58 protein-coding genes and 4 tRNA genes are annotated in these 55,921 nt (G+C 65.4%); 34 read left to right on the top strand and 28 right to left on the bottom strand.

Going from position 1 to position 55,921, the window contains the following annotated elements; genetic code table 11:
- The first annotated feature begins 21 nt into the window (after positions 1-21).
- On the top strand, positions 22-1,362 hold the full coding sequence (gene gabT, locus CSQ99_RS13985; RefSeq protein ID WP_099039634.1) for a 4-aminobutyrate--2-oxoglutarate transaminase: 1,341 nt from the start codon (positions 22-24) through the stop codon (positions 1,360-1,362).
- 86 nt (positions 1,363-1,448) lie between these two features.
- Positions 1,449-2,822 carry a gamma-aminobutyraldehyde dehydrogenase gene (locus CSQ99_RS13980; RefSeq protein WP_245908908.1) on the top strand — a complete coding sequence of 458 codons (1,374 nt, stop codon included), beginning with the start codon at positions 1,449-1,451 and terminating at the stop codon, positions 2,820-2,822.
- A gap of 168 nt (positions 2,823-2,990) precedes the next feature.
- Here the strand turns inward: CSQ99_RS13980 and CSQ99_RS13975 are convergent, their stop codons facing one another.
- Positions 2,991-3,827, bottom strand: coding sequence for an alpha/beta fold hydrolase (locus CSQ99_RS13975; RefSeq protein ID WP_099039705.1), 837 nt, complete (start codon positions 3,825-3,827; stop codon positions 2,991-2,993).
- A gap of 58 nt (positions 3,828-3,885) precedes the next feature.
- Between CSQ99_RS13975 and CSQ99_RS13970 the strand changes: the two genes are divergently transcribed.
- Complete coding sequence (locus tag CSQ99_RS13970; RefSeq protein WP_099039633.1) at positions 3,886-4,350, top strand: MarR family winged helix-turn-helix transcriptional regulator; 465 nt, start codon at positions 3,886-3,888, stop codon at positions 4,348-4,350.
- Here the strand turns inward: CSQ99_RS13970 and CSQ99_RS13965 are convergent.
- Complete coding sequence (locus CSQ99_RS13965) at positions 4,347-4,631, bottom strand: cytochrome P450 family protein (RefSeq protein WP_099039632.1); 285 nt, start codon at positions 4,629-4,631, stop codon at positions 4,347-4,349. The genes CSQ99_RS13970 and CSQ99_RS13965 overlap by 4 nt on opposite strands.
- Positions 4,632-4,757: 126 nt before the next feature.
- Complete coding sequence (locus tag CSQ99_RS13960; RefSeq protein ID WP_099039631.1) at positions 4,758-5,393, bottom strand: hypothetical protein; 636 nt, start codon at positions 5,391-5,393, stop codon at positions 4,758-4,760.
- A 238-nt stretch (positions 5,394-5,631) separates the two neighbouring features.
- Between CSQ99_RS13960 and car the strand changes: the two genes are divergently transcribed.
- Positions 5,632-9,129: a carboxylic acid reductase gene (gene car / locus CSQ99_RS13955; protein ID WP_099039630.1), complete on the top strand. Its 3,498-nt coding sequence runs from the start codon at positions 5,632-5,634 to the stop codon at positions 9,127-9,129.
- A gap of 25 nt (positions 9,130-9,154) precedes the next feature.
- Here the strand turns inward: car and CSQ99_RS13950 are convergent, their stop codons facing one another.
- Genes CSQ99_RS13950 through ruvC form a run of 4 tightly spaced genes read right to left on the bottom strand, consistent with a single transcriptional unit; the run spans position 9,155 to position 11,785 of the window.
- Positions 9,155-9,541 carry a DUF1304 domain-containing protein gene (locus tag CSQ99_RS13950; protein WP_099039629.1) on the bottom strand — a complete coding sequence of 129 codons (387 nt, stop codon included), beginning with the start codon at positions 9,539-9,541 and terminating at the stop codon, positions 9,155-9,157.
- Between the two features lie 26 nt (positions 9,542-9,567).
- Complete coding sequence (gene ruvB, locus CSQ99_RS13945) at positions 9,568-10,638, bottom strand: Holliday junction branch migration DNA helicase RuvB (RefSeq protein ID WP_099039628.1); 1,071 nt, start codon at positions 10,636-10,638, stop codon at positions 9,568-9,570.
- Positions 10,635-11,222 carry a Holliday junction branch migration protein RuvA gene (gene ruvA / locus CSQ99_RS13940; protein WP_099039627.1) on the bottom strand — a complete coding sequence of 196 codons (588 nt, stop codon included), beginning with the start codon at positions 11,220-11,222 and terminating at the stop codon, positions 10,635-10,637. Before ruvA ends, ruvB begins: the two co-directional genes overlap by 4 nt.
- Positions 11,219-11,785 (bottom strand): crossover junction endodeoxyribonuclease RuvC, encoded by a 567-nt coding sequence (ruvC, locus tag CSQ99_RS13935; protein ID WP_099039626.1) that lies wholly within the window; start codon positions 11,783-11,785, stop codon positions 11,219-11,221. Before ruvC ends, ruvA begins: the two co-directional genes overlap by 4 nt.
- A 298-nt stretch (positions 11,786-12,083) precedes the next feature.
- Between ruvC and CSQ99_RS13930 the strand changes: the two genes are divergently transcribed.
- Positions 12,084-13,307 carry a mechanosensitive ion channel family protein gene (locus tag CSQ99_RS13930; RefSeq protein WP_099039625.1) on the top strand — a complete coding sequence of 408 codons (1,224 nt, stop codon included), beginning with the start codon at positions 12,084-12,086 and terminating at the stop codon, positions 13,305-13,307.
- Here CSQ99_RS13930 and CSQ99_RS13925 read toward each other — a convergent pair.
- Positions 13,268-13,885: a TetR/AcrR family transcriptional regulator gene (locus tag CSQ99_RS13925; protein ID WP_099039624.1), complete on the bottom strand. Its 618-nt coding sequence runs from the start codon at positions 13,883-13,885 to the stop codon at positions 13,268-13,270. The genes CSQ99_RS13930 and CSQ99_RS13925 overlap by 40 nt on opposite strands.
- Positions 13,886-13,951: 66 nt before the next feature.
- Between CSQ99_RS13925 and CSQ99_RS13920 the strand changes: the two genes are divergently transcribed.
- Positions 13,952-14,779 carry an alpha/beta fold hydrolase gene (locus tag CSQ99_RS13920; RefSeq protein WP_099039623.1) on the top strand — a complete coding sequence of 276 codons (828 nt, stop codon included), beginning with the start codon at positions 13,952-13,954 and terminating at the stop codon, positions 14,777-14,779.
- On the opposite strand, the gene CSQ99_RS13915 is transcribed toward CSQ99_RS13920, so the two are convergent.
- The 4 genes from CSQ99_RS13915 to CSQ99_RS13900 form a co-directional block, all read right to left on the bottom strand.
- The gene (locus tag CSQ99_RS13915; protein ID WP_099039622.1) at positions 14,769-15,203 is read right to left on the bottom strand and encodes an ester cyclase; all 435 of its coding nucleotides are present in this window, start codon (positions 15,201-15,203) and stop codon (positions 14,769-14,771) included. The genes CSQ99_RS13920 and CSQ99_RS13915 overlap by 11 nt on opposite strands.
- A 20-nt stretch (positions 15,204-15,223) precedes the next feature.
- Positions 15,224-15,982: a YebC/PmpR family DNA-binding transcriptional regulator gene (locus CSQ99_RS13910; RefSeq protein WP_099039621.1), complete on the bottom strand. Its 759-nt coding sequence runs from the start codon at positions 15,980-15,982 to the stop codon at positions 15,224-15,226.
- Between the two features lie 67 nt (positions 15,983-16,049).
- Positions 16,050-16,478 (bottom strand): hypothetical protein, encoded by a 429-nt coding sequence (locus CSQ99_RS13905; RefSeq protein WP_245908907.1) that lies wholly within the window; start codon positions 16,476-16,478, stop codon positions 16,050-16,052.
- 2 nt (positions 16,479-16,480) lie between these two features.
- Positions 16,481-17,095, bottom strand: a complete 615-nt coding sequence (locus CSQ99_RS13900) for a TetR/AcrR family transcriptional regulator (protein WP_245908903.1) — start codon at positions 17,093-17,095, stop codon at positions 16,481-16,483.
- 63 nt (positions 17,096-17,158) lie between these two features.
- Here CSQ99_RS13900 and CSQ99_RS13895 point away from each other — a divergent pair, with 63 nt between their 5' ends.
- The gene (locus CSQ99_RS13895; RefSeq protein ID WP_099039619.1) at positions 17,159-18,889 is read left to right on the top strand and encodes a CocE/NonD family hydrolase; all 1,731 of its coding nucleotides are present in this window, start codon (positions 17,159-17,161) and stop codon (positions 18,887-18,889) included.
- 96 nt (positions 18,890-18,985) lie between these two features.
- On the top strand, positions 18,986-20,197 hold the full coding sequence (locus CSQ99_RS13890) for an acyl-CoA dehydrogenase family protein (protein WP_099039618.1): 1,212 nt from the start codon (positions 18,986-18,988) through the stop codon (positions 20,195-20,197).
- Between the two features lie 51 nt (positions 20,198-20,248).
- Here CSQ99_RS13890 and pdxT read toward each other — a convergent pair whose 3' ends face one another.
- The 12 genes from pdxT to CSQ99_RS13830 all read right to left on the bottom strand — a co-directional run bounded on the left by pdxT (position 20,249) and on the right by CSQ99_RS13830 (position 31,158).
- The gene (gene pdxT / locus CSQ99_RS13885; protein ID WP_099039617.1) at positions 20,249-20,833 is read right to left on the bottom strand and encodes a pyridoxal 5'-phosphate synthase glutaminase subunit PdxT; all 585 of its coding nucleotides are present in this window, start codon (positions 20,831-20,833) and stop codon (positions 20,249-20,251) included.
- On the bottom strand, positions 20,830-21,666 hold the full coding sequence (gene tesB, locus CSQ99_RS13880; RefSeq protein ID WP_006246633.1) for an acyl-CoA thioesterase II: 837 nt from the start codon (positions 21,664-21,666) through the stop codon (positions 20,830-20,832). The genes pdxT and tesB overlap by 4 nt, the downstream gene beginning before the upstream one ends.
- Positions 21,667-21,675: 9 nt before the next feature.
- Positions 21,676-22,584: a pyridoxal 5'-phosphate synthase lyase subunit PdxS gene (pdxS, locus tag CSQ99_RS13875; protein ID WP_099039616.1), complete on the bottom strand. Its 909-nt coding sequence runs from the start codon at positions 22,582-22,584 to the stop codon at positions 21,676-21,678.
- A gap of 67 nt (positions 22,585-22,651) precedes the next feature.
- Positions 22,652-23,692 carry an NUDIX hydrolase gene (locus CSQ99_RS13870; RefSeq protein WP_099039615.1) on the bottom strand — a complete coding sequence of 347 codons (1,041 nt, stop codon included), beginning with the start codon at positions 23,690-23,692 and terminating at the stop codon, positions 22,652-22,654.
- On the bottom strand, positions 23,689-24,867 hold the full coding sequence (locus tag CSQ99_RS13865; protein WP_099039614.1) for a glycosyltransferase family 4 protein: 1,179 nt from the start codon (positions 24,865-24,867) through the stop codon (positions 23,689-23,691). Before CSQ99_RS13865 ends, CSQ99_RS13870 begins: the two co-directional genes overlap by 4 nt.
- Entirely contained in the window at positions 24,867-25,805 is a 939-nt protein-coding gene (locus CSQ99_RS13860) for a phosphatidylinositol mannoside acyltransferase (protein WP_099039613.1), read from the bottom strand. The genes CSQ99_RS13865 and CSQ99_RS13860 overlap by 1 nt, the downstream gene beginning before the upstream one ends.
- Positions 25,802-26,503 carry a phosphatidylinositol phosphate synthase gene (gene pgsA, locus CSQ99_RS13855; protein ID WP_099039612.1) on the bottom strand — a complete coding sequence of 234 codons (702 nt, stop codon included), beginning with the start codon at positions 26,501-26,503 and terminating at the stop codon, positions 25,802-25,804. The genes CSQ99_RS13860 and pgsA overlap by 4 nt, the downstream gene beginning before the upstream one ends.
- Positions 26,500-27,063 (bottom strand): ATP adenylyltransferase, encoded by a 564-nt coding sequence (locus CSQ99_RS13850; RefSeq protein ID WP_425437823.1) that lies wholly within the window; start codon positions 27,061-27,063, stop codon positions 26,500-26,502. Before CSQ99_RS13850 ends, pgsA begins: the two co-directional genes overlap by 4 nt.
- Before the next feature lie 14 nt (positions 27,064-27,077).
- The gene (gene thrS / locus CSQ99_RS13845; protein WP_099039610.1) at positions 27,078-29,132 is read right to left on the bottom strand and encodes a threonine--tRNA ligase; all 2,055 of its coding nucleotides are present in this window, start codon (positions 29,130-29,132) and stop codon (positions 27,078-27,080) included.
- A 70-nt stretch (positions 29,133-29,202) separates the two neighbouring features.
- Complete coding sequence (locus CSQ99_RS13840) at positions 29,203-29,637, bottom strand: TIGR02611 family protein (protein WP_099039609.1); 435 nt, start codon at positions 29,635-29,637, stop codon at positions 29,203-29,205.
- The gene (locus tag CSQ99_RS13835) at positions 29,634-30,263 is read right to left on the bottom strand and encodes a PaaI family thioesterase (protein WP_099039608.1); all 630 of its coding nucleotides are present in this window, start codon (positions 30,261-30,263) and stop codon (positions 29,634-29,636) included. Before CSQ99_RS13835 ends, CSQ99_RS13840 begins: the two co-directional genes overlap by 4 nt.
- A 46-nt stretch (positions 30,264-30,309) precedes the next feature.
- The gene (locus CSQ99_RS13830; protein ID WP_099039607.1) at positions 30,310-31,158 is read right to left on the bottom strand and encodes an aldo/keto reductase; all 849 of its coding nucleotides are present in this window, start codon (positions 31,156-31,158) and stop codon (positions 30,310-30,312) included.
- Between the two features lie 52 nt (positions 31,159-31,210).
- On the opposite strand from CSQ99_RS13830, the gene CSQ99_RS13825 reads away from it, so the two are divergent.
- From CSQ99_RS13825 to CSQ99_RS13815, 3 genes are all read left to right on the top strand, one after another.
- A complete protein-coding gene (locus CSQ99_RS13825) occupies positions 31,211-31,708 on the top strand; it encodes a DUF1990 domain-containing protein (protein WP_099039606.1) in 498 nt (165 codons plus the stop codon).
- Positions 31,709-31,823: 115 nt separating this feature from the next.
- A complete protein-coding gene (locus CSQ99_RS13820) occupies positions 31,824-32,516 on the top strand; it encodes a GAF and ANTAR domain-containing protein (protein ID WP_425437822.1) in 693 nt (230 codons plus the stop codon).
- Between the two features lie 235 nt (positions 32,517-32,751).
- A complete protein-coding gene (locus CSQ99_RS13815) occupies positions 32,752-33,597 on the top strand; it encodes a L,D-transpeptidase (RefSeq protein ID WP_099039605.1) in 846 nt (281 codons plus the stop codon).
- Positions 33,598-33,970: 373 nt separating this feature from the next.
- On the opposite strand, the gene CSQ99_RS13810 is transcribed toward CSQ99_RS13815, so the two are convergent.
- Positions 33,971-34,438: a hypothetical protein gene (locus CSQ99_RS13810; RefSeq protein WP_099039604.1), complete on the bottom strand. Its 468-nt coding sequence runs from the start codon at positions 34,436-34,438 to the stop codon at positions 33,971-33,973.
- A gap of 355 nt (positions 34,439-34,793) precedes the next feature.
- On the opposite strand from CSQ99_RS13810, the gene CSQ99_RS13805 reads away from it, so the two are divergent.
- Positions 34,794-35,204, top strand: a complete 411-nt coding sequence (locus CSQ99_RS13805; RefSeq protein WP_176561021.1) for a phage holin family protein — start codon at positions 34,794-34,796, stop codon at positions 35,202-35,204.
- Positions 35,191-35,493, top strand: coding sequence for a DUF3618 domain-containing protein (locus CSQ99_RS13800; RefSeq protein ID WP_099039603.1), 303 nt, complete (start codon positions 35,191-35,193; stop codon positions 35,491-35,493). Before CSQ99_RS13805 ends, CSQ99_RS13800 begins: the two co-directional genes overlap by 14 nt.
- A 46-nt stretch (positions 35,494-35,539) precedes the next feature.
- On the opposite strand, the gene CSQ99_RS13795 is transcribed toward CSQ99_RS13800, so the two are convergent.
- Positions 35,540-35,611: transfer RNA gene (locus tag CSQ99_RS13795), tRNA-Val, on the bottom strand.
- A 140-nt stretch (positions 35,612-35,751) separates the two neighbouring features.
- Between CSQ99_RS13795 and CSQ99_RS31365 the strand changes: the two genes are divergently transcribed.
- The 9 genes from CSQ99_RS31365 to CSQ99_RS13750 all read left to right on the top strand — a co-directional run bounded on the left by CSQ99_RS31365 (position 35,752) and on the right by CSQ99_RS13750 (position 39,717).
- Positions 35,752-36,282, top strand: coding sequence for a DUF6636 domain-containing protein (locus CSQ99_RS31365; protein WP_245908902.1), 531 nt, complete (start codon positions 35,752-35,754; stop codon positions 36,280-36,282).
- 61 nt (positions 36,283-36,343) lie between these two features.
- Positions 36,344-36,814 carry a DUF6636 domain-containing protein gene (locus CSQ99_RS13785; protein ID WP_176561020.1) on the top strand — a complete coding sequence of 157 codons (471 nt, stop codon included), beginning with the start codon at positions 36,344-36,346 and terminating at the stop codon, positions 36,812-36,814.
- 92 nt (positions 36,815-36,906) lie between these two features.
- A tRNA-Gly gene (locus tag CSQ99_RS13780) sits at positions 36,907-36,979 on the top strand.
- A 27-nt stretch (positions 36,980-37,006) separates the two neighbouring features.
- Positions 37,007-37,077: transfer RNA gene (locus CSQ99_RS13775), tRNA-Cys, on the top strand.
- A gap of 16 nt (positions 37,078-37,093) precedes the next feature.
- Positions 37,094-37,168: transfer RNA gene (locus CSQ99_RS13770), tRNA-Val, on the top strand.
- Positions 37,169-37,607: 439 nt separating this feature from the next.
- Positions 37,608-37,904 carry a hypothetical protein gene (locus CSQ99_RS13765; protein WP_099039602.1) on the top strand — a complete coding sequence of 99 codons (297 nt, stop codon included), beginning with the start codon at positions 37,608-37,610 and terminating at the stop codon, positions 37,902-37,904.
- 171 nt (positions 37,905-38,075) lie between these two features.
- Complete coding sequence (locus CSQ99_RS13760; protein WP_099039699.1) at positions 38,076-38,255, top strand: hypothetical protein; 180 nt, start codon at positions 38,076-38,078, stop codon at positions 38,253-38,255.
- 562 nt (positions 38,256-38,817) lie between these two features.
- The gene (locus CSQ99_RS13755; protein ID WP_099039601.1) at positions 38,818-39,204 is read left to right on the top strand and encodes a hypothetical protein; all 387 of its coding nucleotides are present in this window, start codon (positions 38,818-38,820) and stop codon (positions 39,202-39,204) included.
- 93 nt (positions 39,205-39,297) lie between these two features.
- The gene (locus tag CSQ99_RS13750) at positions 39,298-39,717 is read left to right on the top strand and encodes a hypothetical protein (protein WP_099039600.1); all 420 of its coding nucleotides are present in this window, start codon (positions 39,298-39,300) and stop codon (positions 39,715-39,717) included.
- A 7-nt stretch (positions 39,718-39,724) separates the two neighbouring features.
- Here CSQ99_RS13750 and CSQ99_RS13745 read toward each other — a convergent pair whose 3' ends face one another.
- A complete protein-coding gene (locus CSQ99_RS13745; protein WP_099039599.1) occupies positions 39,725-40,081 on the bottom strand; it encodes a helix-turn-helix domain-containing protein in 357 nt (118 codons plus the stop codon).
- Positions 40,082-40,157: 76 nt separating this feature from the next.
- On the opposite strand from CSQ99_RS13745, the gene CSQ99_RS13740 reads away from it, so the two are divergent.
- Genes CSQ99_RS13740 through CSQ99_RS13710 form a run of 7 tightly spaced genes read left to right on the top strand, consistent with a single transcriptional unit; the run spans position 40,158 to position 44,072 of the window.
- Positions 40,158-40,646 (top strand): SRPBCC family protein, encoded by a 489-nt coding sequence (locus CSQ99_RS13740; RefSeq protein WP_099039598.1) that lies wholly within the window; start codon positions 40,158-40,160, stop codon positions 40,644-40,646.
- Between the two features lie 32 nt (positions 40,647-40,678).
- On the top strand, positions 40,679-41,401 hold the full coding sequence (locus CSQ99_RS13735) for a Clp protease N-terminal domain-containing protein (protein ID WP_099039597.1): 723 nt from the start codon (positions 40,679-40,681) through the stop codon (positions 41,399-41,401).
- A gap of 35 nt (positions 41,402-41,436) precedes the next feature.
- Positions 41,437-41,919, top strand: coding sequence for an RNA polymerase sigma factor (locus CSQ99_RS13730; RefSeq protein WP_176561019.1), 483 nt, complete (start codon positions 41,437-41,439; stop codon positions 41,917-41,919).
- Positions 41,916-42,518, top strand: a complete 603-nt coding sequence (locus CSQ99_RS13725) for a methylated-DNA--[protein]-cysteine S-methyltransferase (RefSeq protein WP_099039596.1) — start codon at positions 41,916-41,918, stop codon at positions 42,516-42,518. The genes CSQ99_RS13730 and CSQ99_RS13725 overlap by 4 nt, the downstream gene beginning before the upstream one ends.
- A gap of 28 nt (positions 42,519-42,546) precedes the next feature.
- Positions 42,547-42,981 (top strand): PPOX class F420-dependent oxidoreductase, encoded by a 435-nt coding sequence (locus tag CSQ99_RS13720; protein WP_099039595.1) that lies wholly within the window; start codon positions 42,547-42,549, stop codon positions 42,979-42,981.
- A 29-nt stretch (positions 42,982-43,010) separates the two neighbouring features.
- The gene (locus CSQ99_RS13715; protein ID WP_099039594.1) at positions 43,011-43,526 is read left to right on the top strand and encodes a hypothetical protein; all 516 of its coding nucleotides are present in this window, start codon (positions 43,011-43,013) and stop codon (positions 43,524-43,526) included.
- 15 nt (positions 43,527-43,541) lie between these two features.
- Complete coding sequence (locus tag CSQ99_RS13710) at positions 43,542-44,072, top strand: GNAT family N-acetyltransferase (RefSeq protein WP_099039593.1); 531 nt, start codon at positions 43,542-43,544, stop codon at positions 44,070-44,072.
- Here CSQ99_RS13710 and zapE read toward each other — a convergent pair.
- Positions 44,048-45,085: a cell division protein ZapE gene (gene zapE / locus CSQ99_RS13705; RefSeq protein ID WP_099039592.1), complete on the bottom strand. Its 1,038-nt coding sequence runs from the start codon at positions 45,083-45,085 to the stop codon at positions 44,048-44,050. The genes CSQ99_RS13710 and zapE overlap by 25 nt on opposite strands.
- Before the next feature lie 25 nt (positions 45,086-45,110).
- On the opposite strand from zapE, the gene CSQ99_RS13700 reads away from it, so the two are divergent.
- The 5 genes from CSQ99_RS13700 to CSQ99_RS13680 all read left to right on the top strand — a co-directional run bounded on the left by CSQ99_RS13700 (position 45,111) and on the right by CSQ99_RS13680 (position 55,824).
- Positions 45,111-45,902 (top strand): pyrimidine reductase family protein, encoded by a 792-nt coding sequence (locus CSQ99_RS13700; protein WP_099039591.1) that lies wholly within the window; start codon positions 45,111-45,113, stop codon positions 45,900-45,902.
- 58 nt (positions 45,903-45,960) lie between these two features.
- Entirely contained in the window at positions 45,961-47,529 is a 1,569-nt protein-coding gene (locus CSQ99_RS13695) for an alpha/beta hydrolase (protein ID WP_099039697.1), read from the top strand.
- 36 nt (positions 47,530-47,565) lie between these two features.
- Positions 47,566-48,837, top strand: a complete 1,272-nt coding sequence (gene aftC / locus CSQ99_RS13690) for an arabinofuranan 3-O-arabinosyltransferase (protein ID WP_099039590.1) — start codon at positions 47,566-47,568, stop codon at positions 48,835-48,837.
- A 136-nt stretch (positions 48,838-48,973) separates the two neighbouring features.
- Entirely contained in the window at positions 48,974-49,987 is a 1,014-nt protein-coding gene (locus CSQ99_RS13685) for an ecdysteroid 22-kinase family protein (RefSeq protein ID WP_245908905.1), read from the top strand.
- Between the two features lie 2 nt (positions 49,988-49,989).
- Positions 49,990-55,824: an AAA family ATPase gene (locus CSQ99_RS13680; RefSeq protein WP_099039589.1), complete on the top strand. Its 5,835-nt coding sequence runs from the start codon at positions 49,990-49,992 to the stop codon at positions 55,822-55,824.
- The last annotated feature ends 97 nt before the right edge of the window (positions 55,825-55,921 follow it).

The following is a 55,921-nucleotide window of genomic DNA, read 5'->3' as shown; positions in this document are numbered from 1 at the left end:
CCAACTCGTCAGGAGGCGGAATTGAGCACCGTCGAGCAGAGCCGCTACCTCGCCACCGAGATACCCGGCCCTCTTTCGCAGGCGCTGATCGACAGGAAAACCGCCGCGGTCTCCCGCGCGGTAGGCAACACCATGCCGGTGTACGCGTCGCGGGCATTCGGCGGCATCGTCGAAGACGTCGACGGCAATCGGCTCATCGATCTTGGGTCGGGCATCGCCGTGACCACCATCGGAAACTCGTCACCTGCCGTCGTCGCGGCCGTTACCGATCAGGTGGCGCGGTTCACCCACACGTGTTTCATGATCACGCCGTACGAGGGCTACGTCGCGGTCGCCGAGCAACTCAACCGGCTGACACCGGGCACCGGCGAGAAGCGGTCGGCGCTGTTCAACTCGGGCTCAGAGGCGGTCGAGAACGCGATCAAGGTCGCCAGGACCTACACCCACAAACCGGCGGTCGTGTCGTTCGATCACGCGTATCACGGTCGCACCAACCTGACGATGGCGTTGACCGCGAAGTCGATGCCCTACAAGCACGGCTTCGGGCCGTTCGCGCCCGAGATCTACCGCGCGCCGCTGTCATACCCGTTCCGCGACGCGGAGTTCGGCAAGGAGATGGCCACCGACGGAGAGCTTGCGGCCGAGCGCGCCATCACCGTGATGGACAAGCAGGTCGGTGCCGACAACCTCGCCGCCGTCATCATCGAACCGATCCAGGGCGAGGGCGGGTTCATCGTGCCCGCCGACGGCTTCCTGCCCGCGCTGCTGGACTGGTGCCGCAAGAACAACGTGGTGTTCATCGCCGACGAGGTGCAGACCGGGTTCGCCCGCACCGGGGCGATGTTCGCGTGCGAACACGAAGGCATCGAACCCGATCTGATCGTCACCGCCAAGGGCATCGCCGACGGTATGCCGTTGTCCGCAGTCACCGGCAGGGCCGAGATCATGGACGCACCGCACGTCAGTGGGCTCGGTGGTACCTACGGCGGCAATCCGGTCGCGTGCGCGGCGGCGCTGGCGACCATCGAGACCATCGAGGCCGAAGGGCTCGTCGAGCGGGCGCAGCAGATCGAAGCGCTGATGAAGGATCGGCTCGGGCGGCTGCAGGCCGAGGACGATCGGATCGGTGACGTACGTGGTCGCGGCGCCATGATCGCCATGGAGCTGGTGAAGTCCGGCACGACCGAGCCCGACGCAGATCTGACCAAAGCGCTGTGCGCCGGATGCCACGCCGCAGGGGTGATCGTGTTGTCCTGCGGCACATTTGGAAATGTGCTTCGGTTCCTCCCCCCGCTGACCATCAGCGACGACCTTCTTGTCGAAGGTCTCGACGTCCTTGCTCTTGTTCTGAAAGACCTTTAGCCGAAGAAGGGGTTCCTGTGGCCAGCAGTGTGCGAGTTCAGAATTTCATCGGCGGCGAACTCGTCGACTCAGTCAGCGGTGCCACCATGCCGCTCGTCGACCCGAGCACCGGCGAGGAGTACGCCACCGCGCCCATCTCCAACGAGGCCGACATCGACAACGCGTACAGCGCGGCGTCGAAGGCCTTCAAGGACTGGAAGCGCACCACGCCGTCGAACCGTCAGAAGGCGCTGCTCGATTTCGCCGACGAGGTGGAGAAGAATGCCCAGGCACTCGTGGAGGCCGAGGGTCGCAATACGGGTAAGCCGAACCACGTCACCGCGGCCGAAGAGATTCCGCCGATGCTCGACCAGATCCGCTTCTTCGCCGGGGCGGCAAGGGTGTTGGAAGGTAAGTCGGCCGGTGAGTACATGGAGAACCACACGTCGTGGATCCGCCGTGAACCAGTCGGCGTGATCGGCCAGGTATCGCCGTGGAATTACCCGATGATGATGGCGATCTGGAAGTTCTGTCCGGCGATCGCCGCGGGCAACACCGTGGTGATCAAGCCCAGCGACACCACTCCGGTCACGACGGTGATGCTCGCCGAGATGGCGGCCAAACACTTCCCGCCCGGTGTGCTCAATGTCGTGTGCGGAGACCGGAACACCGGTGCCGCGGTGGTCGCGCATCCGACGCCGGAGATGGTGTCGATCACCGGTTCGGTGGCGGCGGGCCGCGCGGTGGCGGTGAGCGCGGGCGGACATTTGAAGCGCACCCACCTGGAGTTGGGCGGCAAGGCACCGGTGATCGTGTTCGACGACAGCGACATCGCCGGCGCCGCCGAGGGAATCGCGACGGCGGGATACTTCAACGCAGGCCAGGACTGCACTGCGGCCACCCGAGTGCTGGCGACGGCGAAGGTGGCCTCGGATCTGACCGATGCGCTCGCCGAGCAGGCGCGCGGTGCGACGACGACGTTCGGCAAGGCCGCCGACGATGAAGACGCATGGGTGCCGCCCGTCAACAACGTCAACCAGATGGAGCGGGTGCTGTCGTTCTTCAGCGACGTGCCGTCGCACGCCAAGGTGGCCGCGGGTGGAGAACGCCAGGGCGACAAGGGGTTCTATGTGGCGCCAACCGTCGTCGGCGGGCTTCGCCAGGACGACCGTCTGGTGCAGCAGGAGATCTTCGGCCCGGTGATCACGGTGCAGTCGTTCTCCGACGAGGACGAGGCGATCGCATGGGCCAACGGCACCGAGTACGGCCTGGCGTCATCGGTGTGGACGAAGGATGTATCGCGGGCGCTGCGGGTTTCGGCGGCATTGGACTTCGGTTGCGTGTGGATCAACACCCACATCCCACTGGTCGCCGAGATGCCGCACGGCGGATACAAGTCCTCGGGCCACGGTAAGGACCTGTCGATGTACGGCCTCGAGGACTACACGCGCATCAAGCACGTAATGGCCTTCACCGGCTAGGTTTTTCGCCAAACAGCGCCCCGGCACCTCATCGCTTTCGACGTTTTGTAGCGAAAGTGCGAGACACGGTCCGCATTTCGTCGATAGCGATGCAAACGCGATAATTTGGCCCTCGTACGGCGGCCTGCAAGCGCGTTCAGGTCACCGCCCAACATCGGCTGAAATCTGCTATTTCGCCGGGTGATTGTGGTCTGTTCGTGCCCAGAATTCGGTGATGGACTGCAGGACCCGGGCACGGTCGATCAGCAGCGGCGAGGAATGGCCGGAGCCGGCGGTGGCCACCACCTTGGCGTCAACCATGGTGTCCGCCACGGCCTGCGCATCGGCGGGACGCCAGCCAGTGATGTCCTCACGACCGGCGATGATCAGTGTCGGTGCGGCGATCCCGGCCATGTCGGCAGTCATGTCCGGCCGGTTGAGCATCATCGACCGCATTGCGTGATACATCGCATCCTTCGGCGCGTCGATGAACCCGCTCATCACCGTTTTCACGAGATCGGGTGCGAGGTGTGACGATTCAGACCCGACGAGCGCATCAGACAGCGGCTTCAGCAGCAGCGGGTTCGGACCGGTGAACCGGTAGAGCTGCACCAGCGGCCATACCTTGGTCCAGCGCTCCGCGGGACGCAATGGGTGGGCCGGCGTGCCGATGGTGGTCAACGTCCGGATCCGGCTCGGCAGGCGCACGGCCAACTGGATGCCGATATGACCTCCCCAGGCATTGCCCACCCAGTCCACGGGCTCATCGAGACCAAGGCCGTCGAGCACCTGTTCGGCGGCTGACGCACACTCGTCGAACGTGAAATCGCGGCCCACCGGCTGGCTTCGCCCGTGAGACGGTCCATCGATGACGAACACGCAGTGGTTGCGCGCCAATTCGTCCTGCAGGCCGCACCAGGATCGCGAGTCGAGAAACAGGCTGTGCCACAACATGACCGGGGATCCGGAACCCATACGTTCGACGTGCAGACCACCGAGGTCGGTGGCGATGAGCTGGGCAACCATCATGTCTCCATTTACTTCGGAATCCGAAACTTCGGTATCCGTAGTATCCTCACAACCCATGGCGCCGTCAAGGGAGCTGCCGCCCGATCGTCTGGCGATCGGGCAGCTGCTGGTGAGGCTGTTACGCGAGTTTCGCGACGACCTCGCCGCACCCCGTGCGGGGGCCGGATACGGAGACGTGCGAGAAGCGCACTTTCAGATCTTCGGAAACATCCGAATGGGTGGTATTCGCCTCACCGAACTCGCCGAAAGGGCGCAGCTGAGCCTGGCGGCGGCATCGGAGTTGGTCAACGATCTCGTCGACCTCGGCTATCTCACCCGTCGACCAGACCCTGCCGATGGACGAGCCAAACTCATCGACCTGACGAAGCGAGGGCAATCGCTGATGGCCGATGCCGGCGACCGCGTCGCCGACATCGAGGGTCATTGGTCAAAGATCGTCGGCGAGAACAAATTCGGCCAAATGACCGCGACGATGCAGCGACTCCTCGACGAACTCGACCCGAAGGACTCACGCAGCTAGTCGGGACCGGCCACCAAGGTGGCGACGAAGCTGCGGATGTCGTCGACGGTGAGTTCGGCGCCGTCGACCTCGAGTGCGATCAGCTTCGTCATGAGATCGTCGGCAGGCCGACGGCACCGGTCGGCGATCATCACATCGACGTACTGGTGCAGCGCGTCTGCGGCGTTCGGCGTCAACGGCGTGTCGGCCCAGCGGTAGAACAGCGGCCAATCCTTCTGGGGCACACCCAGCGCGTCGCACACTGCCGCAGTTGTGGCCCGACGAGTACTGGCGGTGGTCATGTCGGCCTCTCATGAGTCTGATCGGGACGGCTCCACTGTCTGCTTAGCCCAACTACCGATCATCCGCCGCCGGGCGTAGATCTGACGTGATCGAGGCGCAAATCACTCGGCCGTGCGCCAAACGGACTAGTGGGCGGCTGTGCGTTTGCCGAACGTGTCACGCCAGCCGCGGTGCCGTCCCGTGTCGGTCCCCGTCGGCTGAATTTCGGTGACGTCGTCGGTGTCCGAGAACGCGGGCTGCGGCTGCACATCCGCTGCGACACGATTATCGACATACTCGACGTCGCGCACGCTGCGGACTGAAATGCGGCCAACCGCCGCCGCACCCAGGAACACCATCAGCGCGCCGAGTCCATAGAAGTACGCCAACTCGAGTGCCAAGGCCTTGCTCTCCGTCGCCGCCACTGGTGCGCCCGCGTCGCCAATCCCAAGCAACCCGGCCGACGCGCGGCCGGCAACAAACCATGCACCGGCGATCACGCCGAGCCATGCGCCGAGCATCGCCGTGGCGCGGTTACCCGAGACGAGTAGCAGCAGACCACCGACAACGGCGACCGCGCCCGGCAGCACCTGGAGCCACCCGCGCGCCTCGGTCCATGCCCACGCCGTGTCCGGACTGAAGGCGAAGTCAAAATAGGGTCCGACGAACGGCACAAGAGCACCCCACGCACCCAGCAGAATCAGCAGGAAGCCGCTCATTGCGCCGCGACTGCGCTGCATCTGAAGACGGCCGCCGCGGGTAGGAACTCGGGTATCGGTCATGCGCGCGGGAGTACCCGAACGCCGAGCGGAGTAATCCGTGGCGTCGCGGCCGGGGTCTCGTCGAACATTGTGATGAAAACCACGGATGCAGCGCGCCCGCTTCACCTGCCATCCCCTCCGCTCACAGCCAACTACCAGCTGCTTGACGGAATAGCTTTAGCTTCGCTAACGATATTGCTAATAGGCCCGACGAAGCGCCTCTCCCCTTTAGTCCTTTGTTTTCTTCTAAGGAATTCCGATGTCCGCTGATACCCGCGAAGAGCGCCTCGAGCGCCGCATCGCAAGCTTGTACCTCACCGACCAGCAGTTCGCGGACGCCAAGCCCAACCGTGAGATTTCCACGGCGATCGAGGTGCCCGGACTGCCACTGTCAGAGGCCGTGCGCACCGTGATGGAGGGCTACTCCGATCGCCCCGCGGTCGGACAGCGCGCCGTTGAGTTCGTCACCGACCCCCAGACCGGCCGCACGACGGCGGAGGTTCTCCCCCGATTCGAAACCTTCAGCTACGGCGAGGTGTGGAGCCGCGTAGGCGCCCTCACGAATGCATTGTCCGATGTGCATCCGGGCGATCGCATCTGCATCCTCGGCTTCACCAGCGTCGACTACACGGTCATCGACCTGACGACCGTCGCACTCGGCGCAGTGTCCGTGCCCCTGCAGACCAGCGCGCCGGCCACTGCGCTCCGGCCGATCGTCACCGAAACCGAACCGGTGGTCTTCGCCTCCAGCGTCGACTACATCGACGACGCCGTGGAGCTGGTGCTCACCGGCCACACGCCTGATCGGCTCATCGTGTTCGACTTCCGGCCCGAGATCGACGAGCACCGCGAGGCCTACAACGCCGCGCGTGCGCGGCTCGCGGCGGCGAACAGCCCCACGGTCGTGGAAACGTTGACCGAAGTCCAGGAGCGTGGACGGGCACTTCCGGTGGCATCTGCCGCCCAGCGCGCGGATGACGAGATAGCCCTGCTGATCTACACATCCGGCAGCACGGGTGCGCCGAAGGGTGCGATCTACACCCGCAGCCTGGCCGCCAAGATGTGGCGCCCGGCGGCATGGGGCTGGGCAGACAGCCCCGATCCGTTCATCACGCTGAACTTCATGCCGATGAGCCACGTGATGGGGCGCGCCAGTCTCTACGGCACCCTCGCGCACGGCGGGACGGCCTACTTTGCCGCCAAGAGCGACCTGTCGACCTTCCTGGAAGACCTCGCGCTGGTACGGCCCACCCAGCTGAATTTCGTTCCGCGCGTGTGGGAAATGCTGTCGGCGGAAGTCCACAGCGAGCTGAACCGGCGGGTGCCCGAGGGCGCCGATGGCGCCACCGAGGCCGAGATCGCCGCCGACGTGCGCGCGCAACTGCTCGGCGACCGATACATCGCCGTGGTGACCGGCTCGGCCCCGATCTCGCCCGAACTGACGCATTGGGTCGAGGAGTTCCTCGACATGCACCTGGTCGACGGCTACGGATCGACCGAAGCCGGCGGCGTGTTGGCCGACGGGCAGGTGCGCAGGCCACCGGTGCTCGACTACAAGCTCGTCGACGTACCCGAGTTGGGCTACTTCAGCACCGATCGTCCGCACCCCCGCGGTGAGCTGCTTGTCAAGACGACCAACATGTTCCCCGGGTACTACAAACGGCCCGAGGTCACCGCCGAGGTTTTCGACGCCGACGGCTTCTACCGAACCGGCGATATCGTCGTCGAACTCGAGCCGGAGCGCCTGCAATACGTCGATCGGCGCAACTTCGTGCTGAAGCTCTCGCAGGGCGAATTCGTCACGGCCTCAAAGCTGGAAGCGGTATTCCAGAACAGCCCGCTCGTCCGTCAGATCTACATCTACGGCAATAGTGCACGCTCGTATCTCCTCGCGGTGGTCGTGCCGGTTGCCGACGTGGCAGCGCGGGGCGACACCGAGGAGCTGCATCGGTCCATCGGCGACTCGTTGCAGGACGTCGCGAAGGCGGCCGCCCTGCAGGCCTTCGAGATCCCGCGCGACTTCATCATCGAGACAACGCCGTTCACGCTGGAGAACGGTCTGCTGACCGGCATCCGCAAGCTGGCACGGCCGAAGCTCAAGGAGCTCTACGGCCCCCGACTGGAGCAGCTGTACTCAGAGCTGACCGAAGGCCAGGCCAGCGAGTTGCGGGAGCTTCGCCGTAACGCCGACCAGCGTCCGGTCGTGGAGACGGTCAGCCGGGCCGCGGCTGCGCTGCTTGTCGGGGCGGCCTCCGAGGTACCCGCCGACGCCCAGTTCACAGATCTGGGCGGAGACTCCTTGTCCGCGTTGACATTCGCCAACCTGCTGCGTGATGTCTTCGACGTCGACGTTCCCGTCGGCGTGATTGTCAGCCCGGCGAACGACCTTGCGGCACTTGCCCAATACATCGAAGCCGAACGTTCCGGAAGCACACGCCCGACGTTCGCATCCGTGCACGGCCGCGGGGCCACCGAGATTCACGCCCGCGAATTGACGCTCGACAAGTTCATCGATGCGCACACTCTCGAGACCGCACCGGCACTGCCGTACCCCAGCCAAGAGGTGCGCACCGTTCTCCTGACCGGCGCCACCGGATTCCTCGGCCGCTACCTGGCACTGGATTGGCTGGAGCGGATGAATCTCGTCGGCGGCAAGGTGATCTGTCTCGTTCGCGCCAAGGACGACGCCGCGGCGCGGCAACGCCTGGATGAAACTTTCGACAGCGGCGACGCCCAACTGCTCAGCCATTACCGGCAGTTGGCCGCAGAGCATTTGGAGGTGCTCGCCGGAGACAAGGGCGAATCGGGTCTCGGACTCGATGACACGACCTGGCGGCGGCTGGCCGGCACTGTCGACCTGATCGTCGATCCCGCCGCACTCGTGAACCACGTCCTGCCGTACGAGCAGCTGTTCGGACCCAACGTGGTCGGTACCGCCGAGCTGATCCGGCTGGCGCTCACCACGAAGTTGAAGCCGTTCATCTATCTGTCGACAGTCGGTGTCGGCGATCAGATCGAACCCTCGGCATTCGTCGAGGACACCGACGTGCGTCAGATGAGCGCGACCCGCGTGGTCAACGAGAATTACGCCAACGGCTACGGCAACAGCAAGTGGGCAGGCGAGGTGCTACTCCGCGAAGCCAATGACCTCAGTGGTCTGCCGGTGGCCGTCTACCGGTGCGACATGATCCTGGCGGAGCCCAGGTACGCCGGTCAGCTCAACGTGCCCGACATGTTCACCCGGCTCCTGCTGAGCCTGGTGGCAACTGGAATCGCACCCGGCTCGTTCTACGAACTGGACGCCGCAGGCAAACGCCAGCGGGCCCACTATGACGGCCTACCAGTCGATTTCATCGCCGACGCGATCTCCACCCTCAGCGGGTACCAGACGCACGGATTCGAGACATACCACGTGATGAACCCCCACGACGACGGGATCGGGCTCGACCAGTACGTCGACTGGCTCGTCGGCGCCGGATACCGGATCGACCGCGTCGCGGACTACGGCACGTGGCTGCAGCGGTTCGAGACGAGCATGCGGGCCCTTCCGGACAAGCAGCGACAGGCTTCGCTGTTGCCGCTGCTGCACAGCTACGCGCAGCCCGCCAAGCCGCTTCTCGGTTCGTTCGCCTCGACCGAGCGATTCCGCGCCGCGGTGCAGGAAGCGAAAGTCGGGCCGGATAAAGACATCCCGCATATCACGGCTGACATCATCGTGAAGTACATCACCGACCTGCAACTGATCGGTCTGCTGTAGGACGTACGGCATCGAGCTGGCGACGCTACGTCGCCAGCTCGATGCCGAACAGGACGACCGCGATCAACGGCAGAATGCCCTGAGTGATCGCCGCCCGCGCCTTGTCGGGCGAAGACACCAGGAGCACCAGCGCGGCGGCGAGCATGGAGCCAGTGCCAGCGAAGATGAGTGCGAGCCCGACGCCGACGTGCTCGAACCCGTAAAAGACAATGCCCACGAAGGTCACCACTGCCAGAAACAGGTTGTAGAAGCCCTGATTGAAGGCGAGCTCCTTGGTAGCGAGTGCCTGTTCCTCAGTGGTCCCGAACGTCGCCATGGTCCGGGGCGATGTCCAGGTCAAAGATTCCATCACCCAGATGTATACGTGCAGCAGCGCCGCGAGAGCGGCCACAATCAACCCTGCGTAAATCATTCAGGCACCTACGCTTTCGACTCGAACTATTCGAACAGGCCGGGCTGCCCGAATCCAGCGGCCCCGGCGGGCGGCGTCATTCCGAGGTGGGTCCAGGCTTGTGCGGTGGCGACGCGTCCGCGCGGCGTGCGGGCGATCATCCCGGCACGCACCAAGAACGGCTCGCAAACCTCTTCGACCGTGGTGGCTTCCTCACCGACCGCCACCGCCAGCGTTGACACCCCGACCGGGCCGCCACCGAAACTGCGTGTCAGCGCCGACAATACGGCGCGATCGAGCCGATCCAACCCCAGTTCGTCGACGTCGTATACCGCCAGCGCGGACTTGGCGATGTCGCGGGTGATGACGCCGTCGGCACGCACCTCGGCGAAGTCGCGAACCCGCCGCAGCAGCCGGTTCGCGATACGGGGCGTGCCACGTGAGCGTCGGGCGACTTCGGTCCCGGCGTCGCCCTGTAGCTCGATACCGAGGATGCCCGCCGAGCGGGTCAGTACCCGCTCCAGTTCTGCCGGATCGTAGAAGTCCATGTGAGCGGTGAAGCCGAACCTGTCGCGCAACGGCCCCGTCAGCGCACCGGAGCGGGTGGTGGCACCGACAAGCGTGAATGGCGCGACCTCGAGCGGGATTGATGTGGCACCCGGGCCCTTGCCCACGACGACGTCGACGCGGAAGTCCTCCATCGCGAGGTAGAGCATCTCTTCGGCGGGCCTGGCGATGCGATGGATCTCGTCGATGAACAGCACGTCGTGCTCGACGAGGTTCGACAGCATCGCCGCAAGGTCACCGGCGCGTTCGAGTGCCGGCCCGGAGGTGACCCGCAGCGAGGTGCCCAACTCGGCCGCGATGATCATCGCCAGCGAGGTCTTGCCAAGGCCCGGCGGGCCGGAGAGCAGGATGTGGTCCGGTGTGCCGCCGCGGTTCTTGGCGCCCTCGAGAACCAGCTGCAGCTGCTCGCGGACGCGGGGCTGGCCGATGAACTCCCCTAGCGACCGCGGCCGCAGGCTGGCGTCGATGTCTCCCTCGCCGACCGTCAGCGCGGCCGACACCTCCCTGTCGGAGGTGTCTTCGGATTCCGTGTCCTCGAATCGACCGGTCACTTTTTGCCCAGCATCGACAGCGCCAAGCGCAGCGCGGCGGTGGTGTTGGCCTCCGGGTCGTTGGCAAGCACCTTATCGGTGGCCTCTTCGGCCTGCTTGAGCGCAAAGCCAAGGCCGACAAGCGCTTCCACGACAGGCCCGCGGACGGCATGTCCATTCATCACGGCGGCACCGGAGGGTGTGATTGCGCCCATCTTGTCGCGCAGGCTCAGGGCCATCAGCTCGGCGGTCTTCTTGCCAACCTTCGGAATGCGGGTCAGCGCGGTGATGTCACCCTCGGCGATCGCCCGCCGAAGGGTGGGCCCGTCGTACATCGCCAACGCGCCAAGCGCGATGCTCGGCCCGATGCCCGACACCCCGAGCAGCGTCAGGAAGAGGTTGCGCGCATCGGCGTCCGAAAAGCCGTACAGCGTCATCGACTCCTCGCGCACGATCATCGCGGTGATCAGCCGGACCTCGCCGCCGCGGTGCAGTGTCGCCAGCGTGGTCGGGGTCGCCATGACCTTGTATCCGACACCTGCCGCCTCGATGACGACGTGGTCAAGGGCGACGTCGATGACCTCGCCGCGAACGGATGCGATCATCGTGCCGCCTTCGCTTTCGCCTTGATCGTGGCCTTGTACTTGCGTTGCTGCTCGGCGGCCAAGGCCTCGGCTGCCGCCATACGTGCGATCATCGGGGCGCGCCAGCAGTGGCAGATCGCCAGCGCAAGCGCGTCGGCCGCGTCGGCGGGTGTCGGTTTTGTCTGCAGCGCAAGGATTCTCGTCACCATCGCGGTGACCTGCGCCTTGTCTGCCCGACCGTTGCCGGTGACGGCGGCCTTGACCTCGCTGGGTGTGTGGAAATGGACGTCGATGCCGCGTTTGGCAGCCGCGAGTGCGATGACACCGCCGGCCTGCGCAGTGCCCATCGCCGTGTTCGCGTTCTGGTTGGCGAACACCCGCTCGATCGCGATGACATCGGGGCGGTGGGTGTCCATCCAGTACTCGACGGCGTCGCTGATGGTCAGTAGCCGACGATGCAGGGGCTCGTCGGACGGGGTGCGGACGACGTCCACGTCCAGCGCAATGACCCGTCGCCCCGTGCCGCCCTCGATGACGGACAACCCGCACCGCGTCAACCCGGGATCGACACCCATCACCCGCACGGGTCAGCTCCTTGTCTGTGAACACCTGTTCGAAGGAGCTTAACGCCGACAAGGGACACCTCAGCGGCTCGACACGCCCCCATGACAGGGCTGCGTGTCGGTCGAATCCAGCGGTTGATCGACCAGACCGTGCCGGTGGGATCTGTGAGAACTGCCACGATGATTATGTTGCGCGCGGTAGAGGGTATTCCGCTCGATTGAGGCCGCATAGCGCATTGCGTCGATGTGACGACGCGAGTGAGCGGCGCTACCGTCGCGAAGAGACCCGACCCCGACTCAGTGGAGCTGATCTCACCCAATGCCCGACGAGAACGAACTGGAAACCGCAACAAACCTCGCCGTCACCTTGGCGTGGGCCGCAGGCGCCATGACGGCCGCGTTTCTGCTGGGAGTGGTTCTGACCTGGGCGCTGGGCCGCATCGGCCGCCGGAGCGCCATGCTCTGCGACGTCGCCGAGCTGACGCGCATGCCGGTGCGGGCGACCCTGATGGTCGTCGCCGCGACCATCGCCGTGCAGCGGACGTCGGATCCGGCCGATACCTGGCGCCGGATGTTCGATCACTCGCTGCTGATCCTGCTGATCGTGGGACTGACCTGGCTGCTCACCAGCCTTGTCCAGGTCGCGGAGAGGCGAATGATCGCCCGCTTCGGCGGCGGCGGCGAAGAGATCTCCGATGCCGACCGCCGGTGGCGGCGGGTCCGGACACAGGTCACCGTCCTGCGCAGGCTGGCCACCGCCGTTGTCGTCATCTTCGGCGGCGCCGCAATCCTGATGACCTTCCCGTCGTTCTCCGACATCGGAACGACGGTGTTCGCGTCCGCCGGTGTGCTGTCCGTGGTCGCAGGCCTCGCCGCGCAGACCTCGCTCGGTGCGGTGTTCGCAGGTATGCAGATCGCGTTTTCCGGCGCTATCCGCGTCGGTGACGTGGTGCAACTCGAGAACGGCCAATGGTGGGGCCGTGTCGAAGAGATCACCCTGAGCTACGTCGTCGTGCGCCTGTGGGACGAGCGCAGGTTGGTGCTGCCGACCACTTACTTCACCACCGAACCGTTCGAGAACTGGACCCGTAGCGCCACCGAGATCATGGGTACCGTCGAGTTCGACGTCGACTTTTCCGTCCCGCTGAACGACATGCGGGCCGAACTGGACCGACTGCTCGCCCTCAGCGAGTTGTGGGACGGCCGCCGCGGCGTCCTCCAGGTGACCGATGCCGTCGGCGGGGTGGTCCGGGTGCGGATCGTCGTCAGCGCCCCGAACGCAGGCGCGTTGTTCGACCTACGGTGCGATGTGCGCGAGGGCCTGGTCGACTGGGTGCAACACCGTCGTGCGCTTCCGCTGCAGCGCTTCGAGGCTTACGAGACCGCCTCTGAACCCGCGCCGCGCCGCGAGACGATGGGCGAGACCAAGCGGGTCGCATCAGGCATGTTTTCCGGCAGCCCCGAGGCAGAAGAACGCGCACGGGCCTTCGACGAGAATGCCAGCTACGACGACGAACTGGCCCGATCAAACGGTAGGGGTTGAGCGGGCGAGAGCCCCACACCACGGTACTGAGGGGCCAACGCCGCGCCTGCGGCCAGCAGCGGCTCGGTATCACGCAGGGTGCGCGCCAGCACGAACGCACCCTCGAGCGCACCGACCAGCGCCAACGTGATCTCGCGGGCCCGCTGCGGATCGAGTCCCCGTGCCGCGAAGTAGGCAGCGCCACCGTCGATCCAGCCACGGAACACCACGGCCGAGGTGTCGCGGAGTTCTTCGACGGTGTCGGCGACTTCGGCGGCAACGCTGGCGACCGGGCACATGTTCGCGAATCCGGTGCCTGCCATGTCCTCGGCGGCCTGCGCAAAGACGCCCTCGATCGCGACGCCGAGGTCGGTGTAGGCATCGATGAGCGTCGGAATGAGCAGCCCATAGGCGGCCCCCGCGTTGATCAGCGCCTCGCGTGCGATCTCGACCTTGCCGCCGCGAAAGTGGTGGTACAGCGACCCGATCGGGGCGCCTGACGCCGTGGCGATGTCCTTCATCCCGACCGCCGCATAGCCGCGATGCCGCATCAACTCGGCTGTCGCGGTGAGGATCGATTCCCGCGTGGATCTTGCCATTGTCGCCTCCTGCAGAGAGACTAGAGCATACGTTCTAGAATCACCATTCTAATTAGGGGAATAGAGATGGAAATTGTCGTTTCTGCAGGAACCATCGAATACCGCCAGGAGGGCGACCCCGACGGCCCACCGGTGGTGCTACTGCACGGCCTGCTGATGAACGACACCCAGTGGAACCTCGCACTACCCCACCTGCCGAAGGGGTTTCGCTACCTGCTTCCGGTACTGCCGATCGGCGGGCATCGCGTCCCGATGCGCGACGACGCTGACCTCACGATGCCCGGCATGGTCGACGTGGTCGCCGATTTTCTCGACGCATTGGACCTCACCGACGTCACGCTCGTCGTGACCGACTGGGGCGGTCCGCTCCTTCTCACCGACGTCGGTCGCGACAAACGCGTTGCGCGACTGGTGATCTGCCCGTCGGAGGCATTCGACAACTTCCCGCCGGGGTTCCCCGGCAAGGTCACGTGGTTGGGCACCCGCACCACGGGCACCGTGAAGATGGCGATGCAGCAGCTGCGGATCGGCTGGCTGCGCGAACGGTTCTTCCTGTTCGGAATGATGGCCGCCAGACCCATCCCCCAGGACATCGTTGAGGCATGGACGGATCCCGGTATCGCCGACGTACGGATCCGTCGTGACCTGCTGAAGTATGCGCGTACCAAGATCGACAAGCCCAATCTCGTGCGCGCTACCAACCGGCTTGCGGAGTTCTCGGGTGACGTGCTGGTGCTGTGGAGCCGCAACCGCGTGATGCCCGTCGCGCACGCCGAGGCTCTGACCCAATTGACCGGCGGCACATTGCGTTACGTGGACGACGCCAAGGTGCTGATCATGCTCGATCAACCAGAGGAGACCGCACGGGCGATCGGCGAGTTCCTCAGGCGCTGAGCGCGCCGATCTGTCGCATCTGCGTCAAGACGTCAACCACACCCCACGTCTCGGCGACGCGGCCGTCGACAAAGCGGAAGATGAAGATCTCGTTGTACGTCACCGCTTTACCGGTGGGCGGCGTGCCCATCATCTCCCCGCGGTGTGTACCGGTGACGGTGTTCCTGACGACGATCTTGTCGCCCGCCGCGATCAGATCGTCCACGGCGACATGGAGATCGGGATAGACCGCGAAGAGCATCGACCACACCTGCTTAAGTTTTTCTGCGCCTGTCGCGCTGATCGGCAACGGGGTGCGGATCTCCGCCTCCGGCAGGACGAATTCGTCGATGGTCCGTGCGAGGAGTTTGACGTCGCCCGCGTTCACCGCGTCATGGAAGCGCTTGAACGCCGCGGTGTTCCGGGTTTCCTCGGCCGTGGACAGTTGACGCTCCTCGGGTCGCGCTATTCCTCGTCGTCCAGTTGAGCCGCGACGTCGTCGGGGATGTCCATGTTGGTATAGACGTCCTGCACATCGTCGCTGTCCTCGAGTGCGTCGACCAGCTTGAGCACCTTGCGTGCGCCGTCGAGGTCGACCGGCACGGTCACCGAAGATTGAAAACTGGCCTCTGCGGACTCGTAGTCGATGCCCGCATCCTGCAGGGCAGTACGCACAGCAATGAGATCAGTTGGCTCGCAAATGATCTCGAAGCTGTCGTCGAGATCGTTGATCTCCTCGGCACCGGCTTCCAGCACCGCGGTGAGTACATCGTCCTCGGTCAGACCGTTCTTCTCGAGGGTGACCAGTCCCTTGCGGGAGAACAGATAGGCGACCGAACCCGGATCGGCCATGTTGCCGCCGTTGCGGGTCATCGCGACGCGCACCTCGCCCGCGGCGCGGTTGCGGTTGTCGGTGAGGCATTCAACCAACACCGCGACACCGTTGGGTCCGTAGCCCTCGTAGGTGATGTTCTGGTAATCGGCGCCACCGGCTTCTTCACCGGCGCCGCGCTTACGGGCCCGCTCGATGTTGTCGTTGGGTACCGAGGACTTCTTCGCCTTCTGGATCGCGTCGTAGAGCGTCGGGTTACCGGCGGGGTCGCCGCCGCCGACCCGCGCGGCCACTTCGACGTTCTTGATCAGCTTCGCGAAGTTCTTGCCGCGGCGTGCGTCAATGACGGCCTTCTTGTGCTTTGTGGTCGCCCACTTGGAATGGCCGCTCATGCGTGTACTACCCGCTTCCTAAAGTCGTGCAACGTTCGATCGACGAGTCTACGGGGGCGTTTGCGCCCTATCGAACGGCGCCGGGAGGCGTAAGCGCGACAATCCGGTAGCCGATGCCTGCCGGCCAGCCGAGGTGCCCCTGAAGATGGACCTGAATCCACGTCGGCGCACCGGACGGGTCATCGGTGAAAGTGGCGGCGGCCTCCGTGATCGCGCTGGTCTCACCCGCCGCCCGGAGCACCACCGAGACCGACAGTGTCGGCTCACCGAGCACAGTCCGGTCATACGCCAGGCTGTCGGGCAGAAAGAATGACGTCGAGAAGTTCGGCGTCCGGATACCGCGTGGCGCGTTCGCCGCTCGGCGCAGCATCAGCCCGGCCGCCTGCGGCTTGCCGTCGAACCACGCGGTGCCGGCGTATTCGGTGCGCCTCGCCTCTTTTCCGTTGGGCAGACGGACGAGCGTGTCGATGCGCGGTTGCGGCTCGACCTCGACCATCGTCACGTCTGAATTGTGCGTGATTTGAGGTCGCCCTGGATGTAGTGCTGCAGATTCGGCGCGATGGCGTCGACGAGCTGGTCGTCGGTCATGGATCCGACGGGTTCGATCTTCCAGACAAATCGCATCATCGCCAAGCCCATGATCTGCGAGGAGATCAGGCCGCTGCGCACCAGTCGGTCCTTGTCGTCGACGCCGAGTTGGGATACCCCCATAAGGCTGCCCTCGACGACTCTGCGCAGCTTCTCGCGCGTCGCCTCGTCATGTGCCGCGGTGAGCAGAACCGCGCGCAGTACGGGGCCGATCTCCTCGTCGGCCCACGCCCCGAGCATCAGCCGCAACAACGCGGCACCCAGCTGGTCCACCGGCGTGGCCCACGTACGGGCGACACCGTCCAGCCAGCGTTGCGGCGGGTTCGTCGCCGCGTCGAGCAGTGCCTCCTTGGACCCGAAGTAGTGATAGACAAGCGCCGGGTCGACGTCGGCTGCTCGCGCGACGGCCCGCATCGTGGTGCCCGCCCAGCCGTGCTTGGCGAATTCGTCGCGCGCGGCCGACAGGATGCGCCCCGACAGCACTCCCCGTTCGTCGCGGGGGCCGGGGGCTGGGTTCTTCGGCACGATCGACAGCCTATCAAAAGTTTCACGTTGCGTTGAGACTAGTTTCAACGTAGCGTGAAACTCATGACGACGGAACGCCAACTCAACGGACCGCAGACCACCGGGCGTCACTACCGGAACCTCAGCCGGCCGGAGTTCAAGATCCGAAGCGACCACAACGCCGAGGTGCCGATGCGCGACGGCGTCACCCTGTTGGCCGACGTGCACCGCCCCACCGCGGACGGCAGGTACCCGGCACTCATCGCGGCGTCCCCCTATCCCCGTCAGATGCAGGACTTCGGCGCTCCAGCGGGGTTCATCGAGGCGGGAGCCACCGACTTCTGGGTGTCGCGGGGATACGTCCACGTGATCGCGAACCTCCGCGGAACCGGCGGCTCGGGCGGCACCTTCGGGTTCTTCGACCCGCAGGAACGCCAGGACATGTACGACCTGGTCGAGTGGGCGGCGGCTCAGCCATGGTGCGACGGCAACGTCGGCATGATCGGCATCAGTTACTTCGCCATGACCCAACTCGAAGCGGCCGTCGAGCGGCCCCCGCACTTGAAGGCGATCTTTCCCGTCGCGGTCACCGCGGACCTGTATGAGGCGGCCGCCCATCATGGACTGGTCAGCACGTCCTTCATCACGCCGTTCCTGTCGATGATGGGTTTGACGTCGGATCGCAGCGACGGGTTCTGGCGCCACAACCCCGTGATCGCGCTGGCCCGCCGGGTCCTCAACACGCCACGACTGCATCGCAAGTTCGCGACCATGAACGGTGAGGCCGCGGTCACGATGATGCGCGCACTGCTGAAGCTGCCGCACAGCCCGCATCCGTGGGACGACCTGTGGCTGGACACCGTCGTGAAGCATCCACTGCGCGACGACTGGTGGGAGGCGCGAAACCTGTTGCCCCTGATGAAGAACATCGACATCCCGGTGTATCTGGGCTGCGACTGGGAAAATGTGCCGTTGCACCTCCCGTCGACCTTCGCGTCGTGGGAAGCCTTGGCGGACAACCCGAATGTGCGGATGGCGCTGCTGGGACAGTTCGGCCTCACCTGGCCATGGGAAAGCCTTCATCACGAGGCGCTGGCGTGGTATGACCACTGGCTCAAGGGACGCAACACCGGAATCATGGACGGTTCTCCGATCCGTTACGTGCTACCCGGCGCCGACGGCTGGCATACTGCTGACCAATGGCCGCCCGCCGCAACGTCTCTCACCGAATTCGCGTTGAGGGCCGACGGCACGCTCGATGCCGCGGAGGGCACGCGGGGAAGTCGCGAATATCTGACCCTCGGTGCGGGCCTGAACCGGGTCAAGGCCAGCTCCATCGACCCTCCTGCCCAGCTGACATGGACCAGCGCACCGCTGACCGAGCCGAAGGACGTTGTCGGCGATGCCGAGCTGCGTCTCGTCGCATCGGCAACCGCCTTCGACACCGGTTGGATTGCCACTCTCCAGCACGTCGCCGCCGACGGGACAACCAGTGAGGTGACAGCGGGCTGGTTGAGGGCGAGTCTGCGTGCCGTCGACGAGGCCGCCAGCCGCCCCGGTGCCCCCGCGTTGCACTGCCGGACGTTTGCGCCGGTGCCTATCGGCGAAGACGTCGAATACCGGATTCCGTTGGTGTCCAACGCCCGTCGCTTCGCTGCCGGAGACCGCATTCGGCTCGTAGTCACCAGCGATGACCAGGACCCGCGTACACCCGCAATCATGAACTTCCGGCACGCAAGTGTCGGCACCAGCAGCCTGAACTCCGTCCGGTCGTCATCTCGGCTGGTTCTGCCGGTGCAGTCCTTCGGTAGTTAGCTCCGCCACACTGTCGCCGCTTCTAACTTACTCTGCAGTAAGGTATCCTTGAATCAAATCTGAAAGCGCGGATCATGACTGGAAGGACCGCGACTGATGTCTTTTTCCTTGGAGCTTTCCCCGGACCTTCTCCACATTCGCGACTGGGTTCACGAGTTCGCGACTGACGTGATCCGGCCCGCTGCGGCGGAGTGGGACGAACGCGAAGAGACGCCGTGGCCGATCATCCAAGAGGCGGCCAAGGTCGGCCTGTATTCCATGGAGATGTTCGCCGAGCAGTCCGCCGAACCGACGGGTCTGGGCATGCTCGTGGTGTTCGAGGAGATGTTCTGGGGTGACGCGGGAATCGCGTTGTCGATACTCGGCACCGGCCTGGCCGCAGCGGCGCTGGCCGGCGGCGGCACGCCTGAGCAGATGGGTGAATGGCTGCCGCAGATGTTCGGCACCGTCGACGATCCGAAGGTCGGGTCCTTCTGCTCTTCGGAGCCCGGCGCCGGTTCTGACGTCGGCGCGATCCTCACCCGGGCGCGCTACGACGAGGCAAACGACGAATGGGTGCTCAACGGCACGAAGACGTGGGCGACCAACGGCGGCATCGCCGAGGTGCACATCGTCGTTGCCTCGGTGTATCCGGAACTGGGTAGCCGCGGCCAGGCATCGTTCATCATCCCGCCGAACACCCCCGGTTTCGGGCAGGGCCAGAAATTCCTCAAGCACGGAATCAGGGCGTCGCATACCGCCGAGGTGGTGTTGGATGACGTCCGCATCCCTGGCCGCCTGATCCTCGGTGGCAGAGAGAAGTTCGAAGAGCGGATCGCGCGCGTGCGCGAAGGCAAGAAGGCCGCCGGCCAGGCAGCGATGGCCACCTTCGAACGGACCAGGCCCTCGGTCGGCGCGATGGCGGTCGGCGTGGCACGTGCGGCCTATGAGTACGCGCTGGGGTACGCGTTGCAACGCGAGCAGTTCGGCCGCAAGATCGGCGAATTCCAGGCCATCGCATTCAAATTGGCGGACATGAAGGCGCGAGTCGACGCCGCACGGCTGCTGGTCTGGCGGGCCGGCTGGATGGCCCGCAACGGCAAGCTGTTCGAAAACGCCGAGGGGTCGATGGCCAAGCTCGTCGCCAGCGAGGCGGCCGTCTACGTCACCGACGAGGCGATCCAGATCCTGGGCGGCAACGGCTACACGCGTGAGTATCCGGTCGAACGGATGCACCGCGATGCCAAGATCTTCACGATCTTCGAGGGCACCAGCGAGATTCAACGACTGGTCATCAGCCGCGCGATAACCGGTCTCCCCATCCGCTAGCAGGGAATTCGGCGCGCTTATCGACCGCGACGGTTGATAAGCGCGCCCGATTCAGAGTAATTCCACAAAGAGTTTGTGGATGCGGCGGTCGCCGGTCATCTCCGGATGAAACGACGTCGCGATCATCTTGCCCTGGCGCACCGCGACAATATGGCCGCCGGCCTCCCCAAGCACCTCGACGTCCTGGCCGACGCGCTCGACCCACGGCGCCCGGATGAACACGGCATGCACAGGCTTGTCGAGGCCGGTGAACTCGATATCGTCCTCGAACGAATCCACCTGACGGCCAAAAGCATTGCGCCGCACGGTCATGTCGATCGCCTTCAGCGGTGTGGCCTCGCGCCCGACGGAGCCGGCATCCATGATCTCGGTGGCCAGCAGGATCATGCCCGCACACGATCCGTAGGCCGGCATACCGCCGGCCAACCTCGCCCGCAGTGGTTCGAGCAACCCGAATTCCCGCAGCAGATGGCTCATCGTGGTGGACTCCCCGCCGGGGATCACCAGAGCGTCAACGGTTTCGAGTTCACGCAGCCGTCGCACCGTGGACGCCTCCGCGCCGGCCTCCCGCAAGGCCGCAAGATGTTCGCGAGTGTCGCCCTGAAGCGCGAGCACGCCGACATGCGGTGCGCTCACGGCGTGTAGTCGCGCTTGTAGCGGGTGAGCCCTTCCTGCGTCACCGCCGCCACCATCTCACCGGTCTGGGTGTAGATCTTGCCCTGGGTCAGCGAGCGCCCGCCAGACGCCGTCGGCGACGACTGGTCGTAAAGCAGCCATTCGTCGGCGCGGAACGGACGCATGAACCACATCGCATGATCCAGCGACGCAACCTGCAGATGTTGGCGCTCCGCGGCGTGGTGCACCTGTGCCGATCCGAGCAGAGTGAGATCGCTCAGGTAGGCCAGCGCGCAGACATGCAGCACGAAATCGTCGGGCAGCGGGTCCCGGTGGCGGAACCACACCTGCTGCTGGGAAGCCTTGCCGGGCAAGCGTTCCAGCTTCTCCTGTGGCACCACCCGCACATCCCACTCGGCGAACTGCTTGAAGCCCGCATCGTCGAACGCCTTGACCTCCGTCAGGCCCGGCAGGTCATCGGGCGGCGGTGCCGACGGCATCGTGTCCTGGTGGTGGATGCCGCTCTGGTCGGTCTGGAAGGACGCCGACATCGAGAAGATGGTCTCGCCGTGCTGGATCGCGTTGACCCGACGGGTGGCGAAAGATCCGCCGTCGCGCAGGCGCTCGACGATGAACACCGTCGGAGCCTTCGCGTCACCCGGCCGCAGGAAGTAGCCGTGCAGGGAGTGCACCTGGTACCTCGGATCGACGGTGCGTACCGCCGAGACCAACGACTGGCCGGCTACATGACCGCCGAACGTGCGCTGCCAGTTGCCCGATTCGGGGCTGAAGACACTGCCACGATAGATGTTGACCTCGAGTTGCTCCAGATCAAGGATTTCTTCGATAGCCACCTGACGTTCTTACCAGCCGCGTTCGGCGAGCCGGTGCGGGGCAGCGACGTCCTCCACGTTGATCCCGACCATGGCCTCGCCCAGCCCGCGCGACACCTTCGCCAGCACGTCGGGGTCGTCGTAGAACGTCGTGGCTTTCACGATCGCGGCTGCGCGGGCCGCCGGGTCACCGGACTTGAAGATGCCCGATCCCACGAACACACCCTCGGCCCCGAGCTGCATCATCATCGCCGCGTCGGCGGGGGTGGCGATGCCGCCGGCGGTGAACAACGTGACCGGCAGCTTGCCCGCCCGGGCCACCTCGACGACGAGGTCGTAGGGGGCCTGCAATTCCTTTGCCGCAACGAATAACTCGTCCTCGGACAGCGAGGTGAGTCGACGGATCTCGCCGCCGATCGCGCGCATGTGCGTCGTCGCGTTGGACACGTCTCCGGTGCCCGCTTCGCCCTTGGAGCGGATCATCGCCGCGCCCTCGGTGAGGCGGCGCAACGCCTCGCCGAGATTGGTCGCGCCGCACACGAACGGCACGGTGAACTTCCACTTGTCGATGTGGTTGGTGTAGTCGGCCGGCGTCAGCACTTCAGACTCGTCGATGTAGTCGACACCGAGGCTCTGCAGGATCTGCGCCTCGACGAAGTGGCCGATGCGCGCCTTCGCCATCACCGGGATGGTCACCGCGGCGATGATCCCCTCGATCATGTCGGGATCGCTCATCCGCGACACCCCGCCCTGGGCGCGAATGTCGGCGGGCACCCGCTCCAGAGCCATGACGGCCACGGCACCGGCGCCCTCTGCGATGCGGGCCTGCTCGGGCGTGACGACGTCCATGATGACGCCACCCTTGAGCATCTCTGCCATGCCGCGCTTTACCCGGGCGGTTCCGGTCTGGGACCTACCGTTCTGGGGTGCGGTATCCACTGCTATCTCCTCCGAATCGCTACTGATCCAGTCTAGAGGTGGCCGCAAATACAAAAGAATCCGCAGATCAGCGAATCGATTGCAACTGCCTCCGCACCATTTCAACCGGATGATCGGCCAGGTTCGTCGCCTCGCCGAGGAGCTCACCCAACTGCAACGGATATACGGTTTCGCCCCTGGCGACCAGCTCGGCGATCATTGTCTCATCGCACCACCGGTGGCCATGAATCGTGCGCCGCTCGAGGTCGTTGTGACCGCTCGTCGACGGTTCGAAACGGTCGGTCCGATAGACGAAGAACTTCTCCTCGCTGCGGATGAGTGCCCCGTTGAACTCGAACACCGCATTTCGGCGCCACACCGGCCCGATCAGATCAGCGGCGCTGACCCGCAGGCCGGTCTCCTCGGCGATCTCGCGCGCAGCGGCGTCGGCGAGCGCCTCCCCCGGTTCGACCTCGCCGCCGACTGTGAACCACCACAGCGGCGCGCCGGCGAGAGCAGGATCGGAGCCGCAGAACAACAGGACCGCCCCGTCGCGGTCGAGCAGGACCACACGCGCCGAGACGCGTTGGTTGGCCGCGGGCCCCACCTCATCGGACGTCGCGGCACCAAGAGCCCGTTCGGCGATCTCGAAATAGGTTGGCAGCGCGGCGGTTCCGCCGAGGCGCAGCATCCGCACCGCAGGGCGCTCCCGCAGCGCGAGGGTGTCGCGCACAGCATCGTTGTGGAATCGGCGGGCCAGCAGCACCCGCGCCTCGGCGTCGGCCAGTTCGGCGACCAACGCGAGCGGCAACGATGACGGCTCGACCATCGCCAACGCTGAGGACAGCTCGTTCTCGGCAGCCTCACGCCGCTCCCGCGGAGAGCGTTCGGCGACGTCGGCCAACGCCTTCAATCGCTTGCCCGCAGGCGCACCTTCGTAGGCATCGACGGCGACTGCACGAGCGACCACGGCCCGACGCGCCAGCGCGCTGTCGAGGGCCTGCCAGGACAGGTCATAGCGCACGTGCAGCCGGTCCAGACGGTTGGCGGTTTGATACGCCCACGCCCCGATCAGCAGCAGGGCCACCAGCAACAGCCCGAGGGCGATCACGAGGATCCAGGTCGTCACTTGGATTCCCCGGCCTTGCTCGAAACGCGCCGACGGCGGTCGGTCGTACCCGCGACATGCACCTTCGTGTCCGCGCCCGCGACCGTCTCGTAGACGCGCGTGATCTGGCCGGCCACCACCGACCAGTCGTAGCGGCGCACCGCCTCGGCCGCCGTCTGCACGTAGCGCGACCGGACGTCGTCGCTGTCCAGCACCTCGATCACCCCGTCCGCCAGTCCCGCGGGATCGTCGACCGGCACCAGTCGACCCGCGGTCCCATCCATCAACACCCGGCGGAACGCATCCAGGTCGCTTGCGACGACCGCGGTGCCTGCCGCCATCGCCTCGACGAGCACGATGCCGAAGCTCTCTCCCCCGGTGTTGGGCGCGCAGTACACGTCCGCACTGCGCAGCGCCGAGGCCTTCGCGGCGTCGTCGACCTGGCCGAGAAACCGCAGGTGCTTCGCGCATTTCCCGGCGGTTTTACGCAACTCGTCCTCATCGCCGCGGCCGACGATCAGGATCTCGATATCGGTGAACCGCTCGACCAGCCGCGGCAGCGCACGCAGCAGCACGGCCATGCCCTTACGTGGTTCGTCATACCGGCCCAGGAACAACACCGATTTGCCCCTGCGCGGGTAACCATCCATCGTCGGCGCCGACGCGAACGCCCCGACGTCGACTCCGTTCGGTATTTCGACGGCGTCGCTGCCGAGGGACTCCATTTGCCACCGCCGCGCGAGGTCCGACACCGCGATGCGGCCCACGATTTTCTCGTGCATCGGCCGCAGGAACGGTTCAAACACGCTGAGCGTCAACGACTTCGTGGTCGAGGTGTGGAAGGTCGCGACAATCGGCCCCTCGGCGATGTTCAGCGCCAGCATCGACAGGCTCGGCGCGTTGGGCTCGTGCAGATGGAGCACATCGAATTGGCCCTGGGCGAGCCACTTTTTCACCATGCGGTGCGTCGCAGGCCCAAACCGCAGCCGCGCCACCGACCCGTTGTACGGGATCGGCACAGCTTTGCCACCCGACACCACGTAGTCGGGCAATGAGGTCTGCGCATCCGACGACGTCGGCGCCAGCACGCTGACCGCGTGGCCGCGGCCGTGCATCACCTCGGCCAGCTGCAGCACGTGGGACTGCACCCCACCGTTGACGTCGAACGAATAGGGACAGACCATGCCGATGCGCATCAGGTCGCCTCGAGTTTGGCGCGTCGTTCGTCAGACAGATCAGCCAGCCACTGCGGCTGCATCATGTGCCAGTCCGCAGGATGCGCGGCGATGTTGCTCGCGAACCGATCCGCCAACGCCTGGGTGACAGCGGTGACGTCGCCGGAGCTGGTGTCGAGCGGCTCCTGGAGGTTGATGACACAGTCGTCGCCGTCGTAGTAGACGTGCGCCGGAATCAAGTGGGCCCCGGTGGTGATCGCCAATTTCGCCGGACCTGCGGGCAACCGGGTGCGTTCTCCGAAGAAGTCGACTTCGACCCCCGACCGGCTGAGGTCGCGGTCCGACATGAGGCACACCAGCTTGTTCTCGCGCAACCGCTCGGCGAGCAGCTCGAATGGTGAACGCTCGCCGCCCGACGCCGGGAACACCTCGAAGCCGAGACTTTCCCGGTATTCGATGAATCGGCGATACAGCGATTCCGGCTTCAGTCGCTCGGCCACCGTCGAGAAAGTGCCGTGCCTCTGAACGAGCCACACACCGCCCATGTCCCAGTTGCCGCTGTGGGGCAGCGCCAGAATGCCGCCGCGGCCGGCGTCCAAAGCCGCCTGGGGTCTGTGCGTTCCGATACTCACTTCGTCGAACCGCCGCGCGACCTCGACCAGGTCCATCGTGGGCAACCGGAACGCCTCCCGCCAGTATCGGGCGTAAGAGGCAAGCGAAGCGCGCATCAGTTCGTCCGGCACGCGGTCCGGCGAGACGCCGAGCACGCGGGCAAGGTTCTTGCGTAGTTGGTCGGGCCCGCCGCCGCGGGCGGCGTAGAGCGCACCGGCGCCGAACGCGTTGCGCGCCACCACCTCCGGCATTGCACGAACGAGTCGCCAGCCTGCGGCATATCCCCAGTCCGCGAACCTGCCGCTCAGCGAGGTGCCCGATTCCGGATCCTGTGGCGGTGCCGTCATGACTCGTCCCCCTGCGCTGCCGGCGGGGTGTGCCCCGACGTCTCCGGTGTCTCATCACCGGCGCTTTCGGGCTTCGTCAGCCGATCCATCGCTCCTGGTGAGGTCCGCACGCTGTGCACGCGCTGACCCAGGGTGATGAGGCTGGTCACCGCCAGCAGCCACATCGCCACGTGCAGCAGCCACGGTAGGCCGAAGAGTCCCGACAACCCCGCCCCAAGCAGGACGATCATCAACCGTTCGGGCCGCTCGATCATGCCGCCCTCGGCAGACAGACCGCTGGCCTCGGCGCGCGCCTTGATGTACGAGATCACCTGCGCGGTGACCAGACAGATCAACGTCGCCACCACCAATGAGGTACTGCGCACGCCGAAAGCGGCCCACCACAGCAGACCGCAGAAGATCGCGCCGTCGCCGATCCGATCGCACGTGGCATCGAGGACCGCGCCGAACCGCGTGCCGCCACCGCGCTGACGCGCCATCGCGCCGTCCAGCATGTCGGCGAGTACGAAGAAAGAGACGACGAGCCAGCCCCACCACAGCTGGCCGATGGGAAACAGCGTCAGCGCGCCCAGCACGGTGCCCGCCGTGCCCAGGATCGTGATGCTGTCGGGGGTCAGCCCCGCGCGCAGCGCAGCCTTGGCGATCGGCCGAGACAACTTCTCGTACGCCGCACGGGTCATCACGTAGACGTTGCTCACTGCTGCTTCGCCCACTCCGTCGCCAGTAACTCACGCGTTTCGCTCAGCAGCTGCGGGACGATCTTCGCGCCTCCGATGATGGTGATGAAGTTCGCGTCGCCGATCCAGCGCGGCACCACATGCATGTGCAGATGCTCGGCCAACGACCCGCCCGACACCTTGCCCAGGTTCAGCCCGACGTTGAATCCCATCGGGTTGGACACACTCTTGATGACGCGAATCGCCTTCTGGGTGAAGGTCATCAGCTCGACGCTTTCCGCCTCCGTGAGGTCTTCGAGCTCCGACACCCGGCGGTACGGGACGACCATGAGATGCCCAGGGTTGTACGGGTAGAGGTTGAGCACGACGTACACCAACTCGCCGCGCGCCACCATCAACCCGTCCTCGTCGGACAACATCGGGATGTCGGTGAACGGGCGCGAGGGTTCCGAACTATTGCGCCGCAGCGGCGACTCGGCGATGTACGTCATCCGATGCGGCGTCCACAACCGTTGCAGGTGGTCGGGCTCGCCGACGCCGTGGTCGACGATCCGGTGGTCATCTTCCTGCTCTTCGTGCAGACGCTCCTCGGGGGTCACAGCGCAGTGCCCACCTTGACCAGTTCAGCTGTGGGAGTGGCATTTTCCCGGCCTGCGATCCACTTGGCGATGGCGGCCACCGCGTCGTCGCGCGGTACACCGTTGATCTGGGTGCGGTCGCCGAAGCGGAAACTGACGGCACCGGCCTCGATGTCCCGATCGCCCGCTACGAGCATGAACGGCACCTTCTGGTTGGTGTGATTCACGATCTTCTTGGCCATCCGGTCGTCGCTGACGTCAACCTCGGCCCGGATGCCGGCCAACTTCAACTGATTGGCAACGCCGTTGAGGTACGGGATGTGGTCGTCGGCGACGGGAATTCCGACCACCTGTACCGGCGCCAACCATGCCGGGAACGCGCCGGCGTAATGCTCGGTGAGCACACCGAAGAACCGCTCGATCGAGCCGAACAGCGCACGGTGGATCAGGACGGGGCGCTGGCGGGTGCCGTCGGCGGCGGTGTATTCCAGTTCGAAGCGGTCGGGCATGTTGAAGTCGAGCTGGATGGTCGACATCTGCCAGCTGCGGCCCAGCGCGTCCTTGACCTGAACGGAGATCTTGGGTCCGTAGAACGCCGCACCACCCGGATCGGGCACCAGGTGCAGTCCCGAGGCTTCGGCGACCTCACGCAGCGTCTCAGTGGCCTCGTCCCAGTCCTCATCGGAGCCGACGTACTTCTCGGGATCCTTTGTCGAGAGCTCCAGATAGAAGTCGTTCAGGCCGTAGTCGGCGAGGAGGTCGAGCACGAACCGCAGCAGCGACGCCAACTCGTCACGCATCTGCTCACGGGTGGTGTAGATGTGCGCGTCGTCCTGGGTCATGCCGCGCACCCGAGTCAGGCCGTGGACCACACCGGACTTCTCATAGCGGTACACCGAGCCGAATTCGAAGAGCCGTAACGGAAGTTCCCGATACGACCGCCCGCGCGACCGGAAGATCAGGTGGTGCATCGGGCAGTTCATCGGCTTGAGGTAGTAGTCCTGCCCCGGCTTGCGCAGCGTGCCGTCCTCGTCGAACTCGGCGTCCATATGCATCGGGGGGTACATGCCGTCGGCGTACCACTCCAGGTGTCCCGACGTGATGTAAAGCTGTTCTTTGGTGATATGCGGGGTGTTGACGAAGTCATAACCGGCCTCGATGTGCTTGCGGCGCGAGTATTCCTCGAGTTCTCGACGGATGATTCCGCCCTTGGGATGGAAAACCGCCAGCCCGGAACCGATTTCATCGGGGAAGCTGAACAGGTCCAGTTCCGCACCGAGCCTGCGGTGATCGCGCTTCTGCGCTTCTTCGATGAACTCGAGATGGCGGTCGAGGGCCTCTTGCGACTCCCAGGCCGTCCCGTAAATGCGTTGCAGGCTCGCGTTGTCCTGGTTCCCGCGCCAGTAGGCGGCCGAACTGCGGGTCAGCTTGAACGCCGGAATGTAGCGCGTCGTCGGGATGTGCGGACCGCGGCAGAGATCCCCCCACTCCCGTTCGCGGGTGCGGGGATTGAGGTTGTCGTAGGCCGTCAGCTCGTCACCGCCGACCTCCATGACATCGGGGTCGCCGGACTTGTCCTCGATGAGCTCGAGCTTGTACGGCTCGTTGGCAAGCTCTTCTCGCGCTTGGTCTTTGGACTCGTAGACCCGCCTCGAGAACAGCTGCCCTTCCTTGACGACCTGGCGCATGCGCTTCTCCAGCGCCTCGAGATCTTCTGGCGTGAACGCGCGCGGCACATCGAAGTCGTAATAGAAGCCATCGGTGATGGGCGGTCCGATACCGAGTTTGGCTTCGGGGAAAAGCTCCTGAACGGCCTGGGCCAACACATGGGCGGCGGAGTGACGGATGACGCTGCGGCCGTCGTCGGTGTCGGCGGCCACCGGGATGACGTCGACGTCGGCGTCGGGCGTCCACGACAGGTCACGCAGCCGCCCCTCGAGGTCTCGCACCACCACCACGGCGGCGGGATCGCCGCGACCCGGTAGACCGGCCTCTCGAACCGCCGTACCCGCGGTGGTCCCGGCAGTGACCCGAATAGGGGCTGCTGGGACGGGGCTGACGGCGGTGCTCATCGGGGTATCTCCGTTGCTTGTGGGCTATGCGGGCGTTGGCCGAACGCGACCATGCTATCGGTGCGGGTCCTCAAGACCCCAAGCCAATCGGACTGTTCAGCCAGGGCCAATCGAAGCCGAAGAGTTCGACGGTCCAGTCAGCCGCGCCGAGCAGCCACAGGGTGCCGATGACGATCAGCACCGTGAAGATGCCGGCGATCGCCTGGATGACGATGTGCTGTTCGCCGAACCGGGCCATTACCCGGTCGTAGCGCTCCTTGCTGTAGGCCAGCAGCCGTCGCGCCCATTCGAACTCGGTCGCCAGAATTCCGAGCCCGATGAACACGATTGCCCAGCCTGGACCCGGATACGGGATCGCGATGATGCCGACGACGAAGACCACCAGACCGACGACTCCGACCACGATGCGGTAGACGAAGTCGACCTTGCGTCGATCGCGGATCTTGTCGCGCCAGCGGGCCCATCGGCGGGCGCGACTCGGCCGTTCATCTTCGTCCTGGTTCACGGTTGCCCGGGTAGCAGTTTCACAAAGAGTGCGTGCGACTCGGCCAGGACGTGCTCCCCGTCCAGCAGCCGCCCCGACACGAAGATCTTGCGGTCCACGATGCTGTCGATGCGGGCGTCGACCTGGAACTCCTTCTCGACGAGCGCGATTTTGCGGTAGTCGACGTGCAGGAACGCGGTGCGCTGGGCGCGGCTGCCGCTGAGGGTGAACGCGGCGTACCCGAGCAGGCCGTCGAACAGCTGCGCCACCGCGCCGCCGTGAGCGGCACCGTTGCGGCCGAGGTGGAAGCGACGGAACATCGCCGTGCCTTCGATGCGCCCGTCGTCCGTCTTGTGCAGATCCAGCGGGATGGCGAGGAGATTGCCGCGGTTGGGCAGATCCATCCGGCGTCCGGACGGCGAGGCCCACTCGTCGGCGTAATAAGGCGCCAGTAGTTGGGTGACCTTTTCGACGAGGTCGGCGGCCTCGCTGATCACGTCATCGGGTGCGTCCGCCGCGCGGGCGTGGTCCTGCAGCGTGCGGACGGCGTCGACGAACCGGCCATAGTCGGGTCCCCCCTTGGTGGTCGGCACCGGCGGATTGAATCCCCCACCGGGATGCGCACCCGAGGACTGGTCGGTCGTCACACGACCACCGTATTGCCTGGCTCAGACTCGGGCTGGATCGCCTGGCTCAGGCCGAAGCAGACCCGGCTTTGCTCAGCGTCTCGAACTCATCGTCGGACAACTCGATACTCGCGGCCGCGACGTTCTCTTCGAGATGGGCGACCTTCGAGGTGCCGGGGATCGGCAGCATCACCGGCGATCGCTTGAGCAACCAGGCCAGCGCCAGTTGCGACGGGGACGCATCGTGGTCCGCCGCGATGCGCTGCAGCGGTCCGTCAGCTGCCGCCAAGGGGCCGGCGGCCAGCGGAAACCACGGAATGAAGCCGATGTTCTGGGACTCGCACGCTTCGAGCACCGGCTCGGCCGTGCGGACGGAGAGGTTGTACATGTTCTGCACCGACACGATCGTCGCGACCTTCTGGGCGGCCTCGAGTTGGTCGACGTTGACCTCGGACAGCCCGATGTGGCGGATCTTGCCCTCCTGCTGCAGCTTGACGAGCTCGCCGATCTGGTCCTCGGCGGGGAACTTGTCGTCGATGCGGTGCAGCTGGAACAGATCGATGGTGTCCACACCGAGGCGGCGCAGGCTCATCTCGCATTCCTGACGCAGGTACGCCGGGAAGCCGAGGACGGGCCACACGTCGGGCCCGGTCCGCAGCAGACCGGCCTTGGTAGCGACGACGAGCCCTTCCGGGTACGGGTGCAGGGCCTCTTTGATCAGTTCCTCGGACACATACGGGCCGTAGGAGTCCGCGGTGTCGATGAAGTTCACGCCGACCTCGACGAGACGGCGTAGCACGCGGATGCACTCGTCGTGATCGGCAGGCGGGCCCCACACGCCCTGGCCCGTCAGGCGCATCGCGCCGAATCCCAGACGATTGACGGTCAGGTCGCCGCCGATGGTGAAGGTGGTCATGTTTGGCAACCGTACGCCGACATTGTTAACCGCGAGATACCGTGTGGCCGCAATGAAACTGAGCGACCTTGCCGTGCTGCCGTTGACCTATTCAGAGGTCGGCGCCACCGCGGGAACACTCCCGGCCGGCTACCACCATGTACAGAAGTCGGCGGTGATCGGCCGCGGTCGGGCGCGCTTCGAGGAGGCCGGCGCGGCAGGTATGCGTTGGGGCATGCTGCGGGGCGCCGGAGTCAAAGTCGAGGCGACGACGGAGGTCGCCGCCGTGGGCTCCGAGGTAATCGTGGGGGTGGGTCCGGTGCAGGCGCCATGCCGGGTGGTCTACGTCGTCGACGAGCCCGATCGTCGCGGGTTCGCGTACGGCACATTGCCCGGCCATGCCGAATCCGGCGAGGAGCTGTTCCTCGTGCGCTACGACCCGGCGACCGAGAACGTCCTGGCGGTGGTGACGGCCTTCTCCCGGCACGCTACGTGGTGGAGCCGCCTGGGATCGCCCGTCACGTCGCTGGTGCAGCGAGTTGTCACTACGCGCTACCTGAAGGCCCTGTGATACTCGGTTGGCTCTCGCCGTCGCTGCTGACAAGCGCCTCGGAGTCCAACAGCGCGTAGCCTGGGAAAAAACCTAAATCAAGTCATTCGGACGGTGAGTGGTGAACAATCCAGGCGTGGTCGAATCCACCCACTTGCGTATTGCCGAGCTGGTTCAGAACCTGCACGGCAGGCCCGACACCGACGCAGACACCGTGATCGCCGAGCTGGCAGAGCATGCTGCTGTGGAGATTCCTGGCGCGCAGTACGCCGGCATCACGGTCACCCGCAACGGCAAGCACATCGAGACCCCGGCCACCACGCATTTCTATCCGATGTTGTTGGACAAGATTCAACAACGGCACCAGGAGGGCCCCTGCCTGACCGCGGCATGGGAAGAGAAGACGATCCATGTCGCCGATCTCGAAACCGATGACCGTTTCCCACTCTATCGGCAGGACGTGCTGGCCGAGACCCCGATCCGGACAATTATGGCGTTCCAGTTGTTCATCGCCGGTGAGACGATGGGTGCGCTGAACGTGTACGCCGAAGAACCCGACGTGTTCGGGGACGAGTCGCGAAACATCGGCTTGGTTTTCGCCGCGCATTCGTCGGTCGCGTGGAATTCGGCGCGACGTGACGAGCAGTTCAAGAACGCTTTGGCCAGCCGCGATGTGATCGGTCAGGCCAAGGGGATGATCATGGAACGGTACGGCGTCGATGCGGTGCAGGCGTTTGAACTGCTGCGCAAGCTATCTCAGGACTCCAATGTGGCACTGATCAAGGTTGCGACCCAGCTCGTCGCCGACACCCAGTCAGCATCCACGTAGCGTCGCGATCGTGTCTCGATAGCATCGCGAGCAGGTCTCGATCGGTCAACACCGCGAGATTCCTTGTGCGCCATTTGCGTTCAGAACGCAGGTCGTTTGCCAAAATTGCACGCCGTTGCCGAAGCGTGACGAACCCTTGACCGAATTGCGAAGGCCCGCCTGCACTTCGAATTGCCTTGCCAGCCCTACGATCTCTAATTGACAAGGTTGTAATTTTGAGAAGGAATCAGAAGCCATGCGTGGGGTTGTTCGATGTGTTCTCGCAGCGATCGTGACAGCTGCCAGTGTGGTCGCGGGGCCGGCCGCCGCCCCTAGCGCGGCGGCGAGCCAGTCGTATCGCCCCGCCATCGCGTCGGTTCTACCGGCACGGGACGCAGTGGTGGGTATCGCCCACCCCGTTCTCGTGACGTTCACAACGCCTGTCACCGACCGGCGCGCGGCCGAACGCGCCCTCGACATCCAGTCGGTGCCCGCGATGACCGGCAAGTACGACTGGCTGGAAAACACTGTTGTGCAGTGGATTCCCGACGAATTCTGGCCGGCGCACAGCACGGTGTCACTGTCCATGCGCGGCGGGCTGGCCACCACAAACTTCAGGACGGGGCCCGCCGTCGTCGGCGTTGCCAATATCTCGGACCACACGTTCACCGTGACCATCGACGGCGTCGACGCGGGACCGCCACCTCAGCTGCCGGCGCCGCACCACCGACCGCGTTGGGGTGAAGAGGGTGTGTTCCCCGCATCTATGGGCCGGCCGCAATATCCGACGCCGGTCGGCACCTATGCCGTTTTGGGCAAGGAACGCGACGTGATGATGGATTCGAGCAGTGTCGGCATCCCCGTCAACTCCCCCGATGGCTACCTGCTGGACGTGGAATACGCCGTGCGTTTTACCCAGCGCGGCCTCTTCGTGCATTCAGCGCCGTGGGCTGTCAATTCAATGGGGTATGAGAACGTCAGCCATGGCTGTATCGGACTCAGCACCGAGGACGCCGAGTGGTACTTCAACACCGTCAACGTCGGCGATCCGATCATTGTGCGGGAGAACAGCATCGAAGTTCCCCGGACGGTGACCGGCTAACAGAGCCCCGTGGTCTAGCTCTGCCAAACCATGACTTAGTCGTGCCCAGCTATCGGCGACACTGTCGCTACATGCTGTGGAGACTCTCCTTCTGCGCGACCTTGTCGCTCGCGGCTTGGGCGCTTTCGACGTGGGCGCCAGGCACTCCTAAACGGCGGAGGGTCTGTCGATCCCCCGGCCCGACAGAGCGATAACGGTAGGCGGTGCGAGCGGCGGCGACCATGCATTGCGTACGCGGCGATGCATCAGTGTAGAGCGCCAACAAACTTGTTGATCTGCAACAGATTCCGCACCCGAGGTGCGTCACACTTCGAGGATGCAAACAACGAACCGCCCCCACTCGGTGGGGGCGGTTCGTCGCGGAGGAACGGTGTCAGTGCCCGGTAGGTCCGGGCGCCGTCGGCTGACCGGCTACCGGCGCTCCAGCCGGTGCCGGACCGGTTGAATCACCCTTACCGCCGGCGGCACCACCCATGGTGGTCAGCGGCGCCAGTGGCGCACCCGCGGCAATCGGCGCACCGATCGGAACGATCGGGACCGGCGGGACCAGCGGTGGGACCAGCGGCGGCGGCACGACTGGCGGCACCAGCGGCGGGGGAATGATCGGCGGCGGGACCAGCGGCGGCACGATCGGAGGCCCAGGCAGGGCCATCGGAACGCCCGCCATCTCGGCGACCGGGGCGCATACGGGCGCCGCTGCAGCCGGGCCGGCCTCACCAGCCGACGTCTGGAGGCATTCGTAGCCGCCAGCTGCCGCGATGCCGGGGCTCAACGCAATAGCGACGCCGCACAACCCCCCGACAGCAATTACTTTGAGGTCGAATCGATCAAAGATCGCCATCGCCCATCGACTCCTTCATTCGCGCACTGACATTCCGCATTCACCTGGTGCAACACAATCCGCGCTGTACCAAAGCCGTCTACTGGACGACCTCGTCAATTATCTGTACGAATTACAACGGTGGGACACGCCGCACCGCACCGTATCCAAATGGTGACGTACGACTTTCAAACAGTGATGTTGTTGCTCCGAAGTTGCTGCGCTCGTTGAGGTTTCAACTTAGCAATCGAGACACAGTGGTAACCGATCTGTGCCCAAATCGAGTCCGGGATACATGGCGCGGGCAGTATGCGTTTCAAACCCGCGAGCCAGGGCATCACTGGGGAACGAAGCATCGAATGAGGGGCTGGTAATCATGACAGTTGAATCCAAACCCACCGCAGATGCGTCGCTCGGCGAGTTGTTGAGCCAGTTGTCGGCGCAGACATCGCGGTTGGTTCGCGACGAGATGCGATTGGCGCAGAAGGAGTTTCAAGAATCTGCCAGGCACGCGGGCATCGGCGCCGGACTGTTCAGCGTCGCCGGTTTGTTGGCCGTCCTTGGCCTCGCGACACTGATCGGCGCGGCTGTGGCCGCGTTGTCGCTGGTACTGCCGGTGTGGGCGGCCGCCGTGATCGTGGCAGCAGTACTTTTCTTCGTCGCGGGTGTCGCGGCTCTGATCGGTCGACGTCAGGCGGACGAGGTCACTCCGGCAACACCCAGAACAGTCGAAACGGTGAAAGCCGACATCGAGGAAGTGAAGGAAGCACGCCATGGCCGCACCTGATCCCCATCGTCCCGAGCCCGGTCCCGAGGCGGACATCGGGGACATCGAGGCTGACGCCGAGCAGACACGCACCGAGCTCGGCCAGACGGTCGAGGCGCTCGCCGACAAGCTTGACGTCAAGAAACAGGCGAAAGAGAAGGCCGCAGGGACCAAGGAGCAGGTCGTCGAGAAGGCCGACTCACTGAGGCATGCCGCTACCGACAACCCGAAGCGAACGGTGCCGACCGCGGCGGTGGTCGTGATCGCCGCGCTGGCGGTCGGGATCGTCGTGTGGCGGCGGCGCCACTGAGATCGGCGAGACTGGGTGGGCTGAGACGAAATGTGCTCTGAACTTGTGGTCCCGACTGGGATCGAACCAGTGACCTTCCGCGTGTGAGGCGGACGCTCTCCCCCTGAGCTACGAGACCGGGGAGCTCGACCAAAAGGGTCGAACGACGTCGAAGACTATCACCTCGCGGGTTGCGACCCGAATTCGTTTCGCTATGGACGCTGCCCGCATTTCGTACGTTCGACGGCCCACCCCGCATTGCCGGGCTATCGTCACGCCGTGGATCAACCTGGCAGACATTCGGTCTCCGCCGTTGCCGGTTTGGTCGCCGTGCTCACCCTCTCCGCGTGTGGCAGCTCCCCCGGCCCCCATCCCGCGAGCGCTTCGTCCGCCGCCACTCAGACCAAGGCGTCCGCGACGCGCTCACCGCCACCGACGTCGGAGCCACAGCCGGCGGACCGGGAGGTGTTCGCGTTCACCGGCTTCATCTCCCCGACGGGCAACGTCGCCTGCATGATCGACGTGGACCTGGCCCGCTGCGACATCATCGACCACGACTGGTCACCTCCGCGGCGCCCCGCGGACTGCGAATTCGACTACGGACAGGGGATCGAGATCGTTGCCGGCCAAGCGGCCGAGTTTGTGTGTGCCGGCGACACCGCCTTCGGCCCCGACGAAGTGCTGCCGTACGGCGATGCGATCACGGCGGGCCCGCTGCGCTGCGAAAGCGCCGACGAGGGCATCACGTGCCGAGACGCGGGCACCGGACATGGCTTCACGATCGCACTCAAGGCGTATCGGCTATTTTGATCGCCGTTGAGTTTTCAGAGTTCGCCCAGCACAAGCTCAGCTTTGGCCATACCTTCATCGCATGAAACACGCCGTTGTCGCCGCGCTCGCTGCGGCCGCGCCCGTCGCAGCGATGCTCATGGCCGGAACAGCCACGGCGTCCCCGGGCTCGCTCGACGAACTTCCCCTCGAAACGATCACAGTGACGGAGTTGACCGCATTCAACTCCCCGTCGGGGAACATCGGGTGCTACATCGACCCGAGTTCGGTGCGCTGCGACATTCGGGAGCGCGACTGGGCGCCACCGCCCAAGCCCGCGTCGTGCAATGAGAACGTCGGCTGGGGTCAGGGCCTGACACTCAACGCCGGCGAACCCGCCGGGGTGGTGTGTGCGGGAGACACCGCACTGACGACCGGAAATCCATTGGCCTTCGGCGACACGATCGTTGCGGGTTCGATCGAGTGCACGAGCGCCGAGTCTGGCATCACCTGCTGGGATTTCCAGTACGGCGGAGAGTTCTCGATCTCCCGCGAGGCGTATCACCTCAGTTGAGACTACGGATGACGGAGCAAGGGATTTGTGGTGTCTTGCTCGGGTCGACTAATGTCGTCCTTCGCGACGGACGGCAATGCTGTTTGTGGCGCGCGGATGTAGCGCAGTTGGTAGCGCATCACCTTGCCAAGGTGAGGGTCGCGGGTTCGAATCCCGTCATCCGCTCGAAGGTGTGGTGGCATCAACCCCAGCGGTGGAGTGGCCGAGTGGTGAGGCAACGGCCTGCAAAGCCGTGCACACGGGTTCGATTCCCGTCTCCACCTCAACGATTTATTCTCGGCGCGATTAGCTCAGCGGGAGAGCGCTTCCCTGACACGGAAGAGGTCACTGGTTCAATCCCAGTATCGCGCACCAAGTTCGATGCAGTTCGGGCCCGGTTTCTACCGGGCCTGAGTTGTCTCCGCGCAATCAAGGTCGGCGGGCGGCGGCCTACCGAAGCGATCGGGGTTGCGCCGCCGCGAGCCGAAGCTGGCCACCTAAAAATTCACCAGCCGCAGGCAGACAGCGGCTACCCTGGGAAGTGGCAACGGATGTAGGGCTGGTTGCGTTCGTGTTTCTGTTGCTAGACGGCCGTTGGTGCAACTGTGGTGTTAAGCAGTCAGCATCAGACTGGCCGCCGTCGCCTTAGCTGTGTGCACAAACGCAGGGCCTCGTGTCGATGTCTTCGACCAGAGCGCAGGCGTCTCCGCCGGAGCCGCATGCAGGGCTTTTAGAAACTTCCAAGGTCTTCTGCCAAGACTCGGTTCGCTATAGGTGTCAGGCGACACCGAGTCGCAACAGGAGGCAATGCACGATGAAGGCAACGAACTTGAAGAAGATCGCCGTCACAGGCGCGGTCTCCGGAGCACTGGGCTTGGCCACCATCGGATTCGGGGCGGGCACGGCCAACGCCGATGAATTGGATTCGATCGCACCGCTGGTTCCCGGCGGGCTGAGCGACGACTGGCAGTCGTACCTGCCGTTGCTCGACGACGTCGCCGACGTCGGCAGCATCGCCGGCCTCGGAGAACTCGGCAGCATCCCAGTCCTTGGTGACATCGGAAACCTCATCCCCGCACAGGATCTTCTGGGACTCGCCGCAGGGTTCTAGACAGTCGAACGCCAAACAAGCCTGCCCGCAACAGACGTCGGCCCGCCACGACCCCCCGAGTGGCGGGCCGATCCCTTTTCGCAGCACCCCTGATCTCCTCCAAGAAAAGTCCAAGATCGCCGGCGGATGCTCATTGCAGTCAACAAGCCAACTCACGAGAAGCAGGTAGTCATGAGTATCAAGCACATCGCAGGCGCCACCGCCGCCGTCGCCGTCGTGGGATTCGGCGCGTTCGCTTCGGCACTGAGCTTGAGCGAGTCGGCCACCACAAGCACGACCCCGGAGATGGCCAGCGTGCACTCCTGGGGCGAACTCCTCGCCGCTGCCCCACCGTCCGGTTTCAGCCGCTGAGCGCAGCACTGCACCTCTCAATTTCCCGATGGCTTTCCCACCAAAACGAAAGTTGCGCCCGATCCGATCTTGGCCGGTCGTCGACGATGCTGGCGTCTAAAAATGTTTGCTCAAAGGGTTAGAATGGGCTGGCTCTGGCTATCTCAGTGGGCAGGCCTGCCGCCGTACATCCGACTCGCACACCCGGCACCGGCGGCCGGCCCAGCGAAGCCCCCGCGCAGGGGTCGGGGGCTTCGCACCCAACGTCAGCGCCGCGTGACGGCGAGTTAGCGGGCGCCGCCTTCAGCGCAATTCCCCTGGCCCGTCCGCGATACCGAAGCCGGGTCCCCAACTGGGTGTCATACACCGCGTAATGGGTACCTGAAGAGCATGGCGAATGAAGCGTTGTTCGCGACTGCCGGTCTTTTCGGACTGTTTGTCGCCATGTTGTCAGGGGCCTTATGGGACACCCGCTTGATGGCGACCCCCATCCGCTTCTCTCGGTCGGGAGGCGGCCGACACACCACGCCGCGGTAATACCTGACTCCTCGCGACCACTCAATCCAAGGGGTAGCCTCCGATCATGCGCCTGACCTCGGCCTTCTTTGCCAACCACGTTGACCTGGTTGACCAAATGCTCAATGTGGAGGGCGGGTTCTGGAAGACCACCACGGTCGCGGCCAATTCGACGGGCTTCCGATGCTGTGCCGTGGTGCTCGTCGACACCGACGCCGGCGACGTCGGCCGACAGTTCGCCCTGCACATCGACGCGGAGGGTCCACACGGAACCCTCCAGGCCCCGGCGTTCGCGCAGGATTTCACCCTCGACAGACCGACGACGTTCATGTGTCTGACATCTCTGGTGCTGCCGATTGCCGCCGGCGGCGGACGCCACGCCTACACCTTCCGCATCGGCGACGGGCACGACCGGGTGGACGTGCCGCTCGCCATCCGCGTGACGGCGGCCTGACGCGGCCGTCATCGCCGCGAAACCACTCGTGTGTCTTCGGGCACCGATTAGGCTCTCCGAAGGTCAACCTGTCATGACACCAAGGGGTGGGACGTGATTCGCGAACTCCTCGCCGCCGCTGCGATCGCAGGCGCTGCTATCAGCTCTGCTCCGGTCGCCGTCGCCGACGACCTGTTGTACCCCGACACGCCGGGCCGCTACCCGTCAGACGTGCCCGGCATGGTCTACGAAGCTCACCTCACCGCGCCCTGCACCAACCTCGAGCGCTTCACGTTCGGCCGCGGTCCCGGCGGCGAGGTGCTGCAGTGCCGCTGGATCGCCAACCAATGGCCACCGATCTATACGGGTTTCTGGGTGGCGACCTACGAGTTGTTCGGCGTCCAGGAGCAGGGCGCGCCATGCCCCAAACCTCATGCGGCAGCTCAACATCCCGACGGACGTCCCATGTTGTGTCTGGGCACGCAAGGCTGGCAACCCGGCATCTTCACCCGTGAGGGCTTCTTTCCGCGGTAGAAAGCCGCTACCCGCGCAGTGTGGAACTCGGTGACGTGCCGAACCTGCGCTTGTACATGCTGCTGAATCGTCCGGCATGCCCGAACCCCCACCTGCCGGCGATCGCCATCACGGTGTCGACCGACGGGTCGGCGGCCTGTAGCTCGCGGTGGGCGCGGTTGAGCCGAAGGCACCGCAGATACTCCAGCGGTGTCGCCCCGACATGGCGGCGGAACGTGTATTGAACCGACCGCGGCGTGACGTTGACCGACGCCGCGATGTCACTCAACGTGATATCGCGGTGTGCGTTCTCGTGGATGAACGCGATCGCTTGCCGCAACATCGGCGGCTTGGCGGTCGAGGTATCGGCAGGGTCAGCTGTCATTTCGAAGCACCGACTACCCGCTGACGAATCCCCAAAACGAGGGCCGACACAGATCACACCTTGACACCATCGGACCATGACCGAACGCATCGAAGTCCCCCGCACCATTTCCGCCCCCGCCGCCGACGTCTTCGCGGTCCTCTGCGATCCGCAGGGCCACGTCGCGATCGACGCCACGGGCATGCTGCAGAGCGCGGACGGCGATCCCGTTCAGGCCGTCGGTGACAGCTTCGTCGTGCATATGGATCGTGAGTCGCTCAACGACTACCCGCTCGGCAAGTACGAGGTCACCGTCTCTATCACCGAGTTCGAGCAGGACCGCCTGATCGCGTGGACCATCTTCGGACAGCTCAAGCCCGACATCGGCCACGTCTACGGCTACCGGCTCGCACCGGCCGACGGCGAAACGCTGGTCACGTCGTTCTACGACTGGTCCGACATCGACCCTCATTGGCGCGACGCGAACATCTTCCCGATCGTCTCCGAGCTCGCGTTGCGTGCCACCCTCGGCATTCTCGACCGCACGGTCCGGCGCGGCTACCCGCAGGCGTCAACCGTTGGTTGACGATCATCTAGCGTCAACCTAGAGTTGACGCCATGACCGAGTCCGCGAAGATCACCAACCCCGTCCGCCTCGATGACCTGATTGATGTGATCAAGACGGTGCACGAGGAACCGCTCGAACAGCTCACCGACGCGGTGCTGGCGGCCGAGTCCCTCGGCGAGATCGCCGACCACCTCATCGGGCACTTCGTCGACCAGGCGCGGCGATCCGGGGCGTCATGGACCGAGATCGGCAAGTGCATGGGCGTCACCAAGCAGGCCGCCCAGAAACGATTCGTCCCCAAAGCGCCCAGCGACACCGATGCGCTCGATCCCAACGCCGGCTTCGGCCGATTCACCCCGCGGGCGCGCAATGTGGTCGTGGGAGCCCAGAACAAAGCCCACGAGGCCCGCAACACCGAAATCAACCCCGACCACCTACTGCTGGCGATGTTCGACGATCCCGATGGGCTGGCGGTCAAGCTGCTCGCCGGCCAAGGCATCGACGCCGGCACGGTCGCCGAGGCGGTGACGCTGCCGCCAGGCACGGATGGCGACCTGCCCGCGTTGACGCCTTTCGACGGCGCGGCGAAGAAGGTGCTCGAATTGACGTTCCGACAGGCACTTCGCTTGGGCCACAACTATGTTGGCACCGAACACATCGTGCTCGCACTCCTCGAAGCCGAGGAGGACGGCGCACTGCAGCGCATCGGCGCCGATCGGGACCGCTTCGAAGGCGACCTGCGGACCGCGCTGGAGCCGTTCACTCAAAGCTGATCTCACATCGCGAACCGCTGCGGCGTCTACACAATGTGAAGGTGCGCCCGTTCGAAGAGGTAGTGGCCGAGCACGGCGCGACCGTGCTGCGGGTGTGTCGCGCGGTCGTCGGCCCTCTCGACGCCGAGGACGCGTGGTCGGAAACCTTTCTGTCGGCGCTGCGCGCGTATTCGACACTTCCCGACGACGCCAACGTCGAGGCGTGGCTGGTCACCATCGCCCATCGCCGCGCCCTGGACGTCGGCCGGGCCCGCTCTCGTCGGCCCGTGCCCACCGATACCGTGCCCGACCGGCCGGCATCGCACGCCGATCCGGCCGCCCGCGACCCCGACCTGTGGGCGGCGCTGCAACGACTGCCGACCAAGCAACGCCAGGCCGTGGCCTACCACCACATCGCCGGTCTGCCGTTCGCCGAGATCGCCGAACTGCTCAACAACTCCCCCGACGCCGCAAGGCGCGCCGCCGCCGACGGCATCAAGTCTCTGCGCAAGACCTATCAGAAGGACGGAACGCCATGACGCTCAACATTTTCGAGGAATTGAACGCCGACGACGACACGATGTCACGGTTGCACACTCGGCTCGAGCAGGCCGCCGAGGCCGACCAAGCCCTCGACATCTCCTACCGCACGATCGATACCCCCGTCGGCACGTTGCTCTTGGCCGCCACCACCGTCGGACTGCTCCGCGTCGCGTATGACGTCGAGGGCCATGACACTGTGCTCGCTCGACTCGCCGACGCCGTGAGCCCCCGCATTCTGCGGTCGCCGTCCCGGCTGGAGGCGGTCGCCCGGCAGATCGATGAATATTTCGCCAAGCGCCGCACCACTTTTGACGTTCCAGTCGACCTGCGGCTGACGAACGGATTCCGACGTAGCGTCGTCGAGCACCTGCGCGAGATCGACTACGGCCGCCGGGAGAGCTACGCGACCGTCGCCGCGGCGATCGGCCACCCCCGCGCCGTCCGCGCCGTCGGCACCGCCTGCGGCCACAACCCGCTTCCGGTGGTCTTCCCATGCCACCGCGTGGTGCGCTCCGACGGGTCCACCGGCCAGTACGTGGGTGGTGTGCTGGCCAAGTCAGCGCTGCTCGACCTCGAGGCCGACGCTCGGGAATGAAACGGTGCGCACATCGGTAGAACAACGCATGAGGCTCAACGACGCCGCCCGCGGACTCATCGGGCCGGGCACCGACGCCATTCTGGTCACACTCAACGCCGACGGCAGCCCGCAGGTCTCCACGATCTGGATGGCGCTGGACTCGACCCCCGAGGGCGACGAACTCGTCTCGGCACACCTCAGTGAGTACCGCAAGACGCGCAACGTACGCCGCGATCCACGCGTGGCCGTCACGATCCTGGGCCCCGAGCGGCCCGGCCAACTCAGGGACTACCTGAGCATCACGGGCTCCGCGCGGATCGTCGAAGGCGGCGCTCCCGAACTGCTCAAGAGCCTGGCCAGAGTCATGTTGGGCAGCGACGAGCACTTTCCGCCCCCGAACGCGCCGGCGGGCCTACTCACGCGAGTGCGCGTCGAGAAGATTGGCGGCTCCGGGCCGTGGGTGTCGGAGAACCGGCTGTAACACGTTTCAGTTTGTGCCATCATGCGTGCATGCGTCGCTGGTTCGTCCTCCTCATCGCCGTGATGGCGACCCTCGCCGGTCTTACGGCTGTGACCGCCCAGGCCGCGCCTGACGAGGCCGAGTCCGCGCCCTCACCGATCGGCCGGCTCGGCGAAACACTGCAGGTCAACTTCGAGGGCCTGGTCGCCAACGTCACCGTCAACAGCTTGGCCCCGTCCCCGATCCCGCCCGGCTTCGGCTATCCGCCACGCGCCCCGCGCTACGAGGTGTGGCGCGCCCAGATCACCGTGAACCCGGTTAAGGTGCCCACGTCGTACGCCCAGGCGATCACCTATCAGTTCCGCGGGGTCACCGCGACGGGCGATTCCTATGAACCGCGCAACACCGATGCACCCGACTCGTTGACCCTTGCGCTGATGAACGCTCCGGCCGGTTCGACCGTCAGCGGTGGGGTCTGGTGGGACTGCTACCGCGACCTGATCTCGAATGTCGTGCTGCTCGACAGGATCACCGGCCAGCACCTCGCGCAATGGAACGTGGCCTGACTCGAGGCACGAGTATTGCCAATTGATGTGGTCGCGGCCGTCGGCGCCGACCTACCCGAACTCGCCGGGGTCGCCGCGCAGACGTTCCCGCTGGCGTGTCCGGCGACGGCGAGCGCCGACGACATCGCCGCATTCATCGACCAAACCCTCTCCGAGCATCGATTCCGCGACTACCTCGCCGACCCCGATCGCCGGGTGCTCACCGCGCGCCAGGATGAGCGAATCGTCGGTTACGCGATGCTGATTCGCGGTCTCCCCGATGACGAGGATGTCCAGCGCGCCGTCACAGCGCGTCCGGCCATCGAACTGTCGAAGATGTATGTGCTGCCCGACAGCCACGGCGCCGGCGTCTCCTCGGCACTGATGACCGCCGTACTGGACGAGGCGCGCGCAATCGGCGCCCACATCGTGTGGTTGGGTGTCAACCAGCAGAACCTGCGCGCACAACGCTTCTACCGCAAGCACGGCTTTAAAATCAACGGCACCAAGACATTTCGGCTCGGCGCGGGCATTGAGAGCGACTACGTGATGGTGCGCCCGGTCTGACCGGCCGCCGTCAGCGCAAGCAACCGCGACGTCGCGCGCAGGTATTTCTTGCGGAACCCCCCGGCGAGCATCTCGCCGCTGAAGATCGTGTCCATCTTCGCGCCGGACGCCACCACCGGGATGCCCGCGTCGTAGAGCCGGTCGGTCAGTGACACCAGGCGCAGCGCGACATTCTGATCGTCGATCGCGTGCACGCCGGTGACGAACACCGCGGGCACACCCTCGATGAGCGTCAAATATCGCGACGGGTGCATGGTGGCCAGGTGCGCACACAGCGCGTCGAAGTCGTCCAGCGTCGCGCCGGGCGTCTGCGCAGCACGGGCGGCGACCTCGCTATCGCTCGGCGGTTCCGGGGCGGCAGGCAGATCCCGATGCCGGTAGTCGGGCCCATCGATCCGCACTGTCGTGAAAATCGCTGCGAGAGTGTTGATTTCGCGAAGGAAGTCCTGGGCGGCGAAGCGGCCCTCGCCGAGTTGTTCAGGAAGCGTATTCGACGTGGCCGCCACCGAGACCCCGCGTTCGACGAGTTGTGACAGCAGCCGCGAGATCAGCGTGGTGTTGCCGGGGTCGTCGAGTTCGAACTCGTCGATGCACACGACGACGTACTCGGCGAGCAGTTCGATGCACTCGAGAAAGCCGAAAACGCTCGCCAGTTGGGTCAACTCGCCGAACGTCGCGAACGCCTTGGGTTGCGGCAGCCGGTAGTAAGACGACGCCAGCAGGTGTGTTTTGCCGACGCCGAACCCGCCGTCGAGATAGACCCCCACGCCGGGCAGGACCTCGCGGCGCCCGAACAGCTTCTTCCTGCCGGCCCGTCGCTCGGCCGCCTCGGCGCAGAACCGCAGGCAGGAGTCGACGGCCGCGGATTGCGTCGGTTGCGCCGGATCGGGGATGTAGGTGTCGAAGCTGACGTCGGCGAAGGTCGGTGGCGGGCTCAGCTGAGCGATCAATCGCTCTGGTGTGACCTTGGGATGCCGGTCGACCAGATGTCCGACATCGCTGGCCCCGTCCATGCACGCACCTTAGCGACGTGTTGCAATGCTGTTCATGGCCGATACCACCGCCGGGGTGCGGTTCACCGCGCTGGGGCCCGACGGCCCCCTCATCGAGGGTGCCGACAGCCGGCTCGCCGACTTCTACGCCTACCCCGACGACCCACAGACCTGCTGGGTGCGCGGCAACATGATCGCCAGCCTCGACGGCGGTGCGACCGCCGACGGCAAGGCGGGTGGTCTGGCCGGAGCGGGCGACCGCAGCATGTTCGGCCTCATGCGGCACGCCGCGGACGTGATCCTGGTCGGGGCCGCCACGGTCAGGGTCGAGAACTACTCCGGTGCGCAGGTCCCGCTCGCAGCGCGGCACGCCCGGCAGAGCCGCGGGCAGTCGGAAGTGCCGCCGATCGCCGTCGTCACCCGAACCGGCAACTTGGAGCCCGACTCACTGTTCTTCACCCGCACCGAGGTTCCGCCGCTGATCCTGACGTGCGCCGATTCCGTCGACGACACCCAGCAGCGGCTGGGTGCGGTGGCTGAGGTGCTGAACGCGTCCGGATCGCGGGCCGATTCCGTCGACAACGCCACCGCGCTGAAGCTGCTCGCCGAGCGCGGGCTATTCCGCGTGCTGACCGAGGGGGGCCCGTCGCTGCTCAGCCAGCTGATCTCCGACGACCTGCTCGACGAGCTCTGCCTCACAGTCGCGCCCATCCTGGTCGGCGGCTCGGGGCGACGCATCGCCACGGGCACCGGCGAGGTGCACAACAAAATGCGGCCCGCACATCTGCTGTCCGACGACCAGGGCTATCTGTACACCCGCTATGTCCGGGCTCGTTGACGCGCGCTCAGTCGTTGCGCGACGAGGATTGCACACGGGAATCAGTACTGTGGTCGGCATGCAGCGGCGTCGCCCGATCCGGGTGTTGAGCACCTCAGCACTCGTGCTTTCGGTTTTGCTGGCCGGTTGCGCACCTGGTCTGGCGGCCAATCCACGCTTCGCCACCGACGAAGGCGCCCAACCCCAGGGTCAGCCGGAGACCACCAGGGCGTCGGAAGGCCCGCCACCGATCGAGCCGCCGAAGAACGACCTGTCCTGGCGTGACTGCACTTCGGACGTGCTCTCGGATGCCTCCGTCGCCCCCATCGCCGGGGTGACGTTCGACTGCGCGACCTACGACGCCGACCTCGACCCGATCAAGGGCGCATCGGGGACGATCAGCATCGGTGTGGTTCGCGCGAAAACCGACGAGACACCCGAGGACGCCGGCCCCCTGGTGATGACCACCGGATCGGATCTGCCGACGTCGCTGCAGCTGCCGGTCTGGCTGAACCGGTCGGGCTCAGATGTGCTCAAGACGCGGCCGGTCGTGGCGGTGGACCGGCGCGGCACCGGAATGTCGGGGGCGCTGGACTGCCGCGATCTCTACGACCGCCAGGCGATGCTCGACCAGGCTCAGTTCCAGCCCGGCGACGACCCCGTCGCCAACCTCGGCGATATCACCCAGGCCGCGACGACCAGCTGCACCGACACCATCGCCCCCGGCGACTCGGCCTACGACAACGCCCACGCCGCCGAGGACATCGAACGACTGCGCAGCACCTGGGACGTACCGACGTTGGCGCTGTACGGCATTGGCAACGGTGCCCAAGTGGCCTTGGCCTATGCCAGCAGCCACCCGAACAAGGTGGCGCGGCTCGTGCTCGACTCGCCACTTCCGCTCGGTATTGCGGCCGAAGCCGCCATGGAACAGCGCGTCAAGGGCGAACAATCCGCGCTGGATGCATGGGCGACGCAGTGCGTGGCCGTCAACTGCCCATTGGGTCCCGATCCGAAGGGGGCCGTCGCGGCGTTGCTGAACCAGGTGCGTGGATACAACACGACGAGCCCGGGCTCGGTGGCCACCGTCACCGATGCGATCTCCACGGCCCTGGCCTACCCTCGCGGCGATCGCGTCGCCGCCACCAACAGGTTGGCGTCGGCGGTCGCCGGTGCGCGCTCCGGGGACTGGAACGCGATGAACACGTTGATGAGCGAAGCCGAGACGTTGCGCGGCACCGACGGTCAGTTCGTCAACAGTTGCAGCGACTCTCTGAACAGGCCCACCCCCGACCGGGTGCGCGAGCTGGTGGTGGCGTGGGAGAAGCTATATCCGCAGTTCGGCCAGGTGGGTGCGCTCGAATTGGTGCAGTGCCTGAATTGGCCCAGCGGTTCTGCTCCCCAAGAGCCACCGAATCTCGACACCCCGGTTCTGCTGCTGGGAACGGCGCACGACCCGATCGTCGGAAACGAGGGGGTGGCCGCCGTGGCGGCCACCGTGATCAATGCGGGGGCGTCCAACAGGCGCGTGATATGGCAGGGCATCGGCCACGGCGCCGCCGTGTACTCCCCGTGCGCTCTGCCGCCGGTCATGGGCTATCTCGACACCGGCAAGCTGCCGGACACCGACACGTTCTGCCCGGCCTGACACCTCGGCCCTGACACGGTCGGGTACGGTGCGCTGGTGCGCGATCTTGTTCTGGCCGCTTTCCGGCCCCGCACCTCCCCGCCGGGTCTGGCCACGGTGTTGCGGTCGATCCTGTGGCCGCTGGCCATCCTGTTCATCATTCATCGCAGCTACGTCCTGGCCACCAATGGCTACATCACCGACGACTACGGACCGGTGTACCGAGCCGTCGTGAATTTCAAAATGGGCTGGGACATCTACAACGAGAACTTCAACCACGTCGACCCGCACTATCTCTACCCGCCCGGCGGCACGCTGATCATGGCGCCGTTCGGCTACCTCCCCGTCGATGCGTCGCGGTACTGGTTCATCACCTTCAACACGATCGCGATCATTCTGGCCGCGTACCTCCTGATTCGGCTGTTCGGTTTCAAATTCGACTCGGTCGCACTGCCCGCCCTCCTGGCCGCGATGTTCATCAGCGAAAGCGTCGTCAACACACTGGTTTTCGGCAATATCAACGGCTGCATCCTGCTGCTCGAGGTGCTGTTCTTCCGATGGCTGCTCGACGGGAACCGCAACCACGAGTGGTTGGCCGGGACAGCCATCGGTCTGACGCTGGTAGTCAAACCTCTGCTGGCGCCGCTGCTGTTGCTTCCGCTGCTGAACCGACAGTGGCGGGCGTTGATCCCGGCGTTCGGAGTACCGGTCGCGTTCAATCTCGCCGCCTGGCCGCTGGTCAAAGACCCGATGAGCTTCGTCACCCGCACCGCCGAATACATCTTCACGACGCGCGACTACTTCAACAGTTCGATTTCGGGCAACGCCCTGTACTACGGCCTGCCGGTCTGGCTGACACTGTTGCTGCGGTTGGCCTTCGTCGTGCTCGCGGTGGTGTCCCTGTGGCTGCTTTACAAGTACTACCGGACCCGTGATCCGCTGTTCTGGATGCTGACCTCTTCCGGTGTGCTGCTGATCATGTCGTTCCTGGTGTCGTCACTGGGCCAGGGCTACTACTCGATGATGTTGTTCCCCTTCCTGATGACGGTGGTGCTGCGAAACTCGGTGCTCCGCAATTGGCCGGCATGGCTGGCGATCTACGGGTTCATGAGCGCCGACAAATGGCTTCTCGGGCATTGGCCGACGACTGGTCGCTTCCTCGAGTACATGAAGTTCACCTACGGCTGGTGTCTGATGCTGATCGTGGTGTTCTGCGTACTGTATTTCCGCTACCTCGACGCGAAGTCCGAGAACCGGTTGGACGACGGCATCGACCCGGTGTGGATGAAGGATCCTGCGAAGACACCCGCCCCCGCGCAAAGCGGATGACAGCGTCGTAAATTCGCTGCGATAGGCCGCTGATCGAATACGATTGGCTCGCACGCAGGCAGGTCACGGGGAGGCGATGCGGATGCCGACTATCCCGCTGGATCCCTTGGGCATTACTCCTGATTGGTTGAGCGAAGTGCTTAATTCCGATGTGCGGGTGTGCAAGATCGAACAGATCGGCATCGGATACGGATTGCTCGGCCGACTGTTTCGCGTGCATCTCGACGGTGCCCCCGACCTGCCGCGGACAGTTGTCGTCAAGCTGCCGACACTGGACGTCACGGCGCGGGTGAACCTCTGCGAAGCCGCTGAGTTCTACCTACGCGAAATCCGCTTCTATCAGGAGATCGGGGTCAAGAATCCGCTGCGGCCGGCCCAGCCGTACTTTGCCGCCTTTGACGAAGCGACACACGATTTCGTGCTGGTTCTCGAGGATCTGGGGCGGCTCCGCAACGCCGACCAGATCGTCGGGTGCAGCGTGTCGGACGCCGAGACGGTCATCGACGGCATCGCCGGCCACCACGCCTACTGGTGGGACAACGACCGCCTCGCGTCGCTTCCATGGCTGAAGACCCATAACACTCCCCCATTCTCAACGGTGGTGGCTGACACTTACCAGGCGGCGTGGCCGGTGTTCGTCGACCGCGTCGGCTACGACATGTCGCCGGCGATGCGTGATTTCGGCGAACGGCTGCCGTCACTGATGCCGTGGTTCATGGCGGAAATCAGCCGCCCACCGCTCACGTTCCTGCACGGCGATCTGCGACTCGACCAACTGTTCTTCGCCATCGGCCCCGCCGATGCGCGGGTGAGCGCGCTGGACTGGCAGATCACGGCAAAGGGTCGTGGTGCCTTCGATGTGGCCTATTTCTTGAGCCAAAGCCTCACGGCCGTGACCAGGCGCAGCTGTGAGGGTGACCTTCTCGAAAGATATGCCCAGCGTCTCGCCGAGCGCGGAATCGATTACCCCCGAGACCAACTGCGGCGCGACTATCGGCTCATCACGGCATGGTGCTTCGTCTATCCCGTCATCGGCTCCGGCCAGATCGACATCGCCAACGACCGCCAATTGGCGCTGCTGCGCACAATGTTCATCGGCGCAGCGACGGCAATCGACGACCACGACGCGTTAGCGCTGAGACCGGACTGACGATGGCGGAGAGCCGCCGCGCCTGCGCCTCGTGCGGTACGACGAACGAAGAGGACGCCCGCTTCTGCGAAGACTGCGGCGCACCGCTGGCCCGGATCTGTGCCACGTGTGGCGTGGAAGCCACTGCGACGGCGCGCTTCTGCCGCGGATGCGGGGCGCCGCTCGATGCCAGGTCGATGTCCGACGCACCGGATGTGGGTCCGGTCCGCAAGACTGTCACGGTCATGTTCGCCGACCTGGCGGGGTCGACGAGCTTCGAGGAGCGCGTCGACGCCGAGACGGCGCGTGAGGTCATCGGCGGCTATCACGACCTGTTGAGGTTGGTAGCACAGCGGCATCGCGCCGGCGTGACGAAGTACATCGGTGACGGATTCATGGCCGTTTGGGGCGTCCCCGAAATCGGACCCGAGGATGCCGTGCGCGCCGTGGACGCGGCGGTCGAATTACAGGAGCGCTTCGTCGACCTCGCGGCCCGGGTCACCGAAACGCACGGGGTGGAACTCGCATTGCGCGTCGCGGTGAACACGGGCGAGGTGGTGGTCGGCGTCGGCGACGCCGACCTTGTCGGCGACGCGCTCAACGTCTGCGCCCGGCTCGAATCCGAGTGCCCACGTGGCCGCGTCGTGGTCGGTGAGGAGACCTGGCGCGCGACGCGGGGCCACTACGGCTACGAGCCCCTCGGCGAGGTCCAGGTCAAAGGCCGCACCGCCGCCGTGGCCGTCTACCAGTGGCTCGGGCGTCAGTCGGAGTCCGTCGACGCCGCCCCCTTCGTCGGACGACGCGACGAGTTCCGCCGACTGCAGGCCACGATGGACAATGCGGTGTCCGCGCGGGCCGCGCGGTTGGTCACCGTCATCGGCGACCCGGGTGTCGGCAAGAGTCGGCTGGCCGCGGAGTTCACCGGTGTACAGACCGACGCGCGGGTGATCGGGGCTCGATGCGACGTCGAACGGACCGTCGCGATGGCGCCCCTTGTCGAGGTGCTGCGGTCAACAGACCTCGAAACCGATCTTCCCGCAGGCATTCCCGAGCGAGAACGGCTGCTGCGCGACCTCACCGGCCTGGCCACCGGCGAAGCGGGATCCGTCGAGGAGACCTTCTGGGCGCTGCGCCGGTTCGTCGAGGTGCTGGCGTCGGACAGACCGCTAATGCTGCTCCTCGACGATATCCAATGGGCCGACACACTGCTCCTCGACTTCATCGAGCACCTCGTCGAGTGGGCGGCCGACGTGCCGGTGCTCGTGCTGGCACTCGCCCGGCCTGAAATGCGTGAGCTACGACCCGAGCTTGTCACCGTGGGCCGTTTTGTCTCCGAGGCAATCCACCTCGGCGGCCTGGACCCCCGTGCGACAGCCGAACTCGCGTCCAACGTGCTCGGGGCCGCACGGCTGCCTGGCGAGCTCCTGCATCGACTCCCCTCGTCCACCGGAGGAAACCCGCTCTTCGTGCGCGAGCTCGTCTTGATGCTCGCGCACGACGGGGTGCTCATCGAGGAGCACGACGGATGGCGACTGACCATCGATGTCGACGCCATCGCGGTGCCACCGACGATCCATGCCCTACTGGCCTCGCGGCTGGAACGACTCGACGCCTCAGATCGGCGTGTCCTCGAGATCGCCTCGGTGGTGGGCAGCGAGTTCTCACTGGGCGCCGTGCGCGCCCTCGCGGGCAGTACCGCAGCGGGAGTCAGCCTGTCTCTCAACCGTCTTCGCCGGCTCGAGCTGGCCCAGCCGAGCGGCGCCTACGTCGGCGACGAACCGGTATGGCGATTCCACCACGTGCTGATCCGCGATGTCGCATACCGACGCCTGTTGAAATCGGACCGCGCCGAGCTGCACGAGCGGCTGGCCGGCTGGGTCGAAACAGGCGGGCCAAGCGTGGCTTTCGACTCCGACGAGATGGTTGCCCGCCACCTCGAAGCCGCCTACACCTACCGAAGCCAACTCGGCCCGCTCGACGAGCGGTCCGGCGAACTGGCCGTTCGATCCGCACGCCACTACGCGGCGTCGGCGCGGCGTGCCCTCGACCGCGACGAGCTGGTCTCCGCAGGAAATCAGGCGGCTCGCGGCGCGGCACTGGCCGCCGCCGAGGAGGCGCTACACGCCGATCTGCTGCTCATCGGATGCGAGGCATACCTGTCCGCGGGTGACGTCGCGGCCGGCGCACCGCTGGTGGACGAACTCGAACACATCGCCGACGACGCCCTTGCGCCGTGGGCGATCTGCTACCGCTGTCAGTTCGTCGTCTACACCGATCCGGAGCGACTGCTCGAAGTCGAGGCCCGCCTGCATGAGGCCATCGACGAGTTCGGCCGACGTGCAGATCCGGCGGGACTTGCCAAGGCGCATCGGGTTCGGGCAGGCGCGCGCGGTCGTCTCGGACGGATCGGCGACAGCGAGATCGACCTTTTCGAGGCGCTCATCGCGGCCCGCCAAAGCGGCGATCACCGGCAGATCACCGCGGCGCTGGGGGCCGCGCCGGGCGCCGCACTGTGGGGACCGAGCCCGGTCCCGAAGGCGGGCGGCCGGTGTCTCGACGTGGTACGCATGCAGCGGATGACGACGGCCGCGCCCTCGCTCGAAGCCACGTCATTGCGCCACCTCGCCGTACTCGAGCTGCTGCGGGGACGGCCTGACAAGGCCAGGACGATGCTCGCGGATGCCCGACAGGTGGTCGCGGATCTCGGCCTGCGGCACGGTGTCATGGAGACCGAGCTGTTCGCCGGAATCATCGAATCAATGGAGGGCGACCCCGTCGCCGCCGAACCACACTTCCGTACCGCATTGGAAGGCCTTGACGCCCTGGGTGTCGGCGCCGACGCAGGGCAGGCCGCCGCGCTGCTCGCCCGCTCTGTCCTTGCTCAAGGACGGCTCGATGAAGCAGACCGTCACGCCGCCGAAAGTGAGCGTCTCGCCGGCCACAACCTCAAGACCGCGATCGCGTGGCGCGCGGTGCGAGCAGAAATCTTTGCCGCGCAGGGCCGCCACACGGACGCGGTCGCGATGGCGCGTGAGGCGGTGACCGTCGCCGCGGGGACCGACTTGGTGCTCGACCACGCCGACGCCTGCCTGGCATTGGGCCGGGTGCTCGACGCCGGCGGGGATGCCAAGGGGGCTGCAAGTGCTCGCGCCAACGCCGACGCGCTGTACACCGCGAAGGAAGTAGCTTCCAGGATCGGCCGGGTGGCCGCGCCGGCTAGCCCAGCACATCCAACGACATCCTTTGTGAAGGAACCGGTTTCGTTACGCTTGACCGTCACCAATCGGGCAGTTGAGGTCGCGCAGGGGCAGTACCCCCATTTCGACATGAACGTCTTGGCCGTCCGGGGTGAGCGTCTGGCGTTGGCAAGGTCACGTTTGTCTGACGAGTCCGGCAATGAGACCACCGACTTGGTCGTGTCCGAGATCGACGATGACGGGCGGATCATCTACGAGGGCCGCTTCGACGACGACTTCGACAGTGCGTACCGCGAACTCGACCGCCGCTACTTCGGCGGTGAGGGCGCGGCATTCGCCGAAGCCGGCACTGCGATCACGGAGTGCATAGTCGCGGTGAATCAAGGTGACTACGACCGGCTTTTCGGCGAACTCAGCAATTCCGACTTGCGTGCCGAGTCGCAAACGCGATCCGCGTTCCCCAATCGCTCGGCGAGCGACCTGCGCGCCAGCTTCGAGTCTCTCGCTGCCATGGTCGCATCGTCACGATCGTGGCTAGCGAAGGTGTGCTGGGTGTCTCCATTGTGGGCGGTTACCCGCTTCGAGCGCGAAGCCGTCGGCAATGAGACCGAATCCTACGCCTGGACAAGGATTCTCGTTGTCGGTTTACGCGATGATCGACTTGCAGCCCTGTGCGAGTTCGAGATCGACGACGAGGACGCGGCATTCTCCTACGCCGAAGATCAGGTCAGGAGGAGCACCAGCAGGCTCCGGGTCGGCAACCGCGCCAGCGTGCTTGCCGAAGCCGCGGCGCAGGCACTGCAGGCGCATGACGTCGACGCGCTGCGTGTTGCTCCATCGGAACACTTTGTGTACGACGACAGACGGCGGATCACCGGTGACCCGATCGAGGGTGCAGCCGACCTGCATGCTGCGACCGAGCGCATCCTCGAGAGTTACCCGCACACCGAATGGCGGACGATGGCGGTGCGCGGCGAGCGGTTGGAAATGCACTCGAGTCGCCTATGGGATGACGACGGCAACGAGGCGATCACGCTGAACGTGATGGAGTTCGACGACGCCGGCCGCCTCAAATATTTCGGACGTTTCGAGGAAGACGACTTCGAAGGCGCCTATCGCGAACTCGATCGGCGCTACTACGCCGGCGAAGGCGCGCTGTTCGCTGAATCCGGCGGCGTGGCAACCGAATGGGTGGTGGCCCTCAACCGCGGTGACTACGCGAAGGCGTTCGGAGAACTCAGCGATCCCAATGCCGGCTTCGAGAATCGGTCGCGCTCGGCATTCCCCGACCCCTCGGTGAGCGACCCCAGAACAACATACGAGGACTTGAACGCGATGGTCGGGTCGACGCGAACGTGGCCATCGGCTATTTGCATATTGTCGCCGACGCTAGCCGCGGCCCGGCTCGAACAAGAGGCCATCGGGCCTGGCGGTGAGTGGTACTCATGGACGTGGATCAGCGTGACGGAGATGCGCGATGGGCGATTCGGTGCAGGTTGTCTTTTCGAACTCGATGACGAGGACGCGGCCTTCGCCTACGCCGAGGAACGGATGCAGGCGCACCGCTCCAGACTCGCGGTGACCAACCACGCGGACCGCACGGTGCAGGCGTACTGGGCGGCTCTGCGCCGTCACGATGTCGATGGCGCACTCGAATGTTGCGCGGGCGGGATCGCTTACGACGATCGGCGCAGCATCACGGGCGACCCGATCCTCGACCGCGCCGCACTCCGCGCTGCTTTCCTGCGAATTTTCGCGCAGTACAACGATGTCGAGTCGCGCACCCTGGCCGTCCGGGGTGAGCATTTACTGCTCGGGTCGAGTCGATGGTCCAGTGACGCTGGATTTGAGTCGGCCTACCTCCACGTGGTGGAGATCGGGGAAGACGGGCGGATCGTATATGAGGCACGCTTCGACGAGGACGACTTCGAGGGTGCGTGTCGCGAGCTCGACAAGCGTTACTACGCGGGCGAAGGTAAGGCATTCGCCGAGAATGGCCTTCCGGCCAGCGAAGCCATGGTGGCCATCGACCAGAATGATTTCGACCGGTTGTTCGGCGAGCTCATGTCGCCTGGTCTGCGCATCAAGACCCGTTCCCGCAGGGCATTTCCCGAGCGCTCAGCCCATGAACTCCGGGCCGGCTTCGAGGAACTGAACACGCTGATCGCCTCGAAGCGGACGTGGAATTCGGCCGTGGCGTGGTTGACCCCGAGTTGCAGCGTCATCCGCCTGGAACGGGAGGCGGCCGGACGCGATGGGGAGGCCTACCAATGGACGATGATCCTAGCGAGCGAGCATCGCGACGGTCGCTTCACCTCGATATGCGAGTTCGACTCCGATGACGAGGCCGGCGCTTTTGCCTACGCCGAGGAGTTGACGCGGGCGCAATCCAGCCGGCTTGCCATTCGAAACGAGTCATCCGAGATCGTCGACGGCTTCTTCGCCACGATGAGGGCACATGACGCTGCGGGCGCCATCGCCTTTTACTCAGAACAATTCGTCTACGGCGACCATCGACGGCTCAGCGGCGACCCAGTTGTGGGCCGCGACGCGATGCGCGTAGGCATTGAACGCCACCTCGCGCAATTCAGTCAGTACGAATTCCCCCTGTGGGCGGTCCGCGGTCAAAGCGGCTCTTCGATTTTAATGGGGCAGTTGTGATTTCGCTCTCGTAGGGCGTGTCGCTGCATGGGGAGGCCCTTGGTCTTCCGAAGTCTGAAAGTTGCGAAGCATTCAGGCTGACGAAGGGAACCAAGGG

Source organism: Mycobacterium neglectum (assembly GCF_002591975.1).
GTDB classification, from domain to species: domain Bacteria; phylum Actinomycetota; class Actinomycetes; order Mycobacteriales; family Mycobacteriaceae; genus Mycobacterium; species Mycobacterium neglectum.
The sequence above is the reverse complement of the archived record's forward strand: the minus strand, read 5'-3'. Positions and strand labels throughout refer to the sequence as shown.

Coding starts and splice junctions, on each gene's coding strand:
- CSQ99_RS13980 (WP_245908908.1), top strand. CDS start 1,449: ATGCCGCTCGTCGACCCGAGCACCGGCGAGGAGTACGCCACCGCGCCC.
- CSQ99_RS13975 (WP_099039705.1), bottom strand. CDS start 3,827: ATGGTTGCCCAGCTCATCGCCACCGACCTCGGTGGTCTGCACGTCGAA.
- CSQ99_RS13970 (WP_099039633.1), top strand. CDS start 3,886: ATGGCGCCGTCAAGGGAGCTGCCGCCCGATCGTCTGGCGATCGGGCAG.
- CSQ99_RS13965 (WP_099039632.1), bottom strand. CDS start 4,631: ATGACCACCGCCAGTACTCGTCGGGCCACAACTGCGGCAGTGTGCGAC.
- CSQ99_RS13960 (WP_099039631.1), bottom strand. CDS start 5,393: ATGACCGATACCCGAGTTCCTACCCGCGGCGGCCGTCTTCAGATGCAG.
- car (WP_099039630.1), top strand. CDS start 5,632: ATGTCCGCTGATACCCGCGAAGAGCGCCTCGAGCGCCGCATCGCAAGC.
- CSQ99_RS13950 (WP_099039629.1), bottom strand. CDS start 9,541: ATGATTTACGCAGGGTTGATTGTGGCCGCTCTCGCGGCGCTGCTGCAC.
- ruvA (WP_099039627.1), bottom strand. CDS start 11,222: ATGATCGCATCCGTTCGCGGCGAGGTCATCGACGTCGCCCTTGACCAC.
- CSQ99_RS13930 (WP_099039625.1), top strand. CDS start 12,084: ATGCCCGACGAGAACGAACTGGAAACCGCAACAAACCTCGCCGTCACC.
- CSQ99_RS13925 (WP_099039624.1), bottom strand. CDS start 13,885: ATGGCAAGATCCACGCGGGAATCGATCCTCACCGCGACAGCCGAGTTG.
- CSQ99_RS13920 (WP_099039623.1), top strand. CDS start 13,952: ATGGAAATTGTCGTTTCTGCAGGAACCATCGAATACCGCCAGGAGGGC.
- CSQ99_RS13910 (WP_099039621.1), bottom strand. CDS start 15,982: ATGAGCGGCCATTCCAAGTGGGCGACCACAAAGCACAAGAAGGCCGTC.
- CSQ99_RS13905 (WP_245908907.1), bottom strand. CDS start 16,478: ATGGTCGAGGTCGAGCCGCAACCGCGCATCGACACGCTCGTCCGTCTG.
- CSQ99_RS13895 (WP_099039619.1), top strand. CDS start 17,159: ATGACGACGGAACGCCAACTCAACGGACCGCAGACCACCGGGCGTCAC.
- CSQ99_RS13890 (WP_099039618.1), top strand. CDS start 18,986: ATGTCTTTTTCCTTGGAGCTTTCCCCGGACCTTCTCCACATTCGCGAC.
- CSQ99_RS13865 (WP_099039614.1), bottom strand. CDS start 24,867: ATGCGCATCGGCATGGTCTGTCCCTATTCGTTCGACGTCAACGGTGGG.
- CSQ99_RS13860 (WP_099039613.1), bottom strand. CDS start 25,805: ATGACGGCACCGCCACAGGATCCGGAATCGGGCACCTCGCTGAGCGGC.
- thrS (WP_099039610.1), bottom strand. CDS start 29,132: ATGAGCACCGCCGTCAGCCCCGTCCCAGCAGCCCCTATTCGGGTCACT.
- CSQ99_RS13830 (WP_099039607.1), bottom strand. CDS start 31,158: ATGACCACCTTCACCATCGGCGGCGACCTGACCGTCAATCGTCTGGGA.
- CSQ99_RS13825 (WP_099039606.1), top strand. CDS start 31,211: ATGAAACTGAGCGACCTTGCCGTGCTGCCGTTGACCTATTCAGAGGTC.
- CSQ99_RS13815 (WP_099039605.1), top strand. CDS start 32,752: ATGCGTGGGGTTGTTCGATGTGTTCTCGCAGCGATCGTGACAGCTGCC.
- CSQ99_RS13810 (WP_099039604.1), bottom strand. CDS start 34,438: ATGGCGATCTTTGATCGATTCGACCTCAAAGTAATTGCTGTCGGGGGG.
- CSQ99_RS13805 (WP_176561021.1), top strand. CDS start 34,794: ATGACAGTTGAATCCAAACCCACCGCAGATGCGTCGCTCGGCGAGTTG.
- CSQ99_RS13800 (WP_099039603.1), top strand. CDS start 35,191: ATGGCCGCACCTGATCCCCATCGTCCCGAGCCCGGTCCCGAGGCGGAC.
- CSQ99_RS13785 (WP_176561020.1), top strand. CDS start 36,344: ATGAAACACGCCGTTGTCGCCGCGCTCGCTGCGGCCGCGCCCGTCGCA.
- CSQ99_RS13765 (WP_099039602.1), top strand. CDS start 37,608: ATGAAGGCAACGAACTTGAAGAAGATCGCCGTCACAGGCGCGGTCTCC.
- CSQ99_RS13760 (WP_099039699.1), top strand. CDS start 38,076: ATGAGTATCAAGCACATCGCAGGCGCCACCGCCGCCGTCGCCGTCGTG.
- CSQ99_RS13755 (WP_099039601.1), top strand. CDS start 38,818: ATGCGCCTGACCTCGGCCTTCTTTGCCAACCACGTTGACCTGGTTGAC.
- CSQ99_RS13745 (WP_099039599.1), bottom strand. CDS start 40,081: ATGACAGCTGACCCTGCCGATACCTCGACCGCCAAGCCGCCGATGTTG.
- CSQ99_RS13740 (WP_099039598.1), top strand. CDS start 40,158: ATGACCGAACGCATCGAAGTCCCCCGCACCATTTCCGCCCCCGCCGCC.
- CSQ99_RS13735 (WP_099039597.1), top strand. CDS start 40,679: ATGACCGAGTCCGCGAAGATCACCAACCCCGTCCGCCTCGATGACCTG.
- CSQ99_RS13725 (WP_099039596.1), top strand. CDS start 41,916: ATGACGCTCAACATTTTCGAGGAATTGAACGCCGACGACGACACGATG.
- CSQ99_RS13720 (WP_099039595.1), top strand. CDS start 42,547: ATGAGGCTCAACGACGCCGCCCGCGGACTCATCGGGCCGGGCACCGAC.
- CSQ99_RS13715 (WP_099039594.1), top strand. CDS start 43,011: ATGCGTCGCTGGTTCGTCCTCCTCATCGCCGTGATGGCGACCCTCGCC.
- zapE (WP_099039592.1), bottom strand. CDS start 45,085: ATGGACGGGGCCAGCGATGTCGGACATCTGGTCGACCGGCATCCCAAG.
- CSQ99_RS13700 (WP_099039591.1), top strand. CDS start 45,111: ATGCTGTTCATGGCCGATACCACCGCCGGGGTGCGGTTCACCGCGCTG.
- CSQ99_RS13695 (WP_099039697.1), top strand. CDS start 45,961: ATGCAGCGGCGTCGCCCGATCCGGGTGTTGAGCACCTCAGCACTCGTG.
- CSQ99_RS13680 (WP_099039589.1), top strand. CDS start 49,990: ATGGCGGAGAGCCGCCGCGCCTGCGCCTCGTGCGGTACGACGAACGAA.